Raw genomic sequence first — 57,671 nt, forward strand, 5'->3', positions numbered from 1 at the left:
AAGTAGAAACATTTGATATTATGCCTTTAGACAGAAAACAAATTGAAACTTATGTAGATAACATAATCAATTTGGGGAGGTTTGATATTAAGGATAAAGAAACCTTTTTGCGGCAATCCAATGTTCTAGTTGAAAAAGGATTTCTTAATAGTTTTTTGGTTTTGTCTTTGTTGATAAATATTTATAAAGCAGAGAGAGAATTACCGGAAAACAAAATGGAATTATATCAGAAATGCTTTGATTATATTGCTTATAAGCGAGAAAAAGAGAAAACAAAGGCAAAATATAATTGGGATCTGATCTCTTGTATGATGAAAGACAATACATTTATGGAGTTGGCAAAAATGTGTTTCCCTAATAATAGTGCTATTGGGAAAAAAGAGATAGTTGATATGTTATGTGATACATATAGGGGCAAGTATATTTCAGAAGCAGAGACAGAGCGTGCGGCAGAAGATTTTCTGTCGTTTTGTTCCGATCGAACTGAATTATTTGTGCCTGCAGCGGGTGAGGATAGATTTAAATTTTTTCATAGATCTTTTTTCGAGTATTTTTATTCTCAATATATTTTTATGCGTTTAAGAAATGTGGAAGAAGTATATAATTCATTACAGCAATTTGATGTAGATTCAGAAGTTTATGAATTAACACTTGCAATGATGAAGCAAAAAGATGAACCAAGGTATCAGGAGTTAGTTGAGTATATTTTTGAAAGAGTGAATATTGAAGTAGAAGGTAAAGGGACAGATTTAAACGCGTTCAATATATTGACATTAGGTATGCAAACGATTGACGACAATATATATATGCATAAATATATTGAATTTTTAATATCTAATAAAGAAAAAATAGTAAAAAATATAGGGAAAATTCCAAATCAACATATTATATATAATGTAATATCTTCTAATAAAAATTATGCAAAACAAGTATACAGAAGTTATGAGAATATAGCTAAGTTTACAATAATTAAATATTTCTTAGAGCAATTTCCAGATGTGGAAAAAATGATTTGGAGAAAATGGTCATTGGATATTTCAGATGAAAAAAGAAAGCAATATATTAAACATAGGTTTTATACGGGATATGGAAATACTTTTTTTATGAATGTATATATCGAGAATGTAGATTATTCGAATATTATTCAAGAATTATCAAAGAAAAAACTAGAAAAATTAATGGGTCAAATTAAGGTTCACAATAAGACTAGAGAAAAGTGCCTGAGATTATTTGAGCAGTATACTATACTAGATGTCAAAAAACAGAGAGTTCTTCAAGAAATACTATTAAGTAATCCTACTAAAGGCTGATTATATCTGGTTTTATAAGATTAATGGTTTATTTGGTCAAGGAAATAAGTAGATGTGAGAAAATGGGGTGAAGGATACTAAATGAAAAGGATTGAAGAATTAAAGACAATAAAAGGTGATGCATATGATTACTATGCATATCCCAATGAGGATGATGATTTGTTTGAAAAAATCTTTCTTGTTGGAGAAATAGTTGATGAGATTAAACGGCCTTCTAAATGCTTTTTAATTGGGGAGAAGGGGGCTGGAAAGACGGCTTATTCTGTTTACATGTGCAAAAAAGAAAATCCGGAAATGAAATGCAGTATTTCAATGGTTAATGATTTGTTATATCGGAAGTTTTTAAACATGAAAAAGAATGGCATGTTGGATTTGTCGGAAATGAAGGATATATGGGTTAATCTATTATATCTAGTGATAGCAGAAAAGCTTTGTCAAGCTAGTGGGAGTGGATTTTTTTCTCAAATTCGGATGAAAAAGCTGAAAGAAGCTATAGATCAATTCTATAGTAATGCTTTCAAGCCAGAACTAGTGAATGCATTCGAATTTGTTCAGAATGCTTCAAATTCAATAAATGTTATGGCTTCCAAAGGGCTATTTTCGATAGGGGGTAGCTGTGGTGATGAAATTAAGCAGAAATACGAGGAGCAGAGTTATCAAATTAGTTTGTTAAAAATACAGAAAGGCTTTGAAGATGCATTTGAAGAGCTTAAAATAAATTTTTCTTACATACTATTTGTGGATGGAATAGATGGACGACCGTCGGAGATTGATAATAAAGATTACTTTGAATGTATAACTGGGCTTGTTGATTGTGTGCTGGAGATTAATAGAGGCGTCTTGGGAAAGAAGGGGATTAAAGTAATGCCTCTTATGAGACCAGACGTAATGTATAGAATTCCTATCCAGAATATGAATCAAAAGGTTAGAGATAACGCTGTTTTGTTAAATTGGGATACAAGTTATACAGGGTATGTAAGATCAAAGCTTTTTAAAATAGCCGATGACTATTTTTCAAAGCAACAAAAAACTTTTTTTGAATTAGGAGAGAATTGGAACTATTATTTTCCTTACAAAATAAATAAGAGTCATTCAGGAAGAAAATGGAAAGAGGAAGATGCTTTTGTGGAGTTTTTGAGATACTCTTCTTACAAACCTAGAGATATTCTGACCATGCTTAACGAAATGGTAAGAGCCTCATCTGGTGAACGGTTTGTGCATGATGACTTTGTAAAGATGTTGAATAATTATGAAGAATATTTGGAAGGTGAGCTGAAGGATTATTTACTGATATATATGAATGAAGGTGACTACGAAAACTTTAGAATATTGTTTGATTATTTTCACGGATGTAACAAGTTTAATTATGAGGAGTTTAAGTCTCGACATACAAAATATATACAATATTTAAGGAGTATAGGGCGAAATGTACCAACTGAATTAGATACACCTCAGAAGGCACTTCAGCTATTATATGATGCTAATTTGATTGGTTATTTTGAGGAAATAGAAACTCCTAATGGCAAAATTGAAACACGATATCACTGGTCATGTAAAGAACGTAGTTATGCAAATATACGACCGAGTATAAAGACTAATGAAAGGTATACTTTTCATATAGGGTATGCAAGAACGCTTGGCATTCGATAAAACATGATGAAGTTTACATGCTCCAAATTGAAACCTACTCCATTCTGTGCTACAATACACCGATGTGACATCAAGGCAATACGTCACACAAATAACAATAACAAAGTGGAGACAATAATATAAATGACGAGGTTTTTTGATATTCTATTCTCTCTATTGGCAATAATAGTGCTTCTTCCTTTTATGATTCCGATAATGATAGGATTAAAGCTTACCGGGGAACATGACATCTTCTACGGACAGGAGAGAATTGGCAAAGGTGGTAAGCCATTTAAGGTGTTAAAATTTGCTACAATGCTTAGAAATAGTCCAAATATGTCTGGCGGACTATATACAGAAAAGAATGATCCGAGGATACTTCCTATGGGACGCTTCTTAAGAAAGACAAAGATTAACGAACTGCCACAACTATTAAATATATTATCCGGAGATATGAGTATAATCGGATATAGACCTTTGGTTGAAAAGGAATTCAAAGAGTATAGTCCTGAAGTTAAGAAAGAACTTGCAAAATCAAGACCGGGATTATCTGGGATAGGATCAATAGTTTTTCGGAACGAAGAAGAAATTCTCCAGAACTTTAATAGTCATGAGGAAAAAGATAAGTTCTACTTTGATGTCATTATGCCATATAAAGGTAAGCTTGAAGCTTGGTATGTTAATCATAAAAATGTGTTTTTGTATTGGCTACTGTTAGTGATGACAATTGAGGCGGTTATTAAGGAACATACTGAGTGGGAAAAACTAAAAGATATTCCGGAACCACCAGAAGAAATAAAAAGATTTCTATGAAATCTTTTGTTTTTTATTTAGTACTATTAGTATGAGAGGATTTTTTTGATGGACGAATTGGTCTCAATCATCATGCCATCGTATAACACGGAACAATACATATCAGATTCTATCAAGTCTATACAGGCACAGATTTATGAAAATTGGGAACTGCTAATTGTAGATGATTGTTCTACAGATAATACAGTAGAAGTGATTAAGTCATTCAATGAACCTCGTATAAGACTGTTTTATAATGAAAAGAATTCAGGGGCAGCAATATCGAGGAATTATGCACTTAGGGAAGCGAGAGGGAAATGGATAGCATTTCTTGATTCGGATGATACATGGGGGCCTGAAAAACTACTAAAGCAGATAAAGTTTATGAAGGATAACAATTATTCATTCACGTTTACAGATTATAGAATCTGTTTGAATGGAGAATGGATGCCATATATTTGTACAGGTCCCAATGTCGTAAATAAAAGGAAAATGTATGATTACTGCTATTTTTCGACAATTACAGTTATGTATGATAGAGAAAAAATAGGACTTATTCAAATAGCTGATTTGAAAAAAAATAATGATTATGCTATGTGGCTGCAGGCAATTGAGAAGAGTAATGCGTATAGGTTACCTGAGTGCCTTTCTTTTTATATTAAGCATGATGGCTCAGTATCGAGTGGAAGTAAGGTTAAGCTAATAACATGGCATTACAAATTGTTCAGGGATGGACTGGGGATGAATGCAGTAATATCAGGAGCACTTACTGTTAATAATATAATTCATGGTTTTTTGAAAAAGATATATTATAAAGAAGCTGTAGAGAATTAAGGAGATAATTATAAATGGACCTTTATAACAAATTAGTAGCTAAAGAAGAATCAATTGCTCTTGTTGGTCTTGGTTATGTCGGAATGCCTATAGCGCACGCTTTTGCTAAGAAGGGGCTTAATGTTATAGGATTTGATCTTAATAAAGAAAAGATAGAGCTGTATAAATCCGGTGTGGATCCAACAAATGAAGTTGGTAATGATGAGATAAAGAGTACAAGGATTCATTTTACTGCAGATGAGGCGGAATTGAAAAATGCAAAATTTATTATTGTTGCTGTGCCAACACCAGTTAATACAGACCATACCCCAGATTTGACACCAGTTATCTGTGCTTCTGAGATTGTAGGAAGAAATCTTCTGAAAGAATCGATTGTTGTGTATGAGTCTACCGTTTATCCAGGATGCACAGAAGATGTTTGTATTCCGATTCTTGAAAGGGAGTCAGGATTAAAGTGTGGCGAGGAGTTTAAGGTTGGCTATTCGCCGGAGCGTATTAACCCAGGAGACAAAGTACATCGTTTAGAAAATATCTGTAAAATTGTATCAGGAATTGATAAAGAGTCACTCGATACCATAAAAGCTGTTTATGACATAGTAATTGAGGTTGGGACATATCCTGTTTCGAATCTTCGAACAGCAGAGGCGGTTAAGGTTGTTGAGAATAGTCAGCGAGATATAAACATCGCTTTTATGAATGAACTTGCAATGGTATTCGACCGCATGAGCATTGACACAAATGAAGTTGTGGATGGCATGAATACCAAATGGAATGCTCTTGGTTTCAGACCAGGATTGGTAGGAGGTCATTGTATAGGCGTTGACCCATATTACTTCACTTATGAGGCGGAAAAACTTGGATATCATAGCCAGATTATTCTTAATGGTCGTATTGTGAATGATCATATGGGGGCATATGTTGCTGATGCTGCTATTAGAAAGATGATTAAGGCTGGCCAGGCACCGAAGAAAAGCAATGTGGTAATTCTTGGATTAACCTTTAAAGAGAATTGTCCTGATACAAGAAACAGTAAGGTTAATGATATTATAAACGAACTGAAAAGATTCAGAATTAGACCTATTGTTGTGGATCCTTGGGCAAATGAGAAAGATGCGAAAAAAGAGTATGGAATAGATCTTACTAAACTCGATGATGTTCATGATGCTGACTGTGTGATAGTGGCTGTGGCTCATGATGAGTTTAAGGCTATGGGTTTAGATAAGATAAAATCCTTATTCAAGAACGGGCCTGACAGGGAAAAGGTTCTTATCGATGTGAAGGGATTGTATAAAGTTGAAGATTTGAAAGCTTCAGGAATGTTTTGGTGGAGGCTTTAATCAAAGAATCTTATGATTAACAACATGATAAAGCTGCTTTATCAGCACGAATCAGAAAAGGTAAATAATTGGAGTATCTGATAGTATGGATATAGCTAAAAAATTGAAGAAAATATCTGTAAAGCTTGAGATATGTAATGGCAGTGTTTTTAGGTATCCAATAGAAAAGCAGAAGGCATATATTGCTCATTTCCATGAACCTAAAAATGATATACAGAGAAGTTATTTTCAATACAGATGCCAGATGAAGTTTAATAAGTGGATTATTTCTTTTTTTATTAATCTCGCTTCATTTCCACTCCTACTATGGTATTTACATAAATCAAATGATAGCATTGATGACTCTATAGAAAATGCTCAGAGTGTATTTTTTGCAAATGGGATGATGGATACTATTATTCCCAATATGCTTCGGGAAAAAGCTGGAGTTATTGCGATAGTTAATAATAAAAAAGAAAATCTTACGAAAGAAGATAAGAAATATATTCGGGCTCTGTGGAGGCGGTATCCTTTTTCGTTTCAATTTATTGTGAAATGCGTACTGAAAATTCGTTATTACAGCTATGAAATCCAACGAATGCATCCAGAAAACATTATTACTTGTAACGAGTATTCTTTTACATCTTCTGTATTAACTAACTATTGTGAAGAAAAAGGTATAAAGCACATCAATGTTATGCATGGAGAGAAGTTATTTTACATGCGTGACAGTTTTTTTCGGTTTCATGAATGTTATGTGTGGGATGATTATTATCGCAAACTATTTCTTCAAATGAGAGCAGATCAGAGCCAGTTTAGGGTTGCAGTTCCTCCTTCGTTACAATTTCAGGATGATATGGTGGTTTCAAAAACGATAGATTATACGTACTATTTCGGATGTGAAGGTGGTGAAAGACTGAAAACTATTGTTAAAACTATGATGATGTTAAATAATCAGGGATTAAAAGTGGCGATACGACCACATCCTCGTTATTCTGATTTGAACGAGATTCGATCCTATGCTCCTGAACTAGAAATAGAAGATTGTAAGGCTATGGCAATTGAGCAATCGTTGAAGAGAACCCAGAATGCTATTTCTGTATATTCGACGGTTCTTAATCAGGCATATAACAACGGCATTGGAGTAGTGATAGACGATATTTCAGATAGAGTGAAATATGAGAAACTTGAAGAGAGGCAATACATAATGCTTAATAAGCCGCATAAGTTACTATCAGCTTTATTGGAGAAGAGATAATGAGAACGTTAATAAAAAAAATATACTCAAAAATCAATACAACTCGTTCATTGCGTGGAGTGAAGCATGGGGTAGGGGTAAAGTGTAATTTTCCCTGTCATTTTACAGCAAAGACTGAAATAGGAAATAACTGTCATTTTAATGGAATGAACATTTCTGGTAGTGGAAAGGTGGTTATCGGAAGTAATTTTCATTCCGGTAAAAATATTCGGATACTTACTACTTTTCACAATTTTGATCATGGGACTGCGATTCCTTATGATAAAACCACATATGACAGAGATGTCATTATCGAGGATAACGTTTGGCTAGGGGAGTCTGTGATGATTCTCGGAGGTGTAACAATTGGTGAAGGTGCCGTTATTCAAGCTGGAAGTGTTGTGTGTAAAGATGTTTCACCACTAGCAATTGCAGGTGGACACCCTGCAGTTCCTTTTAAATACAGGGATAAGAATCATTATTATCAATTAAAGGAACAAGGGAGCTTTATGTGAAAAAGATATAAATTATACTCCAGAGGAAAGCAGATGAGAGTTCTTATGACAATAACAGATATATACAAGAAAAAAATGGCTGGAATGAACAAGAAACAATATTGCTTTGGAATAAAGATCAATGACATTTTTGATAGTGTTTTTAAATTTTTAAATATGCAGACATATTTCTTCTTTCACATGTGTTTTCCGAAGGATATGAGAAGGGACTCAAACATACCTGAAGAAAAATGTGCTTAGAGGAGAAAAAAATTAAGGACTGGGGAACGGCTTCCAGTACTTTTTCAGATATAATCAAGGAATCAAGGGAAGAGTCAGATATTTTTATTATACGCTGAATACCGGCAGCATGCGTAAAACAATTTTAGAAACCAATACTGATGTATTACAAATTAATGGAATTGGGAAGCAGATTAAGCTTTTTGTTGATGTATGTGAAGAAGAGGGGGACTTACATAGTTACGCTCCATTGGATTATTGGCCTTGATAAGACGAATAATGCGGTTTTTGGGGATAAGCAGATGGAAAAGATTTCTTAATTGAAGCAGATAGGAAAGGGCATTCCGGTTACAGATATTAGTACGGGAATGAAGAGAAGGATTGAGGTATCTACATCATTAAGCAAATATTATATCTGTTTTTTGTAACGGGACGAGGATACCATATAATGAAGAACTAATTAATCTTGCGGAGATTGACTTTTGTGAGCAGTATCACTTGACTGATGAAAAAATAATTGTTGTGAAGGATCTACTTCTATAGATGTTATATATGAAATGAGACATATATAACATCTGTTTAATGACGAGTGTGTAGATGATAGCCAGGTTATTATTGCCGTTCCAGATAGTATGATATTTAAGAATGCCATGGTTATTGAAAACGTAATTTACAATACAGATTATTTCAGGATGAGAATGAACTTGTTTTAGAACATATTTATCAAAGATTGTGGCAAAAAATGCAATAAGAATGCATTTAGACCATATCCGATATATTTGGACATGAAGATAATAATGAAAATATTTGGTGAGTTTGAAGTTGAAGATGGGACAAAGATAAGTAAGGAGTCGATACTCAGAACAAGAAATGTTGTTTCTGTGTATTCAACTGTGTTGATGCAAGCAAAGGCGAATAAAGTTTACCCTTGATTGATGATGTAAGTAGGCATGAACAATTTAGGAAGCTTGAAGAATTAAAAATATGCATTGTTGCAGTTCAATACCAAGTTTCTTTCAAACCATTGTAGTTGATTGATGTGTTAGGAGAGTTATAATGAGTTTTGTGATTTCAAATAGAACGTTTTCTAAAGCGCAAAAAGAACATGATATATATTATAGATCAAAGGATAATTATTATAATTCTGGGGGGGTGTTAGCTTTTTGTGCCACCAACGCATATGGCGCAAGACTACAAAAGTTTGTTGAATGTATAGGAGAAATAGTAAAAAAGCCAGGCATAGCCAATAAGATTTCTGACAGGGATTTTTATTTGGTAGTGAAGTATTCTGTAAATGAAAATAAGTTGTATATACAAACAGATTTTATTGGAAGCCACACTTGTTACCTATACCAAGAAGATGGTTTTTTTTTCATCTCAAATAATCTTGTTGAAATGATAAAAGACATCCAATCTACAGGCAGAAAAGTTTATTTAGATGAGAGGGAAACAAGAAAGTTTGTATATGCTGGATACAATTACACAGAGAAAACAATATTTAAAAATATTACTATTGTACCTCCAGCAACTAATGTTGTGATAAGTATTACTGATGGAATGGTAAATTCTTTACAGTATGAAGATTACAGGTTTAAAGGAGAGATTAATAGCGAGGAAGAAGCTGCATCTAGACTTTATGGTGCAATAGACTTGGTCTTTGCTGATAATTATAGTAATAATACGAAGTACGGACTTGGAGTTAGCGGTGGGCTTGATTCACGTGTTGCTGGATATTTCGCTAATAAACACAATTATAAAATTGTTCCATACTTCTTAGGCAGAGAAAAGAATGCTCTAGGCATAAGAACTAATGATGCATGTAGAAGTATTGAGGTGGCAGATGCGCTTGGGATTGGTGATGTAGCGTTCATAAATAATACTGGATTCGAATATAAAAAGCGACTAATTGGCGATGCACTCCATGCACCAATAGGATCGCCAAATGTGGCGCAGAATATAGGGTATGATTGGAAGAACTTTGATGTTTTGATACATGGAATGATGGGGGGAGAGTTATTTGGTGGAATTTCGTTCCTTCAGAGAAAAGATCCTATGGATGCTCATGATATTGCTGCCATGTACCTCAACTCATTAAACTGTGTGCCTAAATCCACAGCAAAATATTCTATTCATGGTAAAATATTTAACCAATTGCCAGTAATTAAAGAGAGGTATCACTTTAATCAGCTTAATCAGATAATTACCGATGACATAAGTCAAGAATTAGAAGATGAAATAGAGAGAATTATCAAAAGGGATTTAGACAATGGTCTGTCTCAGACTAATGCATTGTTTAAGCTGTTTTTATATAAACAATCCAAGAATGTAATTACAGGCTACTACTCTACGATTGAGGGGACAGTACCATCATTGGGAGTATATTTTAACCCTGTAGTGCTAAGCGAAATGACTAATTGGTCAGATGATTTGTTTTATGAAAGAAAGGTGCAGAAGTCGTTGATTAACATGTGTGGCAGCATAAGTGAAGTACGAGATCAAACTATGAAATCAAGCATCTCAAATGGTTACCAGAATAGAAATAATTATTTTAATATAGCAGAGCGTGTTATTCGTGGCAGCGGAATGTATTATGATACTTATCCACTGACTTCTTTTGATGAAACTTTGAAGGAATTGGAAACCACGAAGACTGTCCAGCTTTTTAAAATTGATTACAGAACGATTATGCTGAGTAAATCAACAATCTCTGATTTGATTCTGAAGATAGCATGGCTTGAAAAAGAGCTTTCGCTAGAATACATTTAAGTGAAACGGCACTGATCTGTGTGGAAAAGGTTTTTATGAAAGTACTGATTTTTTCAAGTTATCTATATAATCAATCATGGCCGGAGTTTACAAAGAATAAAACCGGATATGGGAAAATACTTAATGATATAGTGAATGCATTGGGAGATTTAGAGGAAGTATATGCAATAAGCTATACAATTACATCAGGAAGAGGAGAAAATATTCTTTCACATACTTTTTGGGATTTATTAAAATGCGCTAGAATGTATGATTTTTTTGAAGGGATTAAGGCCTTTTTTAAATACAACCTTTCATTCAAGAATAGATTAAAGCATATTTATTATTACCTAAATAAGGGTTATGTGAGAAGAACTATAAAAACACTAAAGCCTGATGTGATTCATGTTCACGGAATTGGAACTGCGATAATACCGGTGATTGAGGTGTGTAAAGAAACGAAAGTACCATATGTTGTTTCACTCCATGGAATGATAAAGGAGGATGACGAGGCAACAATTTATGATAAGAAAGCGGAAGAAGAGCTTATTAAGAATTCATACGAGGAAAAAGTGCCTATTACAGTAGTAAGTACTGGCGTAAAGCAAAGACTTGAAAAAGCATATTTGGGGCATCCATCTGAGAATATTTCGGTGGTATTAAATGGAACAAGAGTTCCTAATGAAAAGCTCATGTATAATTCATGCACAAGCATTATAGACACACTTAATGATCCAGATATAAAAGTTATTACAGTGCTAGGTACTTTGTGTGAAAGAAAAAACCAGATACAGATTGTACGCACTTTTGCAAATGGGGGCATCAATCATAATTGCAAGGTGTTATTATGTGGACAGGATGCCTCAAATGGATATATTAGCAGAGAAATTACTAACGCTGGACTTCAAGATGTAATATATGTTATAGGGCACCAGTCACAGGAGAGTATTAAGGGGATTCTTGCACAGGCTCATTTAAATGTTGTAGTAAGTATAGATGAAGGGTATGGGCTATCAATTATTGAAGGCTTTGTGCAGGGTGTTCCGACTGTAACTTTTCCAGATCTTGATGCTGTTAACGATTTATTCAATGAAAATGCCATGGTATTAGCAAAGGGACGGGAAGATAGTGATTTGGCAGAAGCTATTAATATGGCGTTAGATAGAACGTGGGATAAAGATTGGATTATTGAATATGCAAAAAGGATCTCACTCGAGAAAATGGCTTTAGACTATCAAAGTGAGTATATTGAAATACTCAAAACGGGGGGGTATCCAAATCAAAGCAGAACTATTGACTATATTAAAATAATGAGACATTTTGGATACAAAGTCTTGTGCTATGTAGGGAATATCACTGATAATAAAAATCAGTTAAGTCTCGCAGAAGTGTTGAATGATATACAAGAAGAAAAGATAATAGCGGTTTTTGCTGGCGGAGAGGGAGATGGAAACAGACTTCGTAGGAAACTAGTAGACAATAATCTTTATAGTAAAGCTATACTGGCGGGTTTTTGTACAGAGATGGAATCAATATGGGAAAACGTTGACCTAAATGTTTTTATCAGCAAGAATGATGGTTTTGGTCTCGCAATTATTGAAGGATATAAATGTGGAATACCGTGTGTTATCAACAAAAATCTGGATGCTTTTTCTGATTTGTTTGATGAAAAATGTTGCGTTTCAACGTCATTAGTACCGGAAGAAATAGTAACAGCTATTGACTCAGGGCTTATCAGAATATGGGATAGAGATTTTATTAGGGAATACTCTAAAAAATTTTCGTTGGAAAACATGGCTTGTAATTATGTAAGCATCTTAAAAAATACATGCCAATATGCTAGTGGTGGTTAATGGATGGATACTAGGGTTAAGGTGTCAACAAAAGGAAATATGGTAGAGTGGTTTCTTCCATTCTTTCCACTATTTTTGCAGTATAAATTAGGGGTGTTATCTCTAGGTGTATTAGGGTTAACTGTTATAGCTTTTATTTATTTGAGCAAGCAAGGAATTAGATTATCCTTTCCGCGAAGGCTTTACGGCTTTGTGACTTTTTTTATATATGTCATTGTTAGAGATGTTGTAAGGATTATTGTGGGCATGGATTCGAGAACAACGCAGATTCATAGGATGATTGAATATATTATTATGATATTTCTTATGCTGATAATATCATATGTGCGAATAGATTCTGATAATCTTTATCAATGGTATAAGATAGCTGGTGCGTTGTATATTTTAGGAGCTGTGTATCATGCGGTTCTTATCTATCTTTTCCATCGAACAGTCACTTGGATAACAATTATACCTGGATACATACTGCGTGAAGATACAAAAAATTTTGGTAGACCCTTGTCTTTTTTTAGCGAACCGGCTGGAATTGTTTTGGGTCTAATCTTTTTACTTATTTTTTCATTACAGCGGAAAGATTATATATGGGCAATAATTACATCTGTGGGCATGTTCATTTCGACTTCCTCTGTTGCAGTAATTATTACCCTCGCAATGTGGACATTACTCGTTATGGATAAAGAAATGTCACAAAGAAAGAAAGCAACGATTATTGTTCTCTTTATAGGGCTTATTATTTTATTTTTTAATCTAAATGCGTTTAGTGAATCAGCATCAAAATTTATGACAGTTGTTGGTGGGGGAAGTACAGTTGGAAGTAGGCTACGTTGTGGATATGAAGTTGTTTCTACGATGTCCCCAATGGAATTGATATTTGGCACAAATTATAATGAAGTAATGAAATACATAACAGACAGAATGGAGTTGTTCCCTCAGGAAGGAACTGCGTTATTATATTACAACGTAGCCGGAGATGTTTTCCTTAATACATGGACAAATTTGATATTTAAGTATGGAATGATCGGAATGGTGTTGTCCTACCTGCCAATAATTGCTCTTGCTAAGAATGTTGAGTCGAAATATATATCGATTTGTTTCATTTTGCTTAGTATAGGGCAATCTTTGTTGCTAAATCCTGCATTTTTTTTGTATTTGACTATGATGCTCATAACTTCTAATATAGGAAAAGATAATAAGAATAAGATTGCGTGGAAAGGTGGTAATGAGTTCTTTGAAGAAAATAGGGATTATCACATATCATCATTATTATAATTATGGAACAATGCTTCAAGCATTTGCATTACAGAAACTAGTCGAGAGCTGCGGGTGCTCTGCTGAATTGATTGACTTTCAAAATGATGAGTCCTTAGGATTATCAGAGATTATTTTGCTACGAATTAGGCGTGTTCCAGTATATTTATTGCAATTTAAAAAATACATAACTCTTGCCACATCAAAGCAGATTCTTTCAAAAAGATGTGAAATAATGGAGGAGTTTTATAAAGCATATATAAAAACTGGTGGGAAACAATACAGTACTAATGAGGATTTAATCAGTGATCCGCCGCTATATGATGGATATGTTGTTGGAAGTGATCAGACATGGAATCCGTACGTTGGAAACAGACCAGAACCGTTTTATTTGACATTTGTTAATGATAATAAGAAAAAGGGCAGTTATGCGCCAAGTTTTCCAGTATCGAATATAACAAAGGAGCAGGAAGAATTCCTGCGTGAAAAACTTGGTTCTTTCGCATTCCTTTCTTGTCGTGAGAGGAGTGGTGCGGAGTATTTGGAAAGAATTTTGGGAAGGCAAGTAAAAAACGTACTTGATCCAACTTTGCTAGTCGATAAGAAAGATTGGGAGAAATACGAAAAAAATGAAGCAGGAATTGCCCACCCAAATTATATTTTTGTTTATTTATTAGGTGAAAATTCCAGACATAGAGATATCATTAATCACATAAAATACATTACGGGCTATCCCGTTGTAGCTGTTCCTATGACATATAGAGAGATGTTGGATAATGATTGGGAAAAGGCAATCGTAGGACCATCTGGTTTTTTGTATTTAATACACCATGCATCATTGGTTTGTACTGATTCCTTTCATGCAACAATGTTTTCCGTAAACTACAATAAATCATTTTTTGCATTTCGAAGAATGAGGGATAATGAGAAAGCATCTAATAATTCAAGAGTATATGATTCGTTAGCCATGTTTGGTCTTGGAAACAGATTGATTGGTTCTGAGGAAGAAATACCGAAAACAATGAATATTGATTATTCTGTAACAAACTCAATCTTAACAGAAAAACGTGCAGATTCGTTTGACTACTTAAGAAGGATGCTGATGGAAATAACACAGTAGAAAGAAATGGAATAATGATAGATTTCAATTTTGACAAATACTGCTATTCGTGTAAAGCATGTGATGCTGTATGCCCTACTGAGGCTATTAGATTTAATTACTTACAGAAGCCTATTGTAGATAAAAATAAGTGTATAGATTGTCACATGTGTGAGAAGGTGTGTGGATTTTTGAATGAAAAGCCATACTCTAAAAGAATTGATGCGAAAGGCAGTTTTGTATGTAAGAATAAGGATTTTCAAGAAAGGGTGGGGAGCTCTTCCGGAGGTGTATTTATTGAACTTGCAAAGATTGCGCTGAAAAAGGGATGGTACGTAGCAGGGGTCGTGTACGATGAAGAAATGATGCCAAAACATATCATTTCAAATAAGCTAGAAGATATTATGCAGATGAAAGGATCTAAATATGTTACTAGCGATTTGGGGGATACATTAAAGATTATAAAAAATCTTAGAGCAAAAGATATACCAGTATTGTTTACTGGGACTCCTTGTCAGGTTTCATCAGTTGCAAATGTCTTTGAACACGACGAAGGCATTCTCAAAGTGGCTATAGTATGCCATGGGACAATAGATCGTAATATCTGGAGAAGATATTTGCGAGAAGAAGAAGAAACAAACGGAAAAATTGTTTATGCATCCATGCGAGAGAAAGGAAATGGATGGCTTAATTACGGATTACACTTTAAATACGAGGATGGCTCCGAGAAAAAGACATATAAAAATCAAGATGGATATTTACTAAATTGTTTTACTCAAGGAATGTTTGAAAGAGAGCGGTGCCTTAACTGTAAGTACAAGGGAAGTAATATAAGTTGCGATATTTTATTGGGGGATGCCTGGGGCATGGATAAAGAATATTCCTCTTTGGAAGATGGTATGGGGCTATCCGATGTAATATGTTTAACTAATGAAGGGAATGATTTTTTTGGCTTAATAGGGGATAGCTTAGATTTATGTAATGCAAGTTCAGAAAGTATTATAGAAAAGAATCAGCGAATAGTTTCTCCAGCCCCTCTAAATATCAAAAGATTTGTCATAAATTGGGAGTTGAAGCGGGACAAACATAACGTTCATGAAGTTTGTGAAAAATATTATAAGCATAAGCTCCTAGATAGGTTGATAAATAAGGCTTTAAGGGTAGTCAAGAGAAGATAGATTACGAATATTTAAATACATGAAAGAGAGAATATAATTTATGTGTGCACCACTTGTCAGCGTAGTTGTTCCAACATATAAAAGATACAAATATTTAATTGATTGCATTGACACTCTTTTAAGCATAAGAGAAAACGATATTGAGTTTGTAATTCAGGATAATACAGAAGATAACAGTGAAGTATTACAGCATATTAGTAGTATTTCGGATCCTCGTTTTCACTATTTTCACGAACCAAAACATATAAGTGTTATGGAAAATAGCGATTTGGCAGTAAGTCATTCGTCCGGAAAATATGTTTGTATGATTGGAGATGATGATACTGTTAGCTCAAGGATATTGAAGGTTGCTGAGTTTTGTGAGGCTAATAAAATTGATTCTTGTTCGTTTATTTTTCCAGGGTTTAATTGGCCTGATATGACTTTTGAGGCAAAGAAACGAGAGGCGAATCTTTTTTTTCTAAAAAAAGCTACAGGTACTGTTAAGCTACTGAATATTGAAGAAATATTAGCGCAAGCTCTTAAGGTGGGATCTGCCCCTTCACCAGAAATGCCAAGATTATATCATGGACTTGTTGGTAGGGAATGTCTTGATCGCATTTACAAAAAAACAGGAACCTATTTTCCTGGACCATCTCCGGATGCAGCAAACTCCGTGCCGGTATGCTTGGAAACTCAAAAGCCAGCGATGTTTTTTGATTATGCAATCATATCTGGATATGGGAAAGGTAGTGCCAGAGGCGAAGGGAACAGAGGCCAGCATTATGGTGAATTAAAGGATAAGCCTTGGCTACCAAAAGACATCCTGGAGAGATGGAATGATGATTTACCGCCCATTTTCTCGGCAGAGACAATTTTAGCGCAATCCATGTTGGAGGCGCTGAATGCAATGGGAAGGAAGGATTTGATAAAGAGATTTGGATTTGATAGGGTATATGGGGTGTTTTTATTGCACCATAAAGATGCTACTTGCCGAATGCTAAGATTTTGTCTTAAGAAACCCCGAAGATTATTTCTTCTAGCAAGGGGAATAATAAAACGATATTATGATAGGAAGGTATATCTGGCTAATCCAAAAGGCAACTCAAATTATAAGGAGTATGAAGGGGTTAAGACCCTTGCAGAGGCTCAACAGATTACTGAAGAATTAAGCTCGAGAATAACAAGCTATCATTTTGTTAGCAATAAATCAAATTCATAAAAGGTGACGGCATGGTAGATAATAGGCAAGGCGCGACCAAGGTTTTTTCCGGGCTGATGTGGGTATATTTAGAGAACATATCCGCTCAGATTGTGAATTTTATTGTTTCTATTGTTTTGGCACGCCTTCTAGAGCCAAGTTATTATGGAACAATAGCTCTAGTGAATGTTTTTGTTAATTTGGCGAATGTATTTGTTACTTCTTCGTTTAGCTATGCGTTAATTCAGAAGAAGGATGCAGATGAAATTGATTACAGTACGATGTTCTGGTTTATAACGGGTATATCTTTTGTATTCTTTGTTGGATTATTTATCGGCTCGCCAGCTGTGGGAGAATTTTATAATAATCCAGAGTTGGGAACAATTCTCCGGGTACTTGCATTGAGAATTCCTCTTTCTGCATATAACAGTGTACAAATGGCGTATGTATCCAGTCATATGGTATTTAAAAAATCGTTCCTTTCCAATTCGGGCGGAGCGTTATTGTCTGGAATATTTGGGGTGGTATTAGCTTATTTGGGATATGGGATTTGGGCACTGGTTGCCCAGAGTCTGCTGAATGTATTATTCAACACAATAATACTTATGGTAGTTGTGAAATGGAGGCCGCAATTTGTTTTTTCAATAGACCGATTAGTGCCACTAATCAGGTACGGATGGAAGCTGTTAGCAACGGGGTTAATGTTCACAGGATACGCAGAGCTTAGATCTTTGATTATTGGCAAAAGATATAGCGCTGAGGATCTTGGCTTTTATGACAGAGGATACTCATTCCCCAGGCTCATAGCTGCTAATATTGACTCAACGATTAATAGGGTCCTTTTTCCTGCCTTATCTAAACAGCAGGATGATAGTATAAGGCTTTGTGAAATGACCAGGAGGGCTGCGAAAACCAGTGCATATCTAATGACCCCATTTTTGTTTGGATTGGCTATAGTAGCCGAGCCACTGGTTAACGTGCTTCTGGGGGGCAAATGGATGCCGTGCATCCCATACATACAGATAATGAGCATTATGTGGTGGTTGCAGCCAACTCAGACTTGCTCGGCTCAGGCCATAAAAGCAATTGGAAAATCAGATGTATACCTGAGAATCGAAATAATAAGTAAGATTTGTGGCCTGATACTACTTGCAGGCGCAGTTTTTGTCATTAATAGTGTTAAGGCTATTGCTATGAGCATGCTGATTGGTCAGATAATAGCAGTTCTCATATATGGCGTATATGTGTCTAGGTTTATTGGGTACTCCTTAAAAAGTCAGTTTATAGATATATTTATACCGGGAATGATAGGCGTTGTGATGTGTATACCCTTGTATTTTATACCTAGAATTGTCACAAACTCGATTTTGTGTATAATGATTCAGGTATGCTTGGGAAGTGTGATTTATATTTGCCTTTCAATTATTCTCAAAATAGAGGAGTTTAGATATTTAAAGGGACTTATTGCGAAAAGAACAAAGAAGGAGTAAAGAATATGTTACCGCTTGTGAAGCCATATTTATCGCCACGTGAAGAACTAATGCCCGAAATTGAGAGGGTGCTATATAGTGGATACATAGCTGAAGGAGAAGAAGCTTGGGGGTTTGAAGAACAATTTAAAAAATTTATTGGAAACCCCAACACTTTAGTCGTACAATCTGGGACCGCCGCACTTCACTTAGCTATGCTATCGCTTAATGTTGGACCCGGAGATGAAGTTATTAGTACGCCTATGACTGCTGAGCCAACAAATACCACAATTGCTTTTACAGGCGCTAAGGTTGTGTGGGCAGATGTTGACCCAGCCACAGGATTACTTGATCCAAGATCTGTAAGGGAAAAGATAACAGAACGGACTAAGGCGATTATGCTTGTCCATTATGCGGGTATGGTCTGTGATATGGACGAATTTAATAAGCTGTCTGAAGAAACAGGCGTCCCTATTATAGAAGATTCTGCGCATTGTATGGGGGGGAAGTACAAAGGAAAAGTAATCGGGTCAAATTCGCAGTACACATGCTTCTCATTTCAGGCAATAAAGCAGATGACTACTATTGATGGAGGAGCAATTGCATTTAAGAATCCGGATGAGGTTGAGCCTGCACGCAAGCTGAGGTGGTTTGGACTTGACAAGAAAGTGCCGAGACTTCAGAACGATATTACAAGAGCTGGCTACAAGTATGGCATCAATAATATAACGGGAGTAATTGGTCAGGTTCAGCTTAGACATGCACAAGAAGTTATTGATAAATACATTAGTAATGGAAAGTATTATGATGAGTCATTAAAGGGTATTCCCGGTGTGACGTTAGTTCCGTATTATAAAAGCACAGAACCTTCTTATTGGCTGTATACATTAAAGGTTGAAAATAGAGACGATTTCTGCAAGATGATGGAAGAGGCTGATGTCACGGCATCTCCGTTACATCATAGAAGTGACACACATAGCCTCTTTAAGGAATCAAAATGTGAACTACCTGGCATGGATGAATGGTATAAGAGTTTTGTTCATATACCGTGTGGCTGGTGGGTAGATGAGGAGTCGAGAGAGAGGATTGTTGAAGCAATAAAAAGAGGTTGGTAATAAAATCGACCGCAGAAAGGTATTGAATAATGAATAAGTATTATCCGAGAATTCAGGTGCTAAGAGGAGTGCTATTTCTACTGATTCTTGCCTTCCATTGCGGTGCCCCATTTGTCAGTTTTGGGTGGGGGGGGGTAGAGGCCTTCTTTGTTATTAGTGCTTTTTTTCTTGTAAAAAAGTATTGGGGAACTGGCACGTTGGATGTAAAAAAGCAGTTTGCTCATAGGATAATAAGGCTGTACCCTCCGTATATAGTGGTGTTGATTGTGGCTGCTTTATATGCACTGCTGACGAAGGTTATCCCGTTTGATTTTGTAACACATTTGTTGTCTTGCCAGAACTTTCAATGGATGATAACAAGGTACTCATCGCCGATGCAGCCAATGACAGCCCATACATGGACACTATCGATTGAGGTGTGGAGTGGTTTGGTGTGGCTTTTGTTACTCCGTTATCTTGATCAGAAACATTTTAAAAACAGTATGTATATGATGCTCTTTATTGGGGTATTGTATAGAACACTAAGCATCTACTTGGGATGCGATATATATATGGTCTCGCTTTGTCCGGTAGCACATTTTGATGCATTTGCATGTGGATCTTTATTAGCTATTGAATGCAAGAACGAAAAGCTAAACAAAAGTATTGGAATTATGAGTGCGATAGGATTGGTTGGGATTGTTGCATGTGTTTGTGTAATTGCAATAAACAACGATGTATCAATTTGGCAAGGTTATTTGCTTTTATCTTCGTCGAAGAACTACCTTAACAATTTGTTCACAGGCAATATCTATTTGTATATTTCTATGATGATTACAGGTCTTGTAGGCCTGATATATATACGAGATTCTGAAAGAAGTGAGCAAGAAGTAGGAAAAATCATTCGACTTTTTGTCATTATGGGGGACAATTCTTATGTGCTTTATTTGTTCCATTGGTTAATTCTTAAGATTGTTATGAGGCTAATGCAGCAGTGGATTATAAGTCTTCCAGTGACTCTTATAGCATCAATTATTGCAACATACATTTTTAATAAGATTTATATCAGGATTCTAGAAAAGCTCCACGGAGGAATGAAACATGATTCCACTGTATAAACCTTATATGCCAGAGCTTCCAGACTTGGATAGCATCATTCATTCAGGGGCTTTGGCGTACGGTGATTATACAAAAGAATTTGAAAAGAAACTAAGAGATTTCTTTGGCGTACCATATCTTATGGTTACTACTAGCTTTCATTTGGCGATATCTGTTGCATTAACTGCTATGGATATCAAAATTGGAGATAGTGTTATTGTGTCACCAATGGCCTGCCTGGCTTCCACACAACCGTATCTTTCTTATGGCCTCAATATCCATTGGGCCGACGTGGATCCTAAGACAGGGACTCTAGATCCGGTATCTGCTGAAAAAAAAATTACTGAAAATACTAAAGCCATCATTCATAACCATTTCTGTGGGTATCCAGGATATATAGATGAAATCAATGAGATAGGTGCCCGCCATGGGATTCCTGTAATTGATGATGGCATAGAATGTTTTGGCTCAGAATATCACGGAATGAAAATAGGCAACTGTGGTACAGATTTAACAATTTTTTCTTTGACAGCAGTACGTTTTTGCAATTGCATTGATGGCGGAGTTGTTATTTTCAAGGACAAAGATTTGTATGAGAAAAGCCTGCTCATTCGTGATTGTGGAATTGACAGAAAAATTTTTAGAGATGAACTTGGTGAAATCAGTCAAGAATGCGATATTAGTCTTGTGGGTTATAGTGCTACTATGAGCAATGTAAACGGCTATATTGGGATAAGGCAGATGGACGCAATTGAAGACTTATTAGAAAAGCACCGTAGTCAGGCTGAAAATTGGCGAATACTGCACGAAGAACATAAGGATTTAATTCCTATATATCGTGAGCAGTGCAATCCGAATTACTGGGTGTATGGGTTACTGGCCGATGATAAAATCGGAACGATTAAAAGATTTAGAGAAATGGGATATTTTGCATCTGGGGTTCACATTAGGAATGATATATATAGTGTGTTCGGGAATCATAATGAAAGACTACCAGGTGTTGAAGAATTTTATAGAAGATTTGTAGCTTTGCCATGTGGATGGTGGATGGAATGATTGATTATAGGATTATTTTTAAAAAGACCTCAGAGCTTTTGAATGAAGAAAGTGACATGATAATTTCTCTCAAGCAGCAACACTGGGGTTATTCATATGAAGAGCAAAAAGTGTGGTTGGATAATAATATCCTGCCAGACGACAGCCATCTCTTGATTTTTAAGGGGGGGGTACTTGTCGCCTATTTGAATGCTATTAACGTTAATGTAAGCATTAATAAATACCTACACAGAATGTTAGGCATAGGGAACGTGTGTGTGAGAAAAGAATTTACACATCTAGGGGCGGGAACAGTACTCATGTCTTTTATGAATAGCCTTATTAAGGAATTTGAACGCCCAGGGATTCTGCTGTGCAAAGAAGAATTAGTCAGTTTTTACAAGCAAACAAGCTGGATTGAGGTTTTTTCAAGTGAAACGTTTGTTGTTGATCAATTATTTAAGCATAAAGTAATGCTTTACGATCCCAATAACATGGTTATATTAAAAAGACCGATGGTTATAGAGTTGTCCAGGAACTTTTAGATACTGATTAGATTTTGCATCATTCTGTGTAATTATCGTTTACACGGAGGATGTTATGAGTAAATCAATAAAGTTGTCTACACTTGCACAGAAACTTAATCTTAGGTACGAGGGCAAAGATGTTGAGATAGATGGATTGGGGTTATGCAATCGTGATACAGAATACTTATCCATTCTTTCATATGTTACATCTGAGGCATATATAGATAATGTCATAGAGAATAAAGCAATTGTAGCTTTAGTTGCAGACGAAAGGTTTTTTGTAACATATTCATCTGTAGTAGGAAGAAGAGATGTTTCATTCATCGTATCGGAAAAACCTGAGGTGTGCTTTTATCGTATTCACGAAGCACTCTGTGAATCGGGTGAATTATATGAAAAGTATGATTTTAGTCCAATAATCGGAAACAACTGTGAAATAGCTAATTCGGTAGTCATTGAGAAGGGAGTTATTATAGGTGAAAATGTAAGGATTGGACACAATACAGTTATACGGTCAGGCAGCGTGATTGACAATAATGTTATAATAGGTTGCAATACAACAATTGGTTCAGAAGGATTCCAACTAATCACGGATAGCGACTTATTACCAATGCATATTACTCATGTTGGACGTTGTCATATTTGTTCTAATGTCTATGTGGGAGATAATACATGCGTATGTAATAGCTTATTTGGAGGGGAAACCTACGTAGGAGAAGGTTCAAAGATAGATAATTTAGTGCATATAGCACATAATTTATATATAGGTAAAGCAGCTGTTATTACAGCCCATGTGATACTGTGCGGATCTTCAAGGATAGAAGATGGAGCATGGATTGGACCAAATTCTTCTGTCCTTAATAGGGTGATTATTGGAAAAGGAGCAAAGGTTGGATTAGGAAGTGTAGTAACAAGAGATGTTGCAGAGTTTACTGTAGTATATGGTAGTCCTGCAAAAGAACACAGGAAGTAATAATACTTCTGTTGAAAGTATACATTGTATGAACATAGTAGGAGGATTATTTTAATGCCAAAGTACAATTCGCCAGAGTTTTTCAAGGGAAAAACACTTATGATAACAGGGGGTACTGGTTCATTCGGAACAACAGTTTTGAAACGTTTCTTATCTTCAGATATAGAACAAATACGAATCTTTTCACGTGATGAAAAGAAACAGGATGATCTGAGGCATGAACTTCAGGCAAAGTATCCAGATTATTCAGAGAAAGTAAGATTTTTTATTGGGGATGTGAGAGATTTCAACTCTATTAGGGATGCTGTGGATGGAGTAGACTTTATTTTTCATGCGGCAGCGCTTAAGCAGGTTCCGTCTTGTGAGTTTTTTCCTGTTGAAGCTGTAAAGACAAATGTGCTAGGAACTGAGAATATGCTTAATGCTGCAATACAGGCGAAAGTTAAGAACGTGGTTTGCCTTTCAACAGATAAGGCTGCGTATCCAATTAATGCTATGGGAATCTCCAAGGCTATGATGGAGAAGGTTATTAGGGCAAATGCCTTAAGGGCGGCTGAAAAAGGAGGTACTGTAATATCTTGCACACGATATGGAAATGTTATGTGTTCTCGTGGATCTATTATTCCATTGTTCATTGAACAGATAAAGGCCGGTAATCCGATAACAATTACAGATCCGAATATGACCAGATTCCTTATGAATCTAGACGAGGCAGTAGATCTTGTGATGTTTGCTTTTGAACATGCAAAGCCTGGGGATCTTTTTGTTCAAAAATCTGATGCTAGTACGATTGGTACGCTGGGAAAAGCGGTTCAGCAGCTATTTGGAGATACTGGCACAAAGATTATTGGCGCTAGACATGGGGAGAAACTTTACGAGACACTGTTAACAAAGGAAGAGCGTGTTAAGGCAGAGGACATGGGTGATTACTTCCGTGTTACACCAGATGAAAGAGGATTAAACTATGATAAGTATCTGGCAACTTATGGTTCTTTGATTGAAGCGGATGAGGCATATACTAGCCATAATACAAATAGATTAGATGTTGATGGTACTGTAAAAAAGATAATGACTACGGAATATGTTAATGAGCAGCTTCAAACCATGAAAGAGAGATGACAATGGCTCCTCTGATTATTTTTTGCTTTTTAATACTGTCAGGAGATTACCTGGCAGTATCAGTTTTTAGGTGTAAATTTGGTGAGATAACACCATTTACATTTTGTATCATACCACTTATTGCATATATATTTGGATTGCTAAATATTCTGCATATAGGCGCATATGCTGTGTGTTTTTTTGCAGCAGGCGCCTATATTGTTGGTACGGTTTTTTTGTATAAAAGAAGAGACTTTTCTTTGCTCAAAAATGGGTTTTATGAATACACGTTTGTGACTTTCCTTATAGTTGGAACTTTAGCTTTATGGGGTGATTATGGTCAGCTGGCAAGTGGGTATGATGATATCGGACACTGGCAAGATTGCGTAAAAACTATGATTTGTATAGATGACTTTTATGCAAATCCTATTGGCCATTCGACTTTTGGGACATATCCTCCTTTTATGGCTTTAATACAGTATGTGATTCAGGTGCTACAGATGAGTGTTTTTGGAACGGAATTCTGTGAGTGGATCAACATCTATATTTACCATATGTTCACATTCTCACTCTTTCTTCCGGTAATGGGGATTATATCGAAGAAAGCAAAATGGACAAATTATATGATTTGGGTTGGTATCATTATAATTCTTCCAACCATCCTATTTCAGCGGGTATTTGCAAGTACGATGATAGATCCCTTTATGTCAGTTGCTGCAGGAGTGATGTTTTTTCTGATAGCTAAAAGGAAAGAGTTCAGGTGCAGCAACATTATTCTTTGCGCGCTGATACCAGGAATAGCGATAACTAAAGATCTTGGTCTTTTGTTTGCTGCATTTGGTGCGGCATTTCTACTGTATTGTTCAGTCAAAGAGAAAAGCAGGTGTGGGATAATTCCTTTAATAGGTACTGTTGTAGCTAAGATCAGCTGGAATGAAGTGATAAGAATAAACCATGCAGTAGATGCCAAGCCTAATTCAGTAAATTGGTATAATTATGTTTTGGCTCTTTTGGGGGAATATGGAGATCTTGAGGAATACAAGATACAATGTGTGTCAAATTATCGTAGGGCGCTGTTTGATAAAACAGCATTTATTGGTAATTCTTTTTTAAAGGTTGATATTAGTTTCTTTGTTTTGTTTGCAGTTATGTTACTAACATTTTTGTTATGGTATATGAAAATGAAGAGAAGGGGGAAACAGGGATATTTACTTGCGAATCTAATATTCTATTGTGCAATGCTAGTTACGTTTCTTTTTGGACTTGGTGGCGTATATATGGACAAGTTCGTTTATACAGAAGCAGTATCATTGGCATCATATACGAGATATGTAAATACGTTGGTTAATGTTCTTTTGGTCGAATTAGTTCTCTTTTATTTGACGGATTCTTCAATACCTAGCTCGAGAATTGCAGTAATTACATTAGGCGTATTGTTGATAATAGCCCCTATTAACAATATTTTTAGCTATATAACACGTGCCTACCCAAGAACACAACATGAGGCTCGGAAAGATGCGGATTTATTTGCTCAAGAAATAGTTGAGAATTGCAATGATGGAGCTAATGTTTATTTGGTATCTCAGCGTGATAGAGGCTGGGATTATCTGGTTATAAAATTCATGTCGAGACCAAGTATTTGTTTACAGTCAATAGTGGGAGATGACTATAATTGGAGTTTTGTTAAAGAGGACGATCCTAATGATATTTATGTAAAAGAGATGTCTTTAGAGCGATGGAGTAATGAACTATTTGAAGAGGACATGTATGATTATGTGGCAATTTCAAAAGTGGATAGTTATTTTCAAGAGACATTTATATCTATCTTTATGAACATAGATAATGTTTTGCCTCATTCGATATATAGAGTTAATAGAGAGAGAAGATTGTTAGAACCCGTTTATGTACGTGCTGAAAAATGATTTAGATTTCCAGAGAGAGCAGTAAAAATTTATAAGTTGGGAGACAAAATGGTTGTTAACAAAGATGTTGTAGTTGTTATTCCGTCTTTGAATCCGGATGAAAAACTCATATATTATGTAGATACATTGATAAAACTTAACTTTAAAAGAATAATTGTTATAGATGATGGGAGTGCGCCGTCTTTTCAGCATATTTTTGATGCACTGGATGAGAGGGTAATGCTGGTTCGACATGAAAGAAATCTTGGAAAAGGCGCTGCACTGAAAACTGGATTCAAGCAGATAGAAAAATACTTGCGGGATGCAAAGTATATAATAACGGCTGACAGCGATGGACAGCATACGTCGTCAGACTTGGAAAAAGTTGTCTTAAAGATGAGAGGTGGGGCCGATAACGCTCTTTATCTTGGAACACGAAATTTCCATTTGCCAGATATACCATTTAAAAGTAGAGCTGGAAACCGGATTACTTCCGCTATTTTTTTTGTGCTTTATGGCAGATATCTTCCTGATACACAGACTGGTCTTAGGGGATTTAGCAAAAGGCTTCTACCTTTTATGATAGAAACGCAAGGGGAGCGTTACGAATATGAAATGAATGTGCTAATAAGATGTGCGCAAAAAAGAATCCCTTTTGTCGGAGTTCCAATCGATACAATTTATGAGAATAACAACAAAGGCTCTCATTTTAATCCTGTCACAGATAGTTTTAGGATTTACAGGATACTTATTGGGAATTTTTTACTGTTTGCAAGAAATAGTCTGATGTGCATGTTTCTTGACCAGGGCTTATTTTTCTTTTTGGACATTATTCTTTTTACAAATGGTGATACCAAAGCGGCGGGTTATATTTTTGCCTCAACCGCAATTGCTCGAGTTATTAGTGGAATAGTAAATTATTCGTTAAATCAAAAATATGTGTTTGATAGTAATAGAAATAAAGGTAGTTTCTTTAGATATACTTTATTGTGTGGGGGGATTATGCTAGCTAGTGCATTTGGCACGTGGGGATTAAGCACATTAGGGATGCACAGCAACGTGGCGAAAGCTTTTGTTGATCTCCTGCTGTATTTTGCTAGTTATAAGTTTCAACAGATTTGGGTCTTTGAAGACAATTAAAAAATAGAATAGTAAGGGCACTGACTGGATAGTGCATTAAGGAGTTAGACCAATGGCAGGACCGTTTTCTAAGGATAAGGAAAAGATACTGGCAAAGCCAAAAGTGATTCTTTCATTTTTCCTTTTTTTATGTATAGTTGTTTTTTGTGTAAATGAAGTTAGTTACATTTTTCGTTATAACTATGCACATAGAGACGCACTAATTGGTTTTGAAAACGAAGACCATGTAAATGTCGTATTTGTTGGTGGGAGCAATGTACGATGTGCAATACAACCATTAGAAGGATGGAAGGAATATGGAATTACATCTTACAATTATGCAGCTAATGCGGCAAAGTTTGATTTGTTTCCTCGGTATATGGACGTGATTAGAAAGTACAATAGTCCTGAGTTATTTGTTATAGATTTGAGAACCTTGCCATTAGTTGTAAAAGGTGTAGAAGAAAAGGCTATTCGAGGATGGGCAGATTGTTACGACATATATGATCCCATTAGGATAAGAGGCATATGTGATTATTTTTTTAGAAGAGACTACGACTTGAATGAAATACCATCTTTTTTCTTGGATATAATGAGATTTCATACTCAGGATAAAAATCTGGGAGTCAATACACAATGGGCGCCATTGAAGCGTAGTGAGATAAGAGATATAACAAAAGGTGCTGATGATGTGTGCGAGATAAATGCTTATAATACCATTATGTTGACACCAGAAGGCAAGGGAATGTCGGAATTACAAATGAAGGTCTTAAAAGAAGTGCTGGATTATTGTGATAATAATCATTTAAATGCATTGTTTATTTGCACTCCGTATATACTGAGCAAAGAAGATTATGATGTCTTTGATGCTGCAGAGAAGATCATTTCTGAAAGAGGTTATACATTTCAAAACTTAAACGATCATTGTGAAGAAATAGGAATTGATTTTAACACCCATTTTTGTGATGTAAATCATACTAATTATCTTGGAGCAAAGGCTGTTTCGGCATATATATTTAATTATCTGTCATCTAACTATTCTTTTTCTGAGCAAAGTGCAGAAAGTGCCGAGAAATGGAATGATGATTATAGTGAGTATTCAATTATCAGTGCTCAAAGACAAAGTGCAATAAATGCATTAAAGGACTCTCTAGACGAAGCAAAGGAATCAGAGAAGGAGCTTGTTTTGGAGTCTGATTTTCGGGATTGGCTACGCATAGCCAATATGAAAGGCTTTTCGTTGGTGCTAATCCAAGACAAGAGTCTTGATTGGGATGTAGATAATGAGGATTTTGAAAGTTTTCTGGATACAAATGGCATTATTCTGAATATGGGAACCAATGTTCTTACAATAAGAGATGGTAAGGTGAGATTTGACTATCGAAAGACTAATGATAATAAAGGAACAACTGGAAATGATAGATGTCCAATAGATTTTAGCATCATCGATACAGATGATGAATTTGGAATCGACATAAATGGGGTAGGAGTGTTTTCATCATGCAATAATGCTTTAAGAATCCTTGTAATCAATAATCAGTATAGAAGATTGGTGGATGATATTATTATTGAGAATGCAGATGGGGATCTAGCTATAGAGCACATTGCTGGTTGTAGATGAGTCGGAAGGTGATTATTTAATGACTGTAGTATCTTTTTATTATTTGTTTTTCCTCGCAATCGGAGTTTTGATTTATTATGCTGTACCTAAAAAAGTGCAGTGGATTATTTTGCTTCTTCTTAGCCTGATTTTTTATGTGAGTGCAGCGACTCCGTACACTATTGTTTTCCTGATTGCATCTACAATAATAGCTTATACATCAACAATTTATATATATCGTCATAAGGATGCTGAAATCTATGCAAAGACGGTTTCGATTGTCGCGATTGTTTCTGTATTGATAAACATATTGATGTGGTTTCTCCTTAAAGGAAGTGCATTTTGGATTTTGGGATCCATTCTAATTAACAAGGTTATTCCGGGAGTTCCAGTATTGAGAGCCCTTCCAGTGGTTAGTGCCCTTGGAATGGGATATTATACTGCGCAAATTATAGGATATATATTAGATGTATTATGGGGGAATGCGGATGCACAGAAAAACCCAATAAAGCTTTTTTTATTTCTTTGTTTTTTTCCGCAACTTACTGTAGGACCAGTAAGCCGATACAATGATTTGTTGGTGCTTTATGATTATCATAAGTTTTCCTATCAAAACATTTGTATTGGGGCACAAAGAATACTGTGGGGTTTTTTTAAGAAGCTTGTAATTTCGGACAGAGTAGCGATAATAGTTAATTCAATATGGAACGACACAACAACATATGGTGGGGTATGGCCATGGATTGCGGTGTTTCTATATCCTTTGGAGATATATACTGACTTCTCCGGATGTATGGATGTGGTACTTGGGACTTCAGAACTATTCGATATTCATCTTTCTGAGAATTTCAGAAACCCCTTTTTTTCAAGAAATTCGCAAGAGTTTTGGCAGAGGTGGCATATAACGTTGGGATCCTGGGCGAGGGATTATGTATACTATCCAGTTATGAAAAGCAGATGGATGGTTAATTTTGGAAAAAAGTGCAAGAAAAAATATGGAAAGAGATGGGGGAAATTTATTCCATGGAGTCTTTCGATGGCTATACTCTGGTTTGTAATGGGAGTTTGGCATGGATCGGTTCATCATATTTTTGGAGTGAGTTTATGGTTTTGGTTGGCACTAGTCATAAGCGAGCTGTTTGAACCTATAACAAAAAAAATAACTTGCGTATTAAGAATCAAGACCGAGAGTTTTGGATGGCATTTTTATCAAAGCGGCAGAACCTATGCGGTATATGCTTTAGGAGCTGTTTTTTTTACATCATCAAGTCTACAAATTGCATTGGCTCATTACAGGGTATTGGGTTCAAGTTTGTCGCAGCTTAATCCGTGGACGTTATTTGATGGAACAGTTTTGAATTTAGGCGTGAGCTGGAAAGATATAAATCTGATTATTTTTGGATGCGTGTGTTTGATCTTGGCAGATTATTTGCGTGAACGGTACGATTATGCTAGGATTTGGGTTAGAAATCAGAGCTTTGGATTTAGATGGCTCATATGGATAGGCATTTTTTTAGTAGTTCTTATCTATGGAATGTATGGACCAGAGTATAATTCGAGCACATTTATTTATCAAGGCTTTTAGATGTTGATTCGTATACGTATCAGGAAGGAGAATAACTATTATGATGAGTAGAGAAGCTGTATATGAGAGACTTAATGGTGTATTTAGAGAGGTTTTTGATGATGACACCATTGTTGTCAATGATTCTACAACTGCAGATGATATAGAAGACTGGGATTCTTTTGAACATATAAATCTGATTGTGGCAATTGAAGAAGAATTTGGGTTTAAGATACCAATGGGGAAGACGGTTACTATGAAGAATGTAGGAGAGATGGTTGACATTATATTACAGATGGGGGAATGATGAAAACAGTTTTAGTTATAGGTGCTTCGTCTGATATTGGTGTGGCAACGATTGATAGTATTAGTGATAGCTATGATTATATAATCGCACATTACTTTCATATGAACGATAAGCTTCAGGAACTGAAGAACAAACTGAGCGATAGAATGATTATGCTACAAGCGGACCTCTCTATTGAACAGGAAACAAAAAACTTGACAGACAAGCTGAAAGAATTAGATATGGTTCCAGATCATATAATTCATTTTCCTGCTCAGCAAATACAGATAAACAGGTATATTAAGATGGATTGGCCGGTGTTTCAGAGAGGATTAGATATTTCTTTGAAATCTTTTGTGCTTATTACACAGGCACTTTTGCCCAAAATGACTAAGCGGAAATCAGGAAAGATTATCGTTATGCTATCTTATGTAGTTGACGGGATGCCTCCTAAGTACTCTGCAGACTATGTGACTATAAAATATGCGTTGCTGGGTCTGGTGAAAGCTCTTGCATTAGAATATGCTGAGAAAGGCATAACAGTAAATGGTATTTCACCAGGATTTACTGAAACAAAATTTGTTGGTGGATTGTTGGACTATTATAGGGAGGAAAATGCCAATTTGAGTCCTATAGGTAGGAACTTAGTGGTGAGTGATATTATCCCTACAATTAAGTTCCTGTTATCTGATGGTAGTAATGCTATAAATGGGCAAAATATTTCAGTTACTTTTGGAAGATAGGTGATTTGAATCAAAGCATTACCATAATTGGGTGGGGAATAACTATATGATGTTGGGCAGACTAGTATATACAAGAAAGAAAAATCCATTCATTGAATTTTGGCGATTTGTATTCATGATGATAATTGTGATTTTTCATTTCTGTGGTAATTGCCGTGGGATACGTGAAGAGAATAGCTTTTTTTGGTTTCGTACGGGGTTTATTTATGTGGAATTCTTTTTTATGTTAACCGGCTTTTTTACAGCAAAGCATTTCTCGAAGAGAAGTCTTGATGCTAATTATGGTTTAAAATATGTTGCAAATAAGTATCGAGAATTCTTTCCTGTTTATTTTATAGTTGTTTCCCTGGCTGTAGTAATTCAAAATCTTGGCGTTGGCTTAAAAAATCTGAAATATGGAGACGAATTTTTTAGATTTATAATGAATCTGTTTATGCTGTCAGCTGTGTATTCTCCGGAAGGAACAGCGAATACTATAGCGTGCCCAGCACAGGTATGGTATTTATCTGCCATGTTTATGTGCTTGCCGATCGTGGTTATACTGTTAAATTCTAGGGTCAAAGACGTTTTTTCGAAATGTCTGTCTCTACTCATTTTCTTGTTATATTATGGTCGTGCAGGTTTTGTGGAAAGAGATATTTGGCCTAGTGACCTGGCTAGGGGATTTGCTAGTTTATGCATGGGAATTTTTTTGTACGAAATGGCAAATGGCTTAGAGAAAAAAATAGATAAATCAAATGAGTACTTTATGAGAATGATGCTAATTGTAATTGGCAGTTTATCAATGGCATTAACTGTATATTATACATACAATGGAGTATGGGAAAGGCTCCCCTTGAATGTAATGTTGTTTTCTGGTGGTATACTATTTCTATTTGTGGGGGGGAATTATACAAAATCTGCAATAGCAGTTCTGATGAACTTTCTCGGAGATTTGAGTCGTTACATTTTTTTAATTCACTTTCCCGTGATTATGGCAATTAACCACACAACTCTAATTAGCCAATTAGGGAAAATAGTGGGAGCAGTAATATATGTTTTTATAACCCTTTTTTTGGCGTTTATGTGTTATGCTTTTGATTTAGCATTAAGACGAAAGAATCGTCAAATTATGTAAAGAATACACAGACTATAGTATTTGCAAGATTATTATAGAGAGATGGCAATGAGAGAACTGGAGTATCCGTTTAAAGCGGAAGAGATAATCAAAAAGAAAAAATCATATAAGAAGCAGCTTTTATCTGAATCAACTACTTCATTTATTGAAAAGAAGATAGCTATTCTTGGAGGGCAGACAACTCAAGATATTAAGTTGGTATTGGAGTTGTTTTTACTCAATTATGGTATAAAACCTTCTTTTTATGAGTCTGAATTTAATCAATGGTTTGAAGATGGAATGTTTTCTAATTCTGATTTAGAAAGCTTTGCACCAGATTTAATATATGTTTGTACATGTATTAGGAATATTACTGATTTCCCTCAATTTTCAGATGATAAAGAAGCTGTTGAACTTAAAAGGAAAGAGGTTGTTGACAAATTTCGTGGATTATGGGCATCGCTGTCCCAAAGATATAACTGTCCCATTATTCAGAATAATTTCGAATACCCATTTTTTCGTTTGATGGGTAATATGGATGCAAGTGATTACCATGGACGAGTGAACTATATAACAAGAATTAATTGTGATTTGTATGATTATGCGCAATCGCATGGGAATTTTTATATTTGTGATGTGAATTATATTTCATCAGCATACGGACTGGATAGATGGTCAGACCCATATTATTGGCATATGTATAAATATGCTGTTTCTGTACCTGCGATACCATACCTTTCTTTTAATGTGGCTAATATTATAAAGTCCATTTATGGCAAGAATAAAAAGGTATTCAATCTTGATCTCGATAACACCCTTTGGGGAGGGATTATCGGCGATGATGGTGCTGACAATATTGAGATTGGCCAAGAGACAGCTTTGGCACAAACATATAGTGAGTTTCAGGAGTATATCAAGCTGCATAAGCAAATGGGCATATTACTTACTGTTAATTCAAAGAATGATAATGATATGGCGGTAAGTGGTTTTAATCGCCCTGATAGTATTTTAAAAATGGATGATTTTGTGAGCTTCAAAGCAAACTGGAATCCAAAGAGTGTGAATTTGGCAGAAACAGCTCAAGAAATATCATTGCTTCCTGAAAGCTTTGTGTTTGTGGATGACAATCCTGCAGAGAGAGCAATAATTGATGGAGAAATGCCGTTCGTATCAGTTCCTGAAATCGAAAGTGTTGAACATTATATTCAAGTTCTAGATAAATCAGGCTTTTTTGAGACTACAAGTTTATCAAATGATGATTTGAGACGTAGCAAGATGTATCAGGAAAATGTAAAGAGACAACAATATCAGTCTAAATATGCAAATTATGAAGATTATCTAAAATCATTGGAGATGAAAGGAGAAATACATAGCTTTGATCCGCTATATATGTCCAGAATAGCACAGCTTACAAACAAGAGTAATCAGTTTAACTTGACAACAAAACGATATAGTCAAAGCGAGATTGAAGAAGTTGCAGAAGATTCTAATTATATTACTCTATATGGTAAACTAGAAGATAAGTTTGGAGATAATGGAGTAGTAAGCATTGTTATAGGACGAATCAAAGGTGAGAACAAGGATGAATTGCATATGGAATTATGGCTAATGAGTTGCAGAGTACTAAAGAGAGATATGGAATATGCAATGATGGATGAACTTGTAGATAAAGCCAAAAGTTTAGGAATAAGGACTATTTTCGGTTACTATTATCCAACAGCCAAAAATTCAATGGTTAAGGATTTCTATTCTCTCCAAGGCTTCGAGAAAATAAGTGAAGATGTGCAGGGGAATACTATTTGGAAATACATAATACATGATATATATCAAAAAAAGCAAAATGTAATCAAGGTGAATTTAAAAAATTGAAAATGATTCACAATTAGTTTATTACAAAGAACTTTCAATGGACTATACACTTTGCGGGCTGTATTTTAGGAGTGTATGAGATGAGCGATTTAGATGAAGCAAGATGTAAAGAATTAAGAAAACGTGTATTTATTACTGGATATAAAGGGGGACATGCTCATTTAGCATCGTGCTTTTCCGCGATTGAAATACTATACACGTTATATATGAAGGGGATACTGAAGTATGACATAAATAATCCCTATTTAGAAGAAAGAGATCGCTTTGTTTTAAGCAAAGGTCATTCGGGATTGGCGTTGTTTTCTGTTTTGGAATTGGCGGGCATTATATCTAAATCCGAGATGGAATCATATTTAAAATGTGAAAGCGGAATTGGAGGAGAACCCAATCTTGGAGATGCCCTGGGGATAGAAGCATCGACAGGGTCATTGGGGCATGGTCTATCCATGGCAGTAGGAATGGCTCTTGCTCAAAAAAACGATGGAAAAGGATCAAGAACTTTTGTACTAATCGGTGATGGCGAATGCCAAGAGGGGACCATGTGGGAAGCTGCAATGTCAGCTTCTAGTTTCTCATTGGATAATCTGATTGTAGTGATGGATTATAACAAACTACAAAAAACAAACAGGGTGGATGAAACACTGAAGTATGTGGAATGGGCTGATAAATGGCGGACGTTTGGGTGGAATGTGCTGATTACAGATGGCCATGATGTAGAGCAGTTAAGAAATGTATTGGGGGAAATTCAGATGTGTAAAAAGCCCACTATTGTCATGGCTGAAACAATTAAGGGCAGGGGTGTTTCTATTATGGAGAATAGCCCCAAGTGGCATTTTAAGATGCCTACAAAAAAGGAACTTAAATATTTCATTGAAGAACTGGGGATTTCTGAAGAAGAATTGGAGGTGTAGGAAATGCAGAGTTCTTTTATGGGGAGTTTGATGGAGCTTTCAGAAGTACATAACGATATTATGTACTTGACCGCAGATAGCGGAGAGGGCGGACTTGATTTACTGTATAAGAGGAACTTTCCTGATAGATGTTTCAATTTTGGAATAGCAGAAGAGAATATGGTGGCAGCAGCAGCAGGGATGGCTTTGTGTGGAAAAAAACCGTTTGTATATACTGCAGCTCCCTTTTTGGTTTACAGAGCATTTGAATTTATCCGTGATGACATTTGCCTTCAGAATGTTCCGGTGAAGCTAATTGGATCTGGAAGTGGTATATCTGTTAGCTCGTTGGGACCGACTCACCATACAACAGAAGATATTGCTGTTTTAAGGAGTTTACCTAATCTCTCTATCTTTTCGCCTGCTACGCCAAAACAGGCATATGAATCTATTAAGGAGGCGTATAATACTCCTGGACCAGTATATATTCGATTGGGAATGAGCAAGGAGTCCGAGTTTTTTGACGAAGACTACAAGATACCGGAAGGTGGAATTGATATAATACGAGAAGGCGCTGATGCATTAGTGGTTACTACTGGGGCAGAACTAAAGGAGGTAATTGATGCTGCAGCTATTCTTCATTCTGAAAATATAGAGATCACTGTGGCAAGCGTGTTTTCAGTCAAACCATTTGATTCTGTTCAATTCTTAAAATATGCGAGAAGTGCTCGGCGCATTTTTACTGTTGAAGAACACAATGTAATTGGTGGCCTAGGCAGTACAATAGCTGAATGCCTATATTTTGAGGGATTGAATATACAAATGGAGAAAATTGGACTAAAGGATTGCTTTACAAAGGGATATGGAAGCTTAGAGAGGTTGAAGCATTGGAATGGATTGGATTCGGAAACAATAGTTACTAGCATTCGAAGGAGCCTTAGATGAGAGAGTATACTTATGAGGAATTAGAAATAGGGCAAAATGAATCATTTACAAAAGAGATTACAGCTGAGATGGAAAATGCTTTTAGAAGCATAACAGGAGATGAAAATCCGCTTCATAAAGATGATGGTTTTGCAGGTGAAATAAGTGGAGGGAAATATTCGTCGCATGTAACGTTTGGAATGTTAACTGCTTCTTTATATTCAACGCTTGCAGGGATGTATTTGCCTGGGAAGTATTCACTGATTCATTCTTTTGATCGGATTGATTTTAGAAAGCCTGTTTTTGTTGGCGATGTGCTTACCGTTTCGGGGACCATACACGAAAAGCAGGATGATCTAAGCTTGATTATTATAGATGCACTTATTAAGAATCAGAATGGGAAAGTAGTATCAAAGGCAGCAATGAAAGTGATTGTACAAAGATGAGCATTGTTGGAATAATCGATTTATAAAGTATGGCGTGACCTTTTTCTATTTCATATTGGTAGTTGATTTGAATAATGTATGCGAATTTGCTAAGGAGATTCAACAATATGAGATTGATTATTTTAGGAGCAGGTGGATATGGTAGGACTATTGCTGATCTGGCAGAGCAATGCCAGATTTATAAAAAAATCGAATTTATGGATGATAACTTGATAATGCCTTCTGTTGTTGGTAAGATTGGTGATTTCGAAAAGTATATAGATGATGATACTGCGTTTTATCCTGCAATAGGAGATAATAGAATTCGGTGTGAGCTGATAAGAGAGATTGATCTTGCAAAGGGATATGTGATGTCATTAGTACATAAGACAGCTTATATAAGCCCTACGGCAAAGATAGGTAAAGGTGTGGTTGTGATGCCCAATGCTTCTATAGGAACAAATGCAGTAATAGGAGATGGATGTATTGTAAACATGAATGCGATTATTGATCATGATTGTATACTGGGGGCAGGGGTTCATATTGCACCGGGTGCTATATTAAAAGGTGAAAATAGGGTAGAATCATACACCAAAATTGAGTCTGGGGTTGTTATAGAGAGAGGAAAAATATAAAATATGATGGACGGAAGTGAATTGCCGGTATATACACGATATATAGATAAACAATCAATTTCTATTTCTGAGGCAATGAGTAAGATTAATACTAATGCTTCCGGAATTCTTTTTCTGATAGTGGAAACAGGAGTGTTATCAGCTTGTATTACTGATGGAGATATCCGCAGGTTTCTTTTGGCAGGCGGAAGTATGGATGCGCCTGCAATTGATGCCGCAAATAAAACGCCTAAAGTTGCATCAAGCATTGAGGAAGCTAAAAATCTTTACCATAAGCGAAACTGGATTGCTATTCCAATAGTTGATAACAATAATCGAATAATAGATGTGTATACAGGGGATGGAAATGAAGAGCACAAAAAGGCTGTTCTGAACACTCCTGTAGTTATTAATGCAGGTGGAAGAGGAACTCGCCTTGATCCATTTACAAAAGTTCTTCCCAAGCCTTTGATCCCTGTGGGGGAATTACCTATTATTGAGTTGATTATGAAGGAGTATCAATCATATTCATGTAATGATTTTCATATCATTGTAAATTACAAGAAAGAGCTTATGAAAGCATATTTTCTTGATGCCGAGAAAAGCTATAATATATCTTGGTATGATGAGTGTGAACCGCTAGGAACGGGAGGTGGACTGAGTCTTCTAAGAGGTAAAATGGAATCAACATTCTTTTTTGCCAATTGTGATGCGCTGTTGACTGCCAATTATGAATCAATGCTAAAATTTCATAAGGAAAATGGTAATGTGATTACGATGATCTGTGCATATAAAAATGTTAATATTCCTTATGGGGTTGTGGAAATGGGAGAGGGCGGAGTCATCCAAAGCATGAAGGAAAAACCACTAATGTCATTCCTTACTAATACAGGAATATACATTGTTGAACCAGAGGTCATTGATGACATTGAGGATGATGTTTCTGTTGGCTTTCCAGATATTGTTGAAAGAGAACGTCAGAAGGGAAAGAGAGTGGCAGCATTCCCAGTGTCTGAGAATGATTGGATGGATATGGGACAATTGAGTGAGCTTGAGAAAATGAGAGTGAAACTGTATGGGGAATAGAGAGCTTGGCAGTGAGTTCAACTTGTCTTTGGAAAAATTGACAAAGAAAAAAAATAATGTTTTTCAATATTTATCTCCATATACTTATATGGCTTGTTTTGATAGTGGAAGAAGTGCTTTAAAGCATTTAGCATCTTTTCTTATGGAAGATGAGGAAATTTTGCTGCCAGAGTTTATCTGCGAGTCTGTAATCAATTGCTTTAACAAGGTCAATTTCTATAAGGTGAACAAAGACTTTTCTATTGATGTAGATGATTTAAAAGAGAAGATTGGAAATAAAACAAAAGCAATTTTTCTAATGCATTACTTTGGACATATACAGCCTAATGATTCTTTAGAGGCGATTGCTGACATTGCCGATGAGAATGATCTTTTAATTATTGAGGACACTACTCATAGTATTTTTTCTGCTTCATCTACCATTGGTGATTATCAAATATGTAGTATTCGGAAATGGATTCCGATTTCGGGTGGCGGTTTTTTGTATTCAAAAACAGACAAATTGAATTTGTTCTGGAATTTGAAATACTCTGTGAGCACAAATAACCGTAGAACTTATGGAATGGTACTAAAGGACATGTTCCTTCGCCAGAATTATGATTTTAATGAGCAATATAGAAGAATATTTGAAGATTGTGAGCGGATTTTGGATGAACAAAAAGAAATATATAAAATGTCAGATTTTTCATCATTCATAGCAGAATGTGTTGATGTCGAAGAATTAAGGCAAATACGTATTAAGAATTATGAAATGCTTAAGAAGAGTGTGACTCCGGCGATATCTCTGGAAAATGGAGAATGTCCACTAGTGCTACCCATAAGAGTGAAAAGTAGAAATAAGCTGAGGGCATATCTTATGGATAATAGGATATACTGTGCTGTTCATTGGCCTTGCGACAATTTTCAGCCAGAGAATCGACTATTTGCAAGAGAGTGTGCAAATCACCTTATTTCCTTGCCAATAGATCAGAGATACAATGACGACGATATGTATTATTTGATTGAGGTTTTAGAGCAATATGGAGAATTGGAATTATGTTGAATGTAATACCACATTCCAAACCAGATAGATGGAATGCTATTGTAAAATCATATAATAATTGGGATATTTATTACCTTTGCGAATATGCTGTTTCTTTTCAGCACCATGGAGATGGAGAACCGCTGCTTATTCAATATGAAAGTGATGAGGAGAGCTTTTGCTATGTGGTGATGAAAAGGGATATTTCAGATGATACAAAATTTGAAGGAAGGCTGGAATCTGGGAAATATTTTGATTATGAGACTCCATATGGGTATGGCGGACCTCTATGCAACAAGACGTTAACAGAAGATTCTCAAAGGCGATTCTTAAATGAACTAAAAGAGTATGCAAGAGAAAATGGAATAATATCGCAATTTGTTAGGTTTCATCCGCTTTTAAATAATCAGGAATCATTACCATTGGTATTTGAAACCAGATATCTTCATCAGACAATTTTTATAGAGACTATTTCTCCAGATCAGATAATGTCAGATATGGATAGCAAAAATAGAAATATGGTTAGAAAAGCTAAAAAAAATGGTGTGACAGTTGAACGAAAGAGTATATTAGAATACCAGGATTTTCTTCCAATTTATGAGGAAACAATGGTAAAAGATGATGCAGAGGACTATTATTTTTTTGCAGAGGATTACTTCAAGGAACAATTGAATCTAAAAGATAATGCATGCTTTTTCTATGCAATGCTGGATAATAAGCCAATTGCCGGTGCAATAATGTATTACAATGATAATTACATGCATTATCATCTGGCAGGTACACACACAGAATATCGAAAGTATTCACCAAGCAATCTTCTTCTTTATGAAGCTGCCTGTTGGGCAAGTGAGCATGGTATAAAAAAATTTCATCTCGGTGGAGGGATGGTGGAGGATGACAGTTTGTTTGGTTTCAAAAAGCAGTTTAATAAAAATGGAAGATTGCCATTTTATGTAGGGCGAACGATTTTTGATAACGAAGAGTACAATGGTCTTTTGGAAGTAAGAAAGGAGTTGGACCCTTCGTTTAATACAAATAATAGTAGGATGACTCAATATCGATATTAATGGAATGATGATGAAATATAAAGTATGTGTTGTCACGGGAACAAGGGCTGATTATGGATTGCTGAGAGAAACCATCAGAAGACTATATGATAATAATCAGATTGATTTGGACCTGCTTGTGACAGGTGCGCATCTTAGTGACAGTTTTGGAAAAACAGAAAATGAAATAGTAGGTGATGGATTTGCGACATACACGAGGCTAGCCATACCATTAGGAGATGATTCAAAGGCGGGTATGATACATGCAACTGCAGATGCCATGCATTGCTTTGTTGACTATTTCTTGGTACATCGCCCAGATATTTTAGTTGTCCTAGGAGATCGTTATGAGATTTTTTCAGCTGCAACGGCTGCACATATGCTGGGTATACCAATTGCACATATCTCTGGAGGAGACATTACGGAAGGAGCAATTGACAACACGATTAGGCATTGTGTTACAAAAATGAGTCAGCTGCATTTCCCTGGTTGTGAGCAGTCAAGAAGAAGAATTATACAGATGGGAGAATTTCCGGAAACAGTTTTTAACGTTGGTGAGCCTGGCGTTGAGAATATAAAAAAACTGTCGCTGATGGAAAGATCAGTTTTGGCTCAGAACCTAAAATTTGAGGGAATGTTAAACGATTATGCTGTGGTGACATTTCATCCGACTACAATGGAGGACGATACAGGACTCGAACAGCTAAACGAACTGATAGGCGCAATGGATTCGCTGAAGACCATATCCTACGTCATTACTCTTTCAAATGCGGATGCGGGTGGAAAAGCGATAAATAATTGTTGGTTAGAAGAAGGGAATAGACGTGACAATTGGTTGGTTGTAAGTTCTCTTGGAGTAATCAGGTATTTATCAGCGATGAAGTATGCGAAAGTTGTTATAGGAAATTCATCAAGTGGGATTGTAGAGGCACCTTCAATGGGGGTCCCAACAGTGAATATAGGCGATAGACAAAAGGGACGCATGATAGCAGATAGCGTTGTTTGTTGTAACCCGTATAAATCGGAAATTGAGGCTGCTGTCAAAAAAGTGTTGGAGCCTGGGTTCTGGGAAATGTGTAAAAATGTAAATTCACCATTTGGTGATGGAAGCACATCAGAGATGATTGAAGAGTGTATCATGAAATACCTTAAGCAGAGAAATCACACCATCGAAAAAGGGTTTTATGATTGTATGTGACTGAAAGGGTTATAAATGGATAATAAAAACTGTTTGATTATTGCAGAAGCAGGAGTAAATCACAATGGTAAACTTTCTTTGGCGATGAAACTATGTGATGCTGCTAAAGAGGCCGGGGCAGATGTGGTAAAATTCCAGACATGGAAAACAGAGAATCTTTTAACTAGAAATGTGGCGCAAGCAGATTATCAAACTACAAATACTGGAATAAGAGAGTCACAGTTTGAAATGCTGAAGAAGTTGGAACTTTCCTATGATGATTTTTGTGCCATAAAAATGCATTGTGATGATATAGGCATAATTTTTGCTTCAACAGCAGATGAGCCTGAGAGCCTTGATTTTTTGGTTGAATTGGGAATACCATTTATTAAAGTTGGTTCAGGTGATATCGGAAATATTTCATTTTTAAGATATATGGGAACAAAGCATCTGCCAGTGATTTTAAGCACAGGGATGAGTAACCTTGCTGATGTGGATATATCAATCAGAGCGCTAATTAAGGGCGGAGCTACAGATATAACGCTGCTTCATTGCACTACAAATTATCCATGTCCATATGAGGATGTAAATCTTAAAGCGATGCTAACATTAAGAGATGCATTTCATTTACCTATAGGATATTCTGATCATACTATTGGGACAGATGTGGCAGTTGCAGCGGCTGCTATGGGAGCAGGGGTAATAGAGAAGCATTTTACATTAGATACAGGTATGGAAGGTCCCGACCATAAGGCAAGCACAGAACCTGAAGAGTTTAAAAGGTTGGTTAACAGCATCCGTAATGTAGAGGTTTGCCTAGGAACAGGCGTGAAAGGACCAACTTCAGCCGAACGGGAAATATCGAAAGTTGTTACAAAAAGAATAGTAGCAAAGAGAGAAATAACTGATGGTGATATATTTCTGGAAGATAATATTTGCATCAAGAGGAATGATACTGGAGTATTAGCTTCACAATGGGATATTATTGTGGGAAAGAAAGCAAGCCGTTCATTTAAAGTTGATGAAGGAATAGACATTATTTAAAGGGAAATTATATGCCGGATTTTTTTTTACGAGAAGCTAAGAGTGAAGATTTTGAGTTCTATTACAAACTAAAGTCTGAGGACAGCGCTATCTATTGGAGTGGCTTTGAATCTGCTCCGAACAGAGAGAATCTTTTTAAGTTTTGGGAAAAATTTGTGAATTTGGGGAGTCTAGAAAGAAAGATACTGATTCTAACTAATGGTTTCGAGTCTATTGGATATGTCCAAGCAGTCTTTGATGGCAGTAGTATTGGTCTCTCTATGGGAATATGCGAGAATAAGAGAGGTTATGGGTTTGGGAAACATATTATTGGAACTGCTATGGATTATTTTTCAGAATATACCGATTTCTTTTGTTATGTTAGAGAAGACAATATATCTTCAATGAAGAGCTTTACATCAAACGGTTTTCATGAAACGAGCAAGTTTTATTATTGTTTCTTTCCGTTAGACAATAAAGAGTATATAATGAAAAGATTAGAATTTCATAGATAACAAAAGGGAAAAAGCATATGTTAATTAGACTTGTGAATATTATGACTTTGGTTTGGAATTCAACATTTTGGGGACTGTGTGTATTGTGCCAGATGGAATAGCTTGATGAATTTAAGGAATTAGATATCCAGTAGTTCTATATGGAAATAGAATTGTTTATTGTTGCTTATGATTATGATAAATCTTGATGGAGGCGTAGAATATCATAAATCTACGAAATTAGAAAATGAAAAATATAGCTATTATTCCTGCACGATCTGGATCAAAAGGACTGGTTGACAAGAATATTAAAGAATTAGTTGGGAAACCGCTTATGGCTTATTCCATAGAAGCTGCATTAAAATCGAAATATTTTGATACAGTGATGGTATCAACAGATTCAGAGAGCTATGCAGATATAGCAAGGAAATATGGAGCAGAGGTACCATTTCTTCGATCGGAACGTACTTCTTCAGATACTGCATCATCATGGGATATGGTGGAGGAAGTGCTAGATGGGTATAGAAAAAGAGAAAAGTTTTTTGATACGTTTTGTTTGTTGCAACCGACATCTCCACTAAGGAATGCTGATGATATTATTGCAGCATATAAGCTTTTTGAAAAAAAAGCCTCTTTTGCCGTTGTTTCTGTGTGTGAAGCAGAGCATTCTCCTCTTTGGTGTGGGCAACTGCCCGCGAATAAGGAGTTTATAAATTTTCTTAATCCGGAATCTGAAAAAAGGAGACAGGATGCAGGAACGTTTTACCGGCTTAATGGTGCTATCTATATTGTATATATTGAGAAATTTAATAATGATAAGTTCTTATATAAAGAGGGAAGCTATGCATATATAATGCCTCAGAATAGAAGCTTGGATATTGATACGGATATTGACTTTAAACTTGCTGAGATACTGATGCAGAAAATAATTATTTAAAAGAACAAAAAAATTGGAAGAGTTAGAAAAAGGAAAAATAGAGATTGCAAATTTGTCGAAATTTGTGGGATGTACTTATGTTTGATGTGTAGGTATAAAGTTTTGGTGGGGAACAAACAGAAAACAGATTTTAGATATTGTTATAGAATTACCCTTGTATTATTTGCAGATACGCTAAGTGTTGTAGTAGCGTATCTGCTTTCTTTGCTTGTTCGATTTGATTTCAAATTTTGGGGTATACCCAGAATGTATATTGCGAACATTGTTTATATGCTTCCGGTAGCTATAGTGACTACTCTGACGGTTTATTATATTTTTAGGCTTTATCATAGCATATGGAGATTTGCGTCCCTTACGGAGGTTTACAGGATTGTTGGGGCGTATTTTGTTATAGCAGTTCTGCTATTTGCAGAGAACAGAATCGAACGTATCAATCTTCCCCGTAGCTGTATGTTTATGGGGATTATTCTGAATGTGATTTTCTGTATGGGGATCAGGTTTTCATACAGGATGTTCAGGGGGAGTATTTTCAGGATTAATCCTAAGGACCGTGAGCTCATGGACAGAGCTAATGTCATGGTGATAGGTGCTGGATATGCTGGAAGAGAGATAATATCAGACTTACAGCTTGATAAGCGGTATAAAGTAAGGGTTATTGTTGACGATAACAGGACTACCTGGGGAAGATACCTTTGTGGTGTCAGAATTGGTGGTGGAAGGGATAGTATTATAGAGCTTTCTGATAATTATGATATTGATAAGATTATCTTTGCAATTCCTTCTGCTAGTGATAAGGACAGGAGAGAGATTCTTAATATCTGCAAAGAAACCGGATGTAAGCTACAGATAGTTCCGGGGCTGTCACAGATTGTGTCAGGGGAAGTAAGCGTAGCAATACTTCGAGATGTTAACTTAGAGGATCTTCTTGAGAGAGATGAGATTAAGGTCAATAACGAGGAGATATTTGAAACAATAAGGGATAAGGTGGTCATGGTTACAGGGGGCGGTGGCTCAATAGGATCTGAGTTATGCAGACAGATTGCAGCAGCTTCTCCCAGACAGCTTATTATTTTTGATATATATGAGAATAACGCCTATGATATTGAGCAGGAGCTTAAGAGGAGATACCCAGAGCTTGATGTAGAGGCGCTAATTGGCTCTGTTCGTAATACGGACAGGATAAATGGTGTATGTAGGTATTATAGACCTGAGATTATTTTTCATGCAGCTGCTCATAAGCATGTGCCATTAATGGAGAAGAGCCCTAATGAGGCTATTAAGAATAATGTATTTGGAACTTATAAAACTGCCATGGCTGCAGCAAAATACGGGGCAAAGAAGTTTGTTCTGATATCCACGGATAAGGCAGTCAATCCTACTTCTCTCATGGGAGCTACTAAGCGTGTATGCGAGATGATTATTCAGATGATGGACAGAAAGTGCCAGGATACAATTTTCGCTGCTGTTAGATTTGGAAATGTTTTGGGATCCAATGGCTCTGTTATTCCGCTTTTTAAGCAGCAGATTGCCGAAGGAGGCCCTGTTACTGTTACAGATAAGGAGATTGTCAGGTATTTTATGACTATTCCTGAGGCGGTTTCTCTGGTTCTGCAGGCAGCCTTCTATTCCACAGGTGGCGAAATTTTTATACTTGATATGGGAAGACCTGTAAGGGTTGATGATATGGCTCGTAACCTTATATAGTTGTCCGGATATAAGCCCGATGTGGATATTGATATTGTCTATACTGGTCTTCGTCCAGGGGAGAAACTCTATGAGGAACTTCTAATGGATGAAGAGGGTAAGGAAAAAACAGCAAACAAAATGATATATATTGGGCATCCTATAGAGATGGATGATGCTGTTTTTGAGGAGAAGCTTAAGGTTCTTAATGAGGCGTCCAAGAAGGATAGCCTTGATATTAAGAAGATGGTTGCGGATATTGTAGGGACGTATAGTATTTGATTAGAAATTTTTGTGCAGGAATATAGGGTATTTATAATATGAGTGGTGATAATGTAATATCTTCTAGTGTGGCTGATAAAGGGATTAAAACATGGAATGATTATTTATGCTATGGGATTTTGTTTGCTATGCTTCTTTCCATTCTTAAGGCGGGCAGTTATGGATATTACCAGATATTGTTTGTAATTATGTTTATGGCTTTTACCGGAATTAAGAATAGCTATAGGCTATTGCTCACGTTCATAAAGTGTAATCCTATTGTTTTAGGAATGGCAGTTGTATATGCTGCATACAACTTTGTGAGTAGTCGTGACGTTCCTTCATGCTTATTTCCGCTCACTGTATTTTGCGTAATATTTGCAGGATTTTGTGTTTCGACTGGTGGCAGGGATGTGTCGATTGCTCATCGAAAGCTTTGGATGGTTCTATTTAGTATCTCCTTTATAAATATATTTGCAGTTTTAGAAGGTCGTTCTTTATATTTCGCGAATGCTGATATAGAGATGGGGATTTTAGTGGTTATGGCAGTTATGACTTTTCTGTTTATCGATGATGGAAAGATTATTCTTGCAGGCGAGGCTGTTATTATATTTCTAGGTGTGTTGTTACTAAGAAGGGGAGGGTTAGACTTTTCAAATGCGTTTTTGGTGAAGGATGCTGCCCAGGAGTTTTCGCATGGAGGAATTATGGAGAAAATTCTGGGGCATGGATTCCTTCAATTGATGAAGAATACAAATGGGATTTCAAACAATACGATGGGGGAATTGTTGTATGATTATGGACTTGTGGCTGTAATCTTATTTTGCGTGTTATTTATATATGCTCTTTATGTCCTTATTACTGATAAGGACAAAGAGAATAAGAAACAGTCGTTTCTGCTGATGGTTTTGATGATTATGAGTCTGTTCTACTCAGCAGTTTATTGGGAGAATGGAGCGTTTTTATTATTTGCTGAAATAGGTGTTTTTCTTGGAGTAAGGGCACGTAGTAAAGATAAGTAAAGTAAGATTTATTAGCAGTTAATTTGGAATATTGGGTAGGATAATGGAAAAGAGATTAGTGTCCTGGAAGGACTATTTATTTATAGGGCTTGCAATAGCCGTGATGATGGAGATAAGGGTGGATTCAAGAGAGCAGTTTTTTCAGCTTTTGCTGATAGCTGTTTTCTTTGTGTTTACAGGTTTAAAGGAAAATGCAGGGCGTCTATGGGAATTTGTTTGTAAATTTCCAGTTTATGCGGCTGCCACTGTGGCGTGGACAATATTCTTTGTTTTTATAAATAGAGAAAAGCCTTATTCTGATAAGTATGCGATTTCTGTTTTTGGAATAATCTTTGTTGGATACCTCCTTGCTAAGAAGGGGGAAGAATATGTCAGGGCAACTTTTGACAAGATGTGGCTTGTATACTTCATTTTGTCCATGTGCTGCTTTGTGAATTTTATTGTTTATAACCATGGTCGTGGGAGGATGCTTTTGTTCTTCCAGAATCCTAACTGGGAAGGGTATTCTCTTATCTTTTTCCTTTTTATCAGTTTGTTCTTTGTGGAGAGCAGGGCGAAGATGATAGTTGGTACTATCTATGCTCTGGTGGCTTTGCCCTGCACAGGTGGTAAGGCTAATACATTGGTTGCAGTAGTTGTAGTTGCCGGGTATATCATAAGGATTGCTGTGCTAAAAAAGAAAAACAGTGGAAATAAGCAGAAACAGTCGGATTCTGAGGATAATAGTGGTAGTAACATAGGGGTTAACAATAAACGTAAAAAAGCTATGTTAATAGCCGGTTCTGTCATTGTTTTAGTGGCGGTGCTTGTTCTGCTTTACAAATTTGGAAAAGGTACTGTAGATAATCTTTGGATCAGATATAAAGTAATGATGGATGATCTGATGAGGGTTATTAGCGGCAAGGGCCAACCCGCTGATTCTGGTACAAGTACCACCATAAGAATTATGGATGCCCTTGAATCCCTTGAGACATATCCTACAAAGGATATTCTGAAGGCACTCCTGGGTCGCGGACTTATGCATCAATATAACTTTGCCATAAGACCTATGACTGCAAAATTGTTTGCTATTGCAGGTGGAGGGATTGCCGGTCCCGCAGAGAATACTTTTCTTTCTATGATGTATGACTCCGGGGCTGCCGGCTTTTCTATGTATGGCGCAGTATATGTGGCTTCTTTTATTAGCTTTATCAAGAGTAAGGATGCCTTTTTACGGAAGCTGGCGCTCATTCTTATCAGTATAATGACTATTGGTCTTACAGTTGATATGGAATACCTTACTGCCATTATGTTTGTAGAATGGATTGTTGTAGGTATGTTCCTCGGAAGGCTGGATGATCTTAATGAGAAGAGGATGCTTGCTCCCGGATTAGTGGGGTTCGGACTTTTGATACCGGTTATTTATATTCTTCCTAAGTGCTTATCATGGGTTAAGACCATGACTAACGGGGTTACAGTGGTAAGCAGCGGTTCATATGCTGGTGCTGTGCCTGCAGTTATAGTTATTATTGCAGTAGCTATACTGGGGCTAATTTGTGCTATCAGTATTTCTTCTTACAGAATGTTTTCCATAGGCAGACTCCTAAATAGAGATATTATCAGAATGGCTGTATTTATGCTTGTGATTATTGGCGGAGGTGTGTTCGCTAATAGCTTTGTGGCGAAGGTACAGGGAGCTGTTACAGAAAGAGTAGCTGCCGAGAGGGAGTTTATAGAGGAATTAAGAGAGAGTACAGAGGGAAGACTATATGTTGACACCTTCCCGGTTGTTTATGACAGGGCTTTGGGTGACATTAGCAATACGGTTCTGTGCTCTCGGGGGCTGGTGGTTTATGATGACACTACAATTATTGCGGATAAGAGTCTTGATTCACATATGTTTTCAAGCAGAGGCTTTCTGTATGCACCTATTTCTGAGTGGGATGCAATTTATACCAATGATGAGGCTGTGATCAGAGCTCTTGATGAAAAGGGCGTGCGCTTATATGGCTATAATCCTGAGGTAAAGACTTTAGATATACTGAAAGGTAACAGAGCCTTTATTTATCCCGGGAAATATGAAGTGTCCTATGACATTAGTATAGAGCCTAATGAGTATAAGGATGATTATCTGGTATGCGAACTGAAGGTTACCAATACTGCGGATGATTCTAAGATTTATGAGAGACATTTTTACAGGAGTCAGTTCGATGAAAATGGTCATCTAATCTATGATGACATAGTTACTTTGGGTTATTACGAGGCTGAGTTTACAGTTGAGGGCGGTGAGGAGTATGGTCTTATCTTTGATAAGGTTGAGTATGCTCGTAAGCCCGACTATGATCAGAGAATTAAGGTTGATTATGCCGGAAGAACGATTTTTGCCCAGTATTTCGATTTAGAGGGTAACCCCTATGAGCAGTCCGGGGGGTATTATGGAACAGAGTTCGAGTATGATGATAATGACAATAATCTTATGACTAGGTATCTTGGGGAAGATTTGCAGCCAGTTGAGATCAGTTCTGGTTATGCGGAGGTAAGACGAGAATATAACGCAAGGAAGTGCTTGAAAAAGGAAAGCTATTTCGGAGCTGACGGTAACCTAATTTTGCTATCAGGTGGGTATGCTGAAATCAGGAAGAAATATAATGATAAAGATCAGTTATCTCAGGATATGTACTATGGTACTGATGGTAATCCTGTAGTAATATCTGGTGGCTATGTTGGTGTAGCATATGAATATGATAGCTATGGCCGTGTGAAGAAGTATACATATCTTGGAGAGGATGGTAATCCTGTTGTGATTTCTTCAGGATATGCAGTCCTTCGAAGAGAGTATAATGATAAGGATTTGGTTGTAAGGGAAGAGTACTATGATGTAGATGATAATCCTCTTGCTCTTACTTATGGCCAGGCTGCTGTAGAATATGAGTATGATGATAATTTGAATCGTGTTGTAGATAGGTATTATGATACAGATAATCAGCCGATTTTGTACAATGATGCATTTTGGTATGTTCAGCGTACTTACAATGAGGATAAGAGGTGTGTAAAGGAAGAATATTTTGGCACAGATGGTAATCCTATTGAGATTTCCAGTGGCCAGGCTTCTGTGGAGTATGAGTATGATGATCATGGGAATGCTGTAGAGTATAGATATTTAGGCGTTGACGGCAATCCTGTTATTATTACGTCAGGGTATGCTGTACTTAAGAAGTTATATAATCAGCTTAATCAGCTTGAGAGAGAGGAATATCTGGATGAGAATGGTGATCCTGTAGCTCTTGCAGCTGGACAGGGATTTGTAGAGTACGAGTACGATGAAGCAGGGAACAGGGTGATTGACAGGTATTATGACGCTGATGGTAACCCTGTTAACTATAATGATGCATATTGGTATGTTTCCAGAACATATAATGAAGATAAGAGATGTGTTAAGGAGGAATATTTTGGCACAGATAATAAGCCTCGAATGATTTCTGCGGGATATGCGGCATATACTATTGATTATGACGAAGACGGCCGGGCAGTTAAGTATGTATATCTTGGTACTGATGGGATGCCGGTTATTAATTCCTCGGGTTATGCAGTACGTCGTTGCTACTATAACGATGATAATCAGCTCATTCGTGAAGAGTACTATGATGCAGATGATGTAATTGTAGAACTCTCAGGTGGTCAGGCTTCGGTAGAATATGAATACGACGAGGCTGGAAACCGTATAATTGACAGATACTACAATATTGAGAATCAGCCTGTGTTGTATAATGATTCATATTGGTGCGTATTAAGAACATATGATGAGAAGAAGCGCTGTGTTAAGGAAGAATATCTCGGAACAGACAACAAACCTATTCTTCTCGAGAATGGCTATGCCGGATATACTAATGAGTATGATGATAAGGGTCTTGTTACAAAGAATGTATATCTGGGAGTAGATGGAGATCCTGTGATTACAGCTTCTGGTTATGCTATAAGTCATCATATCTATAACGATGATAAGAGGCTTATTCGGGATGAATTCTATGATAAGAATGATAAGCCTATGGCATGCTTTGGATGTCAGTCTTCTGTAGAATATGAGTATGATGATGCAGGAAACAGAGTTGTAGATAGGTATTATGGTTTAGATGGTGAGCCAGTTCTTTGCGATAAGGGATATTGGTACGTTTCAAGAACTTTTGATGAGAAGAAGAGAGTTATTAGGGAGGAATATTACGGAATAAATGATGAACCAGTGAATACTTCTGACGGGTATTCTTCTATAGAGTATGTTTATGAGGATAATGGTGCGCTTTTGGAGAAGGTGTTCCGTGATGTTAATGGGAATGAGGTTGAAGAAGAGGATTAGGGATATATTATTACAAGAAACAAATCCAATAATGGGGGAATAGGCTAAATGGAACGACATAAACTTGATTTTCATCCGAGACCAGAAGAGGGTGTATTTGCCTTAATCATACAGAAGATGATATCTATAGGTTTGTTATGCTATCATTTATAATGAGTATGGTATAGAAGGACTATTTATATGCTAAACATTTATTATGGTGATATGCCGGCTTTTTTGTTGCATAGGGGATTGATATGAAAGAAGTTGTTTTTCAAAGAATAAATGAAATAACAAGTTGGGCTGTTGAAAATGGTAATCAAATCAGCAGACGTATGTTTTATGACATAATAAGGGATAGGAATACTGATATTTCCGAGGCAGAAACGGAAGAAGCTATATATGAAATTGAACAAAAGGGTATTCTTATTACAGAAACGGATGATGAGGATTATTACGGATATGGAAAGTCTGATAATCCGTCTTTTCCGGCTGATGTAAATATAATTATGCGTAATTTGTCACTGGAGCTGATTATTTCCCGATTAAAATACGACGAGATAAATCTTAATCCGGATTTTCAGCGCAGGGCAAATTTGTGGAGTGTAGAACAAAAGAGTAGACTGATAGAATCGCTGATGCTTAAGATCCCGATACCATCTTTTTACTTTGATGCTTCTAATGATGCTAAGTGGATAGTCATTGATGGATTACAAAGGCTGTCTGCTTTAAAAGGGTTTATTGTAGACAAGAATTATAAATTGACAGGACTTGAGTATTTGTCAGAGCTGGAGGGAGCATCATTTGATACATTGCCCAGAATATATTCTCGTAGAATAATGGAGACACAGCTCGCGCTGTATACAATTGAAAAAGGAACTCCCAGGAAAATAGTTTTCAATATATTTAAAAGGCTAAATACCGGGGGGCTTGTTTTGACATCTCAGGAAATCAGGCATGCTCTTAATCAGGGTGAGGTTATCTCGCTGCTTAAGAATATGGCATCGTGTGACGAATTTAAGAAGGCTACCGAGTATTCAATCAAAACCGACAGGATGCTTGATTGCGAATATGCTACAAGATTTTTAGCATTTACTCAAATGGATATTTCCGAATATAAGAGTAATATAGATGATTTTCTTGACTCTGCTATGGCGCTTGGTAATCAGATGAGTCAGGGTGAAAGAGATGATGTAATGAAAGCTTATAAGAGGTCTTTAGATTATTGTAGGAAGGTATTTGGCGAGTATACATTCAGAAGAGTGAATGAGAATTATAGGAGAGGTCCAATAAATAAGGCATTGTTTGAAACCTTTACAATGGCATTTGCCAAGAGAAGTGATTTAGAATTGGATAAATTAGTTAGCAATAAGATGGATGTAAGAAATAAATATTTTGCTTTTTTGGATGATGTTGTGGATTATTTAAGAGCGGGAGATAAATATACTGTAAGTCGAAGAATAGTGATGGTTGATGACTTTATCAGGGAGTTAATAGATGCTTACTAATATAAGTTTTAAAAATTTCAAATGCTATAAGAATAGTGATATAAATCTGTCTAATTTAACAGTATTAACTGGATTAAATGGTATGGGAAAATCAACGGTAATCCAGGGAATATTAGGATTACGTCAGTCATATATCGCGAGTAAGATGAGGGAAGGTTTATTACTTGACGGAAAATATATTGAGTTGGGTAATGGCAAGGATGTGCTATATGAAAAAGCTGATGAGTTAAGACCAACTATTGGTATTTCATTAACATCTGATGTTGGAAAGTATGATTACAGTTTTGAATATGAAGCTGATTCAAAAATCCTCAATAATGTAAATTCCGAGCAGGCTGAAAATATTTGCGATATTCTATCCTCTGAGCAATTCATATATCTTGCAGCTAACCGCATTATTCCACAAATTAGATATGGACTTGGAAACAATAAGGATGTGGATAAAAGGGACTTTGATAAGAGTGGAGAGTATACTCTTCAATATGTTGATGCTCATGGTTCAGATCAGATAGATCAATCGGTTGATACTAATCTTAATATGGAAATTAACAAATGGATGCAGGAGATTACACCTGGAGTGCAACCGGTTATAACTGTTAATCAGGATATGATTTATTCTGATCTTAGATTTGCTTTTCGAGAAGGAAATTTGAAGACTAGTGCATATAGGGCAATTAATGTAGGTTTTGGATTAACCTATGTTCTGCCTGTAATAGTAACTCTTCTTACCTCAAAACCTGGTGATTATATACTTATAGAAAACCCCGAGGCTCACATTCATCCCAGAGGACAGAGGAAATTGGGAGAATTATTGGCTATTGCTGCAGCGAAAGGTGCTCAGATTATCCTGGAAACCCACAGTGACCATATTATGAATGGTATTAGGATAGCTGTAAGAAATGAAATGCTTAGTAAAGATAGTGTCTGCTTTGCATATTTTTATAAGGATGTGGAGACGTTTGAGCATCTTTGCATATATCCAAAGCTGGCAAGTAGCGGAAAATTTGACTATTGGCCGGATGGTTTCTTTGATGAATGGGATCAGTCACTTATGGAGTTGTTTTAAAATATGAGTCTTGTAATTAATGAACTATCTCTTGTGGGATTTGCAGATAAATATGCATTCTTTATTGCCATTGATATGCTTGATTCTATAATAAATGAACTAAATAATAAGTTTGGAATTAGAATTCAGGATATATTTGGTAAGGATATCAACCCTTTGATGTTGGTAACTGAAGAATTGAATTATTCGCAGCTATTAAAAGAGATTCCTGATAGAGAGTGTCGATCAAGGATGTTTTCTCTTCTTGTTAATACGCGAGAATATTGCGATGCTAAGAATGCTCTTTTTGTAGAAGGAGTAGAAGCTAAAGGTGCTTCTTATGCGTATTTTGATAATGGAGTGATGGTCAGTCTTAGTAGCAGGGAACTGTTTAATAGAGAGCTGGTTGATTGCTATGACAGTGATAATAATATATGCTCTGTCAGAAATATTGCAGAAAATGCACATATTTATGAACATGCAAACTATATCATAGTTAGAGTTTATCAGCCAAATGAAAAACATAGAGAAAAAGAGTACATAAGAAGCTTTGGTGAAGAAGTATCTGAAATGGATCTTGATGATGAAACTGCACAGCAAGTGCTAAACAAAGCGATAGTATTGAATGATAGATTGTACGGAGTATATAACGGAGAAATATATGAATTCAGGAAAACTCTGAATTATATATACCACGGGTACAAACTTAAGGATGAAATATTAGACAAGCATTTAAAGAAAAGAATTCTTGAATGTGTGAATTTGACTGATAATATATAATAATCGTGAGGTAAGTGTGAAAGGAGTAACTTTTAATGGATTACAGAGACAATATGGAGATTGATTTAATAGATCTTGCATTATATCTCCTTCGTAAGTGGAAGGTATTGGTAGTATGCATGATTATCGGTGCTGTTCTTGGTGGCGGTTTTGGCTACATGAGGAGCGGTGTCACTGTCAGCAAGGAAACCGGAGAGCCTGTGACTAATTCCGTATCTGAGGTGGAGGCTCTTAAGGCTAAGCTGACGGATCAAAGCGCAGAGATGGTTGAGCTGTCAGCGAGCCAATATCTTGAGGGAATGGAGAATTACCGTGATGCTGTAGAGCATGGCAAAGAGTCAATTGCTCTAAACGTTAATGCCTATGAGGCAGTTAAGCTTACCAATCGATATGCGATTGATGACAAATCTGCAAATACAGATATTGCATTTGTGATAAATGAAGCTGATACAGCTTCAACGTCTGTTAATGATGCTGCACTTCAGAGTTATGTCTTAGGAGATGTCAGTAACATCATCAGCGCCTACAAGGGTGAACTTCTGACTACTGAGACTATCCAGGAGATTAAGGATATCTTGGATGAAGATATTTCAGATGCCTCTGTTCGAGAGATGATCAGTGTAACTCGTGAAGGCAATGCTATTTTGGCTGTAAGCGTGTATGGCGAGAGTGAGGATCAGGTCCGCGCAATTATGGATGTTCTGGATAAGAGCGTGGATAAGGCAACTCAGTCTATATCTGCTATCTATGATTATGAGATAAAGTCTGCCAGCTCCAATGTTTCAGTAGGAGCAGACGACTATCTGTTAGGACTTCAGAATAATAATGCATCCAGAATCAGCACTATCAGAAGCGGCATCGCAACGCTTTCTTCTGCAATGACTGCAGATGAGAAGGCATATTTTACAGCGCTTATTGATGAAAATAGTGCAGGTCTTGATGAGGATTCTGAGGGAGCTGAGGATTCCGATCCTGTAGAGACTGTAGTTGTAAGAACAATCAGTAAAAAGTATGTAGCGCTTGGCCTTATTGGAGGACTTTTCCTTGCAGCATTCTTATATGCTGTTCTGTATGTATTGTCAGGAAAACTCCACACCTCAGATGATCTCAGAAGTGCCTTTGGACTTTCTGTAATTGGTGAGGTTAAGGGCGATGCTTCCGAGTTTGGCCTTATGTCTCAGGGAGCAGCAATTGGCGCTTCCAAGCTCTCAAGCGATAGTGTTTATATCATGGGTGCCTCTGATGATGATATATCTGTGAAGGTTAGAAATACTATGCGCAAGGAGATGACAGAGGATCATCATGTAAAGAGCGTTAAAGCAGGAAGCTCTGCTGTTAATGATGCGGTTTCCATGCAGGAGCTATCTGATTCAGATGCAGTAGTTCTTGTGGAGATGGTTGGAAAATCACGTTTTGAGGATATTGCGAGGGAAGTTGAGCTGTGCAAGAAGTTCGGAGTTAAGATTCTTGGTGCAGTAGTTGTCAGATAAGATATGTCGAATAAAAATTCAAGAATAAAAAATGCAACATATAATTCTGCTTCAGGAATGGCGTACCAACTCTTAAATTCAGTTCTGGCACTTGTTTACAGAACTGCGGTTATTAAGGTACTGGGAGTTGAGTACCTTGGTATAAATGGCCTTTTCTCTAACGTCCTTATGCTGCTTTCTCTGACTGAGCTTGGAATAAATGTGGCCATCACCTTTAGGATGTATGAACCTGCACAGAACGAGGACTATGTCAGGTTATCAGCACTGATAAGCTTTTTTGAGAGAATATATAAAGTTATAGCGCTGATAGTGTTGGTTATGGGCCTTTGCCTAATGCCATTTTTGAAGTTACTTATTAAGGACTTAAATGAAGTATCAAGCGATGTGAATATTTATCTGGTGTATATCATAATGCTCGTACAGAGCTCCACCAGTTATTTGTTTACATGCAGACAGACACTTCTTCAGGCGTGGCAGCAGGATTATATCAATAATGTTTTCAGAATAATCTATTCAATCCTTCTGTATACGGTTCAGATCGGATGCATGATTATTTACAGAGACTATACTCTTGTTCTTATTGTGGCTACTCTTTTCGGAGTAATCATGAACTGGGTATATTACGTTCTGATCGAATACCAGTACAAGGAGGTCTTTGCTGAACAGACGGATTTGGCTAAGGAAGAGAAGAATGAGATTTTCCATGAGACTAAGGCACTTCTATTCCATAAAGTAGGAGGAGCAGTTCTCCAAAGTACGGATAGTCTTGTTATTTCCAAGTTCCTGGGACTTGGTGTTGTTGGTATTTACTCCAACTATACAGTAATAACACAGACGATTGCGGCTTTGGTTGCAAAGTTCTTCAATGGCACGGTTGCTGGCGTTGGTAATGTTAATGTTACAGAGTCATCCGATAAACTGCATAACATCTATATGGACCTTAGCTTGATGGTTATGTGGGCAGCTTCATATTGCAGTGTTTGTCTGTTTGTATGCTTCAATCCATTTATCACTATTTGGGTTGGGAAGAAGCTGTGCCTTAGCGTATTGGATGTTTTCACCATAGCTTTTTCGTTTTATGTGGTTAATTCCCGGTTTATCAATACTATTTATGTAAATGCCTGCGGATTATATTACCTTGATCAGTTCAGACCTTTGCTGGAGGCTGGTATAAATATAGTTTTATCAGTTATTCTTGCCCGGTATTATGGCGTAGCAGGTGTGTGCATAGGAACTATTGTCAGTGAGGGTGTGACTGCATGGTGGAGAGAGCCATATTTGCTTTATAAGAAGTTGTTTGACAGGTCTG

General features: G+C 36.4%; 48 protein-coding genes and 1 pseudogene (2 of these 49 only partly in view). All 49 read left to right on the forward strand.

Going from position 1 to position 57,671, the window contains the following annotated elements; all coding sequences use genetic code 11:
- Window positions 1–1,310: the 3' portion of an NACHT domain-containing protein gene (locus G587_RS0103700; protein ID WP_026491147.1), read on the forward strand. The gene continues 1,246 nt to the left of window position 1, outside the view; 1,310 of the gene's 2,556 nt are visible here — the last part of the coding sequence; its start codon lies off the left edge, out of view; it ends in the stop codon at window positions 1,308–1,310.
- 81 nt (window positions 1,311–1,391) lie between these two features.
- On the forward strand, window positions 1,392–2,960 hold the full coding sequence (locus G587_RS25790) for a P-loop ATPase, Sll1717 family (RefSeq protein ID WP_051200670.1): 1,569 nt from the start codon (window positions 1,392–1,394) through the stop codon (window positions 2,958–2,960).
- Window positions 2,961–3,083: 123 nt separating this feature from the next.
- On the forward strand, window positions 3,084–3,752 hold the full coding sequence (locus G587_RS0103710; RefSeq protein WP_026491148.1) for a sugar transferase: 669 nt from the start codon (window positions 3,084–3,086) through the stop codon (window positions 3,750–3,752).
- 48 nt (window positions 3,753–3,800) lie between these two features.
- A complete protein-coding gene (locus G587_RS0103715; protein WP_026491149.1) occupies window positions 3,801–4,565 on the forward strand; it encodes a glycosyltransferase family 2 protein in 765 nt (254 codons plus the stop codon).
- Window positions 4,566–4,579: 14 nt separating this feature from the next.
- Window positions 4,580–5,902, forward strand: a complete 1,323-nt coding sequence (locus tag G587_RS0103720; protein ID WP_026491150.1) for a nucleotide sugar dehydrogenase — start codon at window positions 4,580–4,582, stop codon at window positions 5,900–5,902.
- Between the two features lie 85 nt (window positions 5,903–5,987).
- The gene (locus G587_RS0103725) at window positions 5,988–7,139 is read left to right on the forward strand and encodes a hypothetical protein (protein ID WP_026491151.1); all 1,152 of its coding nucleotides are present in this window, start codon (window positions 5,988–5,990) and stop codon (window positions 7,137–7,139) included.
- Window positions 7,139–7,633: an acyltransferase gene (locus G587_RS0103730; protein WP_035785631.1), complete on the forward strand. Its 495-nt coding sequence runs from the start codon at window positions 7,139–7,141 to the stop codon at window positions 7,631–7,633. The genes G587_RS0103725 and G587_RS0103730 overlap by 1 nt, the downstream gene beginning before the upstream one ends.
- A gap of 45 nt (window positions 7,634–7,678) precedes the next feature.
- Window positions 7,679–7,873: a hypothetical protein gene (locus tag G587_RS0103735; protein ID WP_155829412.1), complete on the forward strand. Its 195-nt coding sequence runs from the start codon at window positions 7,679–7,681 to the stop codon at window positions 7,871–7,873.
- A gap of 140 nt (window positions 7,874–8,013) precedes the next feature.
- Window positions 8,014–8,172, forward strand: a complete 159-nt coding sequence (locus G587_RS25995; protein ID WP_207637458.1) for a hypothetical protein — start codon at window positions 8,014–8,016, stop codon at window positions 8,170–8,172.
- Between the two features lie 736 nt (window positions 8,173–8,908).
- Window positions 8,909–10,618, forward strand: a complete 1,710-nt coding sequence (locus G587_RS0103755) for a hypothetical protein (RefSeq protein ID WP_026491154.1) — start codon at window positions 8,909–8,911, stop codon at window positions 10,616–10,618.
- A gap of 35 nt (window positions 10,619–10,653) precedes the next feature.
- Window positions 10,654–12,450: a glycosyltransferase family 4 protein gene (locus tag G587_RS0103760; protein ID WP_026491155.1), complete on the forward strand. Its 1,797-nt coding sequence runs from the start codon at window positions 10,654–10,656 to the stop codon at window positions 12,448–12,450.
- A gap of 3 nt (window positions 12,451–12,453) precedes the next feature.
- The gene (locus G587_RS0103765) at window positions 12,454–13,719 is read left to right on the forward strand and encodes a hypothetical protein (RefSeq protein WP_026491156.1); all 1,266 of its coding nucleotides are present in this window, start codon (window positions 12,454–12,456) and stop codon (window positions 13,717–13,719) included.
- Window positions 13,670–14,818: a polysaccharide pyruvyl transferase family protein gene (locus G587_RS0103770; RefSeq protein ID WP_242830028.1), complete on the forward strand. Its 1,149-nt coding sequence runs from the start codon at window positions 13,670–13,672 to the stop codon at window positions 14,816–14,818. Before G587_RS0103765 ends, G587_RS0103770 begins: the two co-directional genes overlap by 50 nt.
- 14 nt (window positions 14,819–14,832) lie before the next feature.
- On the forward strand, window positions 14,833–15,975 hold the full coding sequence (locus G587_RS0103775; protein WP_026491158.1) for a Coenzyme F420 hydrogenase/dehydrogenase, beta subunit C-terminal domain: 1,143 nt from the start codon (window positions 14,833–14,835) through the stop codon (window positions 15,973–15,975).
- A gap of 40 nt (window positions 15,976–16,015) precedes the next feature.
- Window positions 16,016–17,176, forward strand: a complete 1,161-nt coding sequence (locus tag G587_RS0103780; protein WP_026491159.1) for a glycosyltransferase — start codon at window positions 16,016–16,018, stop codon at window positions 17,174–17,176.
- Window positions 17,177–17,187: 11 nt separating this feature from the next.
- Complete coding sequence (locus G587_RS0103785) at window positions 17,188–18,645, forward strand: lipopolysaccharide biosynthesis protein (protein ID WP_026491160.1); 1,458 nt, start codon at window positions 17,188–17,190, stop codon at window positions 18,643–18,645.
- Window positions 18,646–18,650: 5 nt separating this feature from the next.
- Window positions 18,651–19,739 carry a DegT/DnrJ/EryC1/StrS family aminotransferase gene (locus tag G587_RS0103790; RefSeq protein ID WP_026491161.1) on the forward strand — a complete coding sequence of 363 codons (1,089 nt, stop codon included), beginning with the start codon at window positions 18,651–18,653 and terminating at the stop codon, window positions 19,737–19,739.
- A gap of 29 nt (window positions 19,740–19,768) precedes the next feature.
- A complete protein-coding gene (locus tag G587_RS0103795; RefSeq protein ID WP_026491162.1) occupies window positions 19,769–20,836 on the forward strand; it encodes an acyltransferase family protein in 1,068 nt (355 codons plus the stop codon).
- Window positions 20,820–21,872, forward strand: a complete 1,053-nt coding sequence (locus tag G587_RS0103800; RefSeq protein ID WP_026491163.1) for a DegT/DnrJ/EryC1/StrS family aminotransferase — start codon at window positions 20,820–20,822, stop codon at window positions 21,870–21,872. The genes G587_RS0103795 and G587_RS0103800 overlap by 17 nt, the downstream gene beginning before the upstream one ends.
- Entirely contained in the window at window positions 21,869–22,396 is a 528-nt protein-coding gene (locus G587_RS21260; protein WP_035785632.1) for a GNAT family N-acetyltransferase, read from the forward strand. The genes G587_RS0103800 and G587_RS21260 overlap by 4 nt, the downstream gene beginning before the upstream one ends.
- Before the next feature lie 55 nt (window positions 22,397–22,451).
- Entirely contained in the window at window positions 22,452–23,351 is a 900-nt protein-coding gene (locus G587_RS21265; RefSeq protein WP_051200672.1) for a DapH/DapD/GlmU-related protein, read from the forward strand.
- 54 nt (window positions 23,352–23,405) lie between these two features.
- Window positions 23,406–24,470 (forward strand): polysaccharide biosynthesis protein, encoded by a 1,065-nt coding sequence (locus G587_RS0103815; protein WP_035785633.1) that lies wholly within the window; start codon window positions 23,406–23,408, stop codon window positions 24,468–24,470.
- A 2-nt stretch (window positions 24,471–24,472) separates the two neighbouring features.
- On the forward strand, window positions 24,473–26,371 hold the full coding sequence (locus G587_RS0103820; RefSeq protein ID WP_026491165.1) for a hypothetical protein: 1,899 nt from the start codon (window positions 24,473–24,475) through the stop codon (window positions 26,369–26,371).
- A 48-nt stretch (window positions 26,372–26,419) separates the two neighbouring features.
- The gene (locus G587_RS0103825) at window positions 26,420–27,490 is read left to right on the forward strand and encodes a glycosyltransferase (RefSeq protein ID WP_026491166.1); all 1,071 of its coding nucleotides are present in this window, start codon (window positions 26,420–26,422) and stop codon (window positions 27,488–27,490) included.
- A gap of 52 nt (window positions 27,491–27,542) precedes the next feature.
- Window positions 27,543–29,090, forward strand: coding sequence for a hypothetical protein (locus G587_RS0103830; protein ID WP_026491167.1), 1,548 nt, complete (start codon window positions 27,543–27,545; stop codon window positions 29,088–29,090).
- Between the two features lie 19 nt (window positions 29,091–29,109).
- Window positions 29,110–30,654: an MBOAT family O-acyltransferase gene (locus tag G587_RS0103835; protein ID WP_026491168.1), complete on the forward strand. Its 1,545-nt coding sequence runs from the start codon at window positions 29,110–29,112 to the stop codon at window positions 30,652–30,654.
- A gap of 40 nt (window positions 30,655–30,694) precedes the next feature.
- A complete protein-coding gene (locus G587_RS0103840) occupies window positions 30,695–30,940 on the forward strand; it encodes an acyl carrier protein (protein ID WP_330364385.1) in 246 nt (81 codons plus the stop codon).
- The gene (locus G587_RS0103845) at window positions 30,940–31,662 is read left to right on the forward strand and encodes an SDR family NAD(P)-dependent oxidoreductase (protein WP_026491170.1); all 723 of its coding nucleotides are present in this window, start codon (window positions 30,940–30,942) and stop codon (window positions 31,660–31,662) included. The genes G587_RS0103840 and G587_RS0103845 overlap by 1 nt, the downstream gene beginning before the upstream one ends.
- Before the next feature lie 46 nt (window positions 31,663–31,708).
- Window positions 31,709–32,779: an acyltransferase family protein gene (locus G587_RS0103850; protein WP_026491171.1), complete on the forward strand. Its 1,071-nt coding sequence runs from the start codon at window positions 31,709–31,711 to the stop codon at window positions 32,777–32,779.
- A gap of 48 nt (window positions 32,780–32,827) precedes the next feature.
- The gene (locus G587_RS0103855) at window positions 32,828–34,627 is read left to right on the forward strand and encodes an HAD-IIIC family phosphatase (protein ID WP_026491172.1); all 1,800 of its coding nucleotides are present in this window, start codon (window positions 32,828–32,830) and stop codon (window positions 34,625–34,627) included.
- Between the two features lie 80 nt (window positions 34,628–34,707).
- Window positions 34,708–35,538 (forward strand): transketolase, encoded by an 831-nt coding sequence (locus G587_RS0103860; RefSeq protein WP_026491173.1) that lies wholly within the window; start codon window positions 34,708–34,710, stop codon window positions 35,536–35,538.
- 3 nt (window positions 35,539–35,541) lie between these two features.
- Window positions 35,542–36,462 carry a transketolase family protein gene (locus G587_RS0103865; RefSeq protein WP_026491174.1) on the forward strand — a complete coding sequence of 307 codons (921 nt, stop codon included), beginning with the start codon at window positions 35,542–35,544 and terminating at the stop codon, window positions 36,460–36,462.
- Window positions 36,459–36,887 (forward strand): MaoC/PaaZ C-terminal domain-containing protein, encoded by a 429-nt coding sequence (locus G587_RS0103870; RefSeq protein ID WP_026491175.1) that lies wholly within the window; start codon window positions 36,459–36,461, stop codon window positions 36,885–36,887. The genes G587_RS0103865 and G587_RS0103870 overlap by 4 nt, the downstream gene beginning before the upstream one ends.
- A 107-nt stretch (window positions 36,888–36,994) precedes the next feature.
- Window positions 36,995–37,501 (forward strand): PglD-related sugar-binding protein, encoded by a 507-nt coding sequence (locus tag G587_RS0103875; RefSeq protein ID WP_026491176.1) that lies wholly within the window; start codon window positions 36,995–36,997, stop codon window positions 37,499–37,501.
- A gap of 3 nt (window positions 37,502–37,504) precedes the next feature.
- A complete protein-coding gene (locus G587_RS0103880; RefSeq protein ID WP_242830029.1) occupies window positions 37,505–38,566 on the forward strand; it encodes a sugar phosphate nucleotidyltransferase in 1,062 nt (353 codons plus the stop codon).
- Window positions 38,556–39,608 (forward strand): aminotransferase class I/II-fold pyridoxal phosphate-dependent enzyme, encoded by a 1,053-nt coding sequence (locus tag G587_RS0103885; RefSeq protein WP_026491178.1) that lies wholly within the window; start codon window positions 38,556–38,558, stop codon window positions 39,606–39,608. The genes G587_RS0103880 and G587_RS0103885 overlap by 11 nt, the downstream gene beginning before the upstream one ends.
- Window positions 39,602–40,654, forward strand: a complete 1,053-nt coding sequence (locus G587_RS0103890) for a lipid II:glycine glycyltransferase FemX (protein ID WP_026491179.1) — start codon at window positions 39,602–39,604, stop codon at window positions 40,652–40,654. The genes G587_RS0103885 and G587_RS0103890 overlap by 7 nt, the downstream gene beginning before the upstream one ends.
- A gap of 10 nt (window positions 40,655–40,664) precedes the next feature.
- Window positions 40,665–41,831, forward strand: coding sequence for a UDP-N-acetylglucosamine 2-epimerase (gene neuC / locus G587_RS0103895; protein WP_026491180.1), 1,167 nt, complete (start codon window positions 40,665–40,667; stop codon window positions 41,829–41,831).
- A 15-nt stretch (window positions 41,832–41,846) separates the two neighbouring features.
- Entirely contained in the window at window positions 41,847–42,854 is a 1,008-nt protein-coding gene (gene neuB, locus G587_RS0103900) for an N-acetylneuraminate synthase (protein WP_026491181.1), read from the forward strand.
- Window positions 42,855–42,865: 11 nt separating this feature from the next.
- On the forward strand, window positions 42,866–43,348 hold the full coding sequence (locus tag G587_RS0103905) for a hypothetical protein (protein WP_026491182.1): 483 nt from the start codon (window positions 42,866–42,868) through the stop codon (window positions 43,346–43,348).
- Between the two features lie 226 nt (window positions 43,349–43,574).
- Window positions 43,575–44,264 (forward strand): acylneuraminate cytidylyltransferase family protein, encoded by a 690-nt coding sequence (locus G587_RS0103910; protein ID WP_026491183.1) that lies wholly within the window; start codon window positions 43,575–43,577, stop codon window positions 44,262–44,264.
- 576 nt (window positions 44,265–44,840) lie between these two features.
- Window positions 44,841–46,229 (forward strand): annotated as a pseudogene (locus tag G587_RS26585) (polysaccharide biosynthesis protein).
- Between the two features lie 38 nt (window positions 46,230–46,267).
- A complete protein-coding gene (locus G587_RS0103920; protein ID WP_026491184.1) occupies window positions 46,268–47,230 on the forward strand; it encodes a hypothetical protein in 963 nt (320 codons plus the stop codon).
- Window positions 47,231–47,273: 43 nt separating this feature from the next.
- Window positions 47,274–51,560, forward strand: a complete 4,287-nt coding sequence (locus G587_RS0103925) for an RHS repeat protein (RefSeq protein ID WP_026491185.1) — start codon at window positions 47,274–47,276, stop codon at window positions 51,558–51,560.
- A gap of 236 nt (window positions 51,561–51,796) precedes the next feature.
- Complete coding sequence (locus G587_RS21275; protein WP_051200675.1) at window positions 51,797–53,047, forward strand: DUF262 domain-containing protein; 1,251 nt, start codon at window positions 51,797–51,799, stop codon at window positions 53,045–53,047.
- Window positions 53,037–54,113 (forward strand): AAA family ATPase, encoded by a 1,077-nt coding sequence (locus G587_RS0103935; protein WP_026491186.1) that lies wholly within the window; start codon window positions 53,037–53,039, stop codon window positions 54,111–54,113. Before G587_RS21275 ends, G587_RS0103935 begins: the two co-directional genes overlap by 11 nt.
- A gap of 3 nt (window positions 54,114–54,116) precedes the next feature.
- Window positions 54,117–54,872, forward strand: coding sequence for a hypothetical protein (locus tag G587_RS0103940; RefSeq protein WP_026491187.1), 756 nt, complete (start codon window positions 54,117–54,119; stop codon window positions 54,870–54,872).
- Between the two features lie 35 nt (window positions 54,873–54,907).
- On the forward strand, window positions 54,908–56,362 hold the full coding sequence (locus G587_RS0103945; RefSeq protein ID WP_026491188.1) for a hypothetical protein: 1,455 nt from the start codon (window positions 54,908–54,910) through the stop codon (window positions 56,360–56,362).
- A gap of 3 nt (window positions 56,363–56,365) precedes the next feature.
- Window positions 56,366–57,671, forward strand: partial view of a lipopolysaccharide biosynthesis protein gene (locus G587_RS0103950; protein ID WP_026491189.1) — the 5' portion only. The gene runs 221 nt beyond the window's last position; 1,306 of the gene's 1,527 nt are visible here — the first part of the coding sequence; its start codon is at window positions 56,366–56,368; its stop codon lies off the right edge, out of view.

Source organism: Butyrivibrio sp. XPD2002 (genome assembly GCF_000423945.1).
GTDB lineage: Bacteria > Bacillota > Clostridia > Lachnospirales > Lachnospiraceae > Butyrivibrio.

Excerpts from the sequence above, each read along its gene's own strand:
- G587_RS25790 (WP_051200670.1), top strand. The coding sequence starts at position 1,392 with ATGAAAAGGATTGAAGAATTAAAGACAATAAAAGGTGATGCATATGAT.
- G587_RS0103710 (WP_026491148.1), top strand. The coding sequence starts at position 3,084 with ATGACGAGGTTTTTTGATATTCTATTCTCTCTATTGGCAATAATAGTG.
- G587_RS0103715 (WP_026491149.1), top strand. The coding sequence starts at position 3,801 with ATGGACGAATTGGTCTCAATCATCATGCCATCGTATAACACGGAACAA.
- G587_RS0103720 (WP_026491150.1), top strand. The coding sequence starts at position 4,580 with ATGGACCTTTATAACAAATTAGTAGCTAAAGAAGAATCAATTGCTCTT.
- G587_RS0103725 (WP_026491151.1), top strand. The coding sequence starts at position 5,988 with ATGGATATAGCTAAAAAATTGAAGAAAATATCTGTAAAGCTTGAGATA.
- G587_RS0103730 (WP_035785631.1), top strand. The coding sequence starts at position 7,139 with ATGAGAACGTTAATAAAAAAAATATACTCAAAAATCAATACAACTCGT.
- G587_RS0103735 (WP_155829412.1), top strand. The coding sequence starts at position 7,679 with ATGACAATAACAGATATATACAAGAAAAAAATGGCTGGAATGAACAAG.
- G587_RS25995 (WP_207637458.1), top strand. The coding sequence starts at position 8,014 with ATGTATTACAAATTAATGGAATTGGGAAGCAGATTAAGCTTTTTGTTG.
- G587_RS0103755 (WP_026491154.1), top strand. The coding sequence starts at position 8,909 with ATGAGTTTTGTGATTTCAAATAGAACGTTTTCTAAAGCGCAAAAAGAA.
- G587_RS0103760 (WP_026491155.1), top strand. The coding sequence starts at position 10,654 with ATGAAAGTACTGATTTTTTCAAGTTATCTATATAATCAATCATGGCCG.
- G587_RS0103765 (WP_026491156.1), top strand. The coding sequence starts at position 12,454 with ATGGATACTAGGGTTAAGGTGTCAACAAAAGGAAATATGGTAGAGTGG.
- G587_RS0103770 (WP_242830028.1), top strand. The coding sequence starts at position 13,670 with ATGAGTTCTTTGAAGAAAATAGGGATTATCACATATCATCATTATTAT.
- G587_RS0103775 (WP_026491158.1), top strand. The coding sequence starts at position 14,833 with ATGATAGATTTCAATTTTGACAAATACTGCTATTCGTGTAAAGCATGT.
- G587_RS0103780 (WP_026491159.1), top strand. The coding sequence starts at position 16,016 with ATGTGTGCACCACTTGTCAGCGTAGTTGTTCCAACATATAAAAGATAC.
- G587_RS0103785 (WP_026491160.1), top strand. The coding sequence starts at position 17,188 with ATGGTAGATAATAGGCAAGGCGCGACCAAGGTTTTTTCCGGGCTGATG.
- G587_RS0103790 (WP_026491161.1), top strand. The coding sequence starts at position 18,651 with ATGTTACCGCTTGTGAAGCCATATTTATCGCCACGTGAAGAACTAATG.
- G587_RS0103795 (WP_026491162.1), top strand. The coding sequence starts at position 19,769 with ATGAATAAGTATTATCCGAGAATTCAGGTGCTAAGAGGAGTGCTATTT.
- G587_RS0103800 (WP_026491163.1), top strand. The coding sequence starts at position 20,820 with ATGATTCCACTGTATAAACCTTATATGCCAGAGCTTCCAGACTTGGAT.
- G587_RS21260 (WP_035785632.1), top strand. The coding sequence starts at position 21,869 with ATGATTGATTATAGGATTATTTTTAAAAAGACCTCAGAGCTTTTGAAT.
- G587_RS21265 (WP_051200672.1), top strand. The coding sequence starts at position 22,452 with ATGAGTAAATCAATAAAGTTGTCTACACTTGCACAGAAACTTAATCTT.
- G587_RS0103815 (WP_035785633.1), top strand. The coding sequence starts at position 23,406 with ATGCCAAAGTACAATTCGCCAGAGTTTTTCAAGGGAAAAACACTTATG.
- G587_RS0103820 (WP_026491165.1), top strand. The coding sequence starts at position 24,473 with ATGGCTCCTCTGATTATTTTTTGCTTTTTAATACTGTCAGGAGATTAC.
- G587_RS0103825 (WP_026491166.1), top strand. The coding sequence starts at position 26,420 with ATGGTTGTTAACAAAGATGTTGTAGTTGTTATTCCGTCTTTGAATCCG.
- G587_RS0103830 (WP_026491167.1), top strand. The coding sequence starts at position 27,543 with ATGGCAGGACCGTTTTCTAAGGATAAGGAAAAGATACTGGCAAAGCCA.
- G587_RS0103835 (WP_026491168.1), top strand. The coding sequence starts at position 29,110 with ATGACTGTAGTATCTTTTTATTATTTGTTTTTCCTCGCAATCGGAGTT.
- G587_RS0103840 (WP_330364385.1), top strand. The coding sequence starts at position 30,695 with ATGATGAGTAGAGAAGCTGTATATGAGAGACTTAATGGTGTATTTAGA.
- G587_RS0103845 (WP_026491170.1), top strand. The coding sequence starts at position 30,940 with ATGAAAACAGTTTTAGTTATAGGTGCTTCGTCTGATATTGGTGTGGCA.
- G587_RS0103850 (WP_026491171.1), top strand. The coding sequence starts at position 31,709 with ATGATGTTGGGCAGACTAGTATATACAAGAAAGAAAAATCCATTCATT.
- G587_RS0103855 (WP_026491172.1), top strand. The coding sequence starts at position 32,828 with ATGAGAGAACTGGAGTATCCGTTTAAAGCGGAAGAGATAATCAAAAAG.
- G587_RS0103860 (WP_026491173.1), top strand. The coding sequence starts at position 34,708 with ATGAGCGATTTAGATGAAGCAAGATGTAAAGAATTAAGAAAACGTGTA.
- G587_RS0103865 (WP_026491174.1), top strand. The coding sequence starts at position 35,542 with ATGCAGAGTTCTTTTATGGGGAGTTTGATGGAGCTTTCAGAAGTACAT.
- G587_RS0103870 (WP_026491175.1), top strand. The coding sequence starts at position 36,459 with ATGAGAGAGTATACTTATGAGGAATTAGAAATAGGGCAAAATGAATCA.
- G587_RS0103875 (WP_026491176.1), top strand. The coding sequence starts at position 36,995 with ATGAGATTGATTATTTTAGGAGCAGGTGGATATGGTAGGACTATTGCT.
- G587_RS0103880 (WP_242830029.1), top strand. The coding sequence starts at position 37,505 with ATGATGGACGGAAGTGAATTGCCGGTATATACACGATATATAGATAAA.
- G587_RS0103885 (WP_026491178.1), top strand. The coding sequence starts at position 38,556 with ATGGGGAATAGAGAGCTTGGCAGTGAGTTCAACTTGTCTTTGGAAAAA.
- G587_RS0103890 (WP_026491179.1), top strand. The coding sequence starts at position 39,602 with ATGTTGAATGTAATACCACATTCCAAACCAGATAGATGGAATGCTATT.
- neuC (WP_026491180.1), top strand. The coding sequence starts at position 40,665 with ATGAAATATAAAGTATGTGTTGTCACGGGAACAAGGGCTGATTATGGA.
- neuB (WP_026491181.1), top strand. The coding sequence starts at position 41,847 with ATGGATAATAAAAACTGTTTGATTATTGCAGAAGCAGGAGTAAATCAC.
- G587_RS0103905 (WP_026491182.1), top strand. The coding sequence starts at position 42,866 with ATGCCGGATTTTTTTTTACGAGAAGCTAAGAGTGAAGATTTTGAGTTC.
- G587_RS0103910 (WP_026491183.1), top strand. The coding sequence starts at position 43,575 with ATGAAAAATATAGCTATTATTCCTGCACGATCTGGATCAAAAGGACTG.
- G587_RS0103920 (WP_026491184.1), top strand. The coding sequence starts at position 46,268 with ATGAGTGGTGATAATGTAATATCTTCTAGTGTGGCTGATAAAGGGATT.
- G587_RS0103925 (WP_026491185.1), top strand. The coding sequence starts at position 47,274 with ATGGAAAAGAGATTAGTGTCCTGGAAGGACTATTTATTTATAGGGCTT.
- G587_RS21275 (WP_051200675.1), top strand. The coding sequence starts at position 51,797 with ATGAAAGAAGTTGTTTTTCAAAGAATAAATGAAATAACAAGTTGGGCT.
- G587_RS0103935 (WP_026491186.1), top strand. The coding sequence starts at position 53,037 with ATGCTTACTAATATAAGTTTTAAAAATTTCAAATGCTATAAGAATAGT.
- G587_RS0103940 (WP_026491187.1), top strand. The coding sequence starts at position 54,117 with ATGAGTCTTGTAATTAATGAACTATCTCTTGTGGGATTTGCAGATAAA.
- G587_RS0103945 (WP_026491188.1), top strand. The coding sequence starts at position 54,908 with ATGGATTACAGAGACAATATGGAGATTGATTTAATAGATCTTGCATTA.